This window comes from Pseudomonas sp. S8 (genome assembly GCF_050473925.1).
Lineage (GTDB): Bacteria > Pseudomonadota > Gammaproteobacteria > Pseudomonadales > Pseudomonadaceae > Aquipseudomonas > Aquipseudomonas parakoreensis.
This window is the reverse complement of sequence record NZ_JBFDVZ010000016.1, coordinates 172,668-229,678: the sequence shown is the minus strand read 5'-3', so window position 1 is coordinate 229,678 and position 57,011 is coordinate 172,668. Positions and strand designations below refer to the sequence as shown.

Sequence of the window (57,011 nt, the reverse complement as noted above, 5' to 3'; positions counted from 1 at the left end):
AACACCGCATCGGCACTGGCGTAGTGCTCGACGATCTGGCGGCTCTCGCCATGGAACGGGCCGATGCTTTGCGGCAGGTACACCGACGGCACCTTGCTGAGGATCGCCGTTTCCAGTTGCTTGGCGTGGCCGAGTTTGAGCTTGATGTGTTCGAAGGCACTTTTCGAGCGCATGTAGCCGCCACCGACGCCGACGATCAGATCGGTCTTGCGCAACAGATCCGCCAGTCCGGCATACGACTGATTGAGGAACACCGCCTGCTTGACCCGCCCCAGGCCCTTGGCCGCCATCACCGGCGCATCGAAACGCGGGTGCGGCAGGTAGGCGAAAGACTGCGGGTCGGAGGCCACGACATTGATCGCGGTGTCTTCGCCAAAGTTGCGCTGCACCAACGCGATGGCTAGGTCGACGAGCAGGCCGTCACCGGAGTTGGACGCACTGTAGCCATGCAAAATCGTTACGTTCATAAGCTGAGTTCTACTTAATAAGTGGGAGCGCAATACACGTCGTAGGTCTGGCGGATCATCAGCGCGGCACTGAAGCGCTCACGCACGATGTTCCGGCCTTCGCTGCCGAGGTCGAGCAACCGCGGCTTCTGGATTCGCGCCAGCACATCGGCCAGCGCCTGGTGATCACCGGTGGGAAAGACGTAGCCGGACACTTCATGGGTGACCAGTTCGGGCAGCGACGTGCAGTTGCTGGCGATCACCGGCAAGCCCATGGCCATGCCTTCCAGCGGCACCATGGCGAAACCCTCCCAGCGGCTCGGCACGATCAGCGCGTCGGCCTGTTGATACAGCGCCTGCACTTCGGCCGGCGTGACCCACGGCAGGTACTCGACCGCGTCCATCTCGGGGCACTCGACCGTGTCCTCGTTGACCGCACTGCCAACCACGGTCAGCTTCAGATCGTTGCGCTGTACCTTGGCGAAGGCTTTGAGCAATACGTCGAAGCCTTTCTGGTAGTCGAGGCGACCGACGAACAGCAGATGAATCGGCGCGGGGTTGTCGGCCCTCGGTGCGTCATCCTTGTGCGGGATGCCGTTGTAGATCAGGCGCATGCGCTTGCGCTCGATACCGAACCGCGCGGCTTTGTCCATCTCGTAGCGGCTGACGCAAATGATCACGTCGGTGACTTTCTGCAAGACGCGCTCGATCGAGGCGTAGACCTTCTGCTTGATGGGCGAGCTTTCCATCAGGAACGAAAACGCGTGCGGGCAGTAGACGATTTTCGGCCGACGCCACGGCTTGAGCAGCACACAAACACAGCGGCCGATCACCCCGGAAAACGTGCTGTGCAGATGCACCACATCGGGTTTTTCCTTGAGCAGCGTCCGTGCCAGTTCCCACGCAAAGCGCAGCAGCGAAGGCACGTTACGCCCGGATCTGACGAACGTGCGAATCTGGCTCTGATCGATGCCGTGCAGCTCCTGTTTCTGATCGAGCGGCACCAGATAGACCCATTCGTAGTTCGCGTCCTGGCCTTCGGGCGACGCCGATATCGTGCGGATAACGGTGGCAACCCCACCTTTTATCGTTTCAGCCACGTGCAGTATTTTCTTCACAACCCACCCACTTTCATGCCTGTTGGAACGTCCCTGATTTCAGGATTTGTCCGACGCGTATTCGTAGTTGTAATAGCCATAGCTGCCATTGCCGTAGTAGCTGGCAGCGCGCTTCTCGACGCCGTTGAACACCGCGCCCTTGAGCTCGATGCCGTTCTGCGCGAAGCGGCGAATGGTCGCTTCGATTTCCTTGGCCGGGTTCACCGCGAAACGCGTGACGATCAGGCTGATCCCGGCTTCACGCCCGACAATCGCCGCGTCCGTCACCGCCAGCAATGGCGGCGTATCGATGATCACCACGTCGTAGCGCTGACTCAGCTCGGCGAGCAGGTCGCGGAAGTTGGCGTGCATCAGCAGCTCGGAAGGGTTCGGCGGAACCTGACCACGGCTGATGAAGTGCAGGTTGTCGATTTCCACCGTGTTGATCGCCTGCTCAATGCTGCAGCGCTTGACCAGCAGGTCCGACAGACCATTGGCGATCGGTACATTCAGCGTCTTGTGCAAGTGGCCCTTGCGCATGTCGGCGTCGATCAGCAACACGCGCTGACCGCTCTGCGCCATGACCGCGGCGAGGTTGGACGAGACGAAGGTCTTGCCGACCTGCGGGCTGGGGCCGGAGATCATGATGCGGTTGTTGGTCGAATCCAGCGCGGCGAAATGCAGGCAGGTGCGCAGGCTGCGGATCGACTCAATGGACAGGTCGGTCGGGTTGCGCAGCGCCAGCAGATAAGCGGGTGTTTCGGCGGTGACTTTGGCCCGGCCCTTTTTCGTGTCCTCGTCGCGCTGCAAGGCGCTGTAGGGAATCGAGGCGTACACCGGCAGCCCGAGCTGTTCGATGGCTTCCGGGCCTTCCAGGCCTTTGCTCAGGGATTTGCGCAACAGCACCAGCGCCACGCCGACAAAGGCGCCGAGGAACGTCGCGATCAGCACGATCAGGGCTTTTTTCGGTTTGACCGGGCTGCTCAGGTCGACATCCGCCGGGTCGATCAGGCGCACGTTACCCACCGCACCGGCGCGAACAATGTCCAGCTCCTGGGATTTGTTCAGCAACTGCGTATAGATCTGCGAAGCCACTTCCACATCGCGGGTCAGGTTGAGCAGCTCCTGTTGCGTCGCCGGTAGATCGCCGACCTTGCCTTCCAGCGATTTCTGCTGCTGGGTCAATTCACCGATCTGCGACATCAAGGCGCGATAGGCCGGATGCTGCTTGGTGAATTTGCGATCCATTTCCGCCTGCTGCATTTTCAGCTCGGAAATCCGCGTTTCCAGCGCCACGGATTGGCCGAGCACCGATTGGGTTTCCAGGGAAATGTTCACGGTCTTGCCGTGGGTCTGGTAAGCGTTCAGCGCGTCGCTGGCCTTGGCCAGATCACGCTTGACCTGCGGCAACTGACTTTGCAGGAACGCCAGGCTTTGCGCCGCTTCCGCCGAGGTGCGGCGTACGTTCTGATCCACGTAGAGCGCGGCGATCTTGTTGAGGATCTTCACCGCCTCGGCGGCGTCGGCGCTGGCCAGCGCCAGGCGGATAATCCCCGACTCTTTACCTTGCTCGGAAATATCCAGCGCATCCTGGTAACCCTGAATGGTCACGATCCGTGGATTGCGCACCACTTCAAAGCGCGTGCCCGGGTTGGCTTGCAGGCGCTCGATCAAACCTTCGACACCGTCCTGGGCGAAGGCTTCGCCGGCGACGCCCTCGACCAGCAGGTTGTCGTTGTCATCGAGCAACTGAAAGTGCTGTTGCTCACCTGCAATCAGGGTGAGCTTCTTGCCCAACAGTTCTTTGGGCAGATCGAGCCGGGCGAATTCCAGACGCTCGCCGCCCCAGGCGTAGCTGTTGAAGCCAAAACGCGGCGGTGCCACGCTGGACTCGGTTTCACCACGATAACGCCGGGCGAGAAAACCGCCGATGACCGGGAAGGTGTTGGGGGTGACGTCGATGTCCAGACGCAGGTCGTCGACGGTCTTGCCGATCACCGCGCGGGATTTGATGATGCCGATTTCGGTCACCGACGGCGATTGCCCCCCGAGCATGCTGCTGAGGTCGGAAAAGCCGAGCATGTCGTTCTTTTTCGGTTCGACCTGCACCAGCGCGTTCGCCAGGTACACCGGCGTCGCCAATACCGCGTAGGCAACGCCGGCGGCCATGAAGGCACCGGTGAATGCACCGATCAGCCATTTCTGGTCGATCAAACTGCCGAATATGCCGAGAAGATCAATACTGTCTTGATCGTTATCACGGTTGGCGATTACTGACGGTAACTGCATAAGTCTTTCTTACCATTCACTGATCTGAAGAATATTCATCAATGTCCGAGGCGCTGCGCCCACGAGCTAACAGCATCTTCAATCAATGCATGGGCATGAATAAAAGCGGCCTTACCTTGACGATACGGATCCTGTATTTCTCGTTCGCTCTGCCACTTGCCAAGAAGAAACACTTTGCCTCGGGCGTGCGAAGCAATCTTCAGCACCTGATTCACATGTTGTTTTTCCATGACCAGAATCAGGTCTGATGCATTGACGATATCGGTCGTCAATTGCCGCGCCTTGAACCCCTCGGCGCTGTGCCCGTGGTCTTCCAGCACCTGGCGTGCCGAGGCTTCCATGCCTTCGCCGACTCGCGCTGCGAGGCCTGCGGAAGTCACGGAGATGGTTGAGGGGGTCAGCGCGTTGCGCAGCAGAAGTTCTGCTGTCGGACTTCGGCAAATATTGCCAACGCACACAACCAGGATATTTCTGAACAAGGTTTACTTTCCTGTGTAATATCATTCTGCCAACATCTAGTGCGAATCTTAATGAACCCACTAGATCATCCTGCACTCAGAAATAGATTCGCCCTGTTAGTACCAGCGTATTAAGTACCACAGGGTCAAAAGCCGCCAAAACACAATTAACGGACTAAAAATAACTGTGATTTTCAGGTCGGGTTTTCCTGACAAAAAATAACATTGGCGCACTTAGTGCCATTGTTAGTTTCGAAACAGTTATCTCGAGATACCTTTTCGCCGTTGTCACTTCTCACCCGGAGAACCGACATGAAATCAGCCCATCTCAAACCCCTGAGCGCCCTGACCCTGTTACTGCTGGCGGCAACCTGCCAGAGCCAGGCCAATGAACTGTTCCCGGCATTGCCCGCCAATAAAACCATCGGGGTTCAGGTCAAAGTCCAGACCTTCTCCGCTGCCGACGCCGAGCGCGTCAAAGCCACCGGCTTCAGTTTCGTGCGTTTTGGCGTATGGACTGACAGCCTGCCCAGCGCGGCCTACCAGAAGCAGATCAGCAATGCCTTCGCCGTGGCCCGCGCTGCTGGTCTGCCGGTGTTGATGACCCTGCGCGCGACCAAGCCGTTACCGGCCAATGATCTGGCGAACGCGGGGATCGCGTATGCCAACGCGCTGACCAGCCTGGCAGCGACCTATGGCTCACAACTGGTGGCGATCGAGCTATGGAATGAGCCGGACCTCGGCACCTACTGGCCGACCGGCAATTTCGACACGACCTTCGTGCCGTTCATGAGCGCAGCGTGCAAGACCCTGCAAGACAAACCCCAGACTGTCCCGGTGATCGGTTTTGGTTTTGCCCGGCCGCCGACTGCCGGCTCGGCGTCCACCGTGGCACTCAACCGAATCGTCAGCGAATACCCCAAATGCCTCAACGCGGTCTCCTATCATCCCTACGGCATGAGCGGCACGCAGATCAGCACCGCCCAGGCGTTTATCCAGCAGAACTTCCATCTGCCGGGGGTGATCAGCGAATGGGGCATCTCGGCGCTCGCCTCCAACGGCGGGATTGAGGGGCAGGCCAGCAAAATCAGCGCATTCGTGGCCGATATCAAAACCCGCAACATTGCCCTGACTTCGATTTACGAATGGAAAAACAGCGACACCGGCAGCAATGACCGCGAAAAGAATTTCGGTCTGTTGACGTCCGATGGCCAGCCGAAACCGGCAGAAACTGCGGTCAAAACCCAGCTGAGCCAGCAATAACCTCCATCAATGTGCTCAAGGGGCGCTGGCCGTCAGTTGCTTTGAACCTGCGGCCGATTTTGGCATCGTATTCATCGATACCGCGCCCCACCCTTCAAACAGCCGTTTTCAGGTTGTTGCCCCCGGGGAACCCGTTACGCCTTGATGCCCTTGAGTGGCTGTCAGCGCTCGGGTAATGTCGTCAAACCCACAGGACAGAGCACACCCATGACTTCCAAGCTGGAACAACTCAAACAAATGACCACCGTAGTTGCCGACACCGGCGACTTCGAAGCGATCGCCCGGGTCAAGCCGGTCGACGCCACCACCAACCCTTCCCTGCTGCTCAAGGCAGCCGCCATCCCCGCCTACGCCGAGCTGCTGAACGCCTGCGTCAGCGACTGCAAGGGCGACGTGGGTCTGGCCAGCGACCGTTTCGGCGTCGCCGTGGGCCAGGAAATCCTCAAAGTGATTCCGGGCCGCATTTCCACCGAAGTGGATGCGCGCCTGTCGTTCGACCAGGACGCCGTGCTCAAGCGTGCGCATCGCCTGATCGAGCTGTACGACAAGGCCGGCATCGGCCGTGACCGCGTGCTGATCAAGATCGCGTCGACCTGGGAAGGCATCCGCGCAGCCGAGATCCTCGAAAAGGAAGGCATCCAGACCAACCTGACCCTGCTGTTCTCCTTCGCTCAGGCTGCCGCTTGCGCTGACGCCGGGGTGTTCCTGATCTCGCCGTTCGTGGGCCGCATCTACGACTGGTACAAAAAGGCAAACGGCAACGACTACACCGGTGCCGATGATCCGGGCGTGCAGTCGGTCACACGCATCTACAACTACTACAAGGCCAATGACTACAAGACCGTGGTCATGGGCGCCAGCTTCCGCAATCTGAGCCAGATCGAACAACTGGCCGGCTGCGACCGCCTGACCATCAGCCCGGATCTGATCGACAAGCTGGCAGCCGACACCGGCAAACTGGAGCGCAAACTCGCCCCGGGCCACGCCGGCGAAGCGCGTCTGAGCCTCAACGAAGCGCAATTCCGCTGGCTGTCCAACGAAGACGCGATGGCTACCGAGAAACTGGCTGAGGGCATCCGTCAGTTTGCCCGTGACCAGGAGAAGCTCGAGGCGCTGTTGCAGGCCAAGCTGTGATCTGAGCGGTTGAAATGCAAAAAGGGCGAACCCGGTTGGGTTCGCCCTTTTTATTTATGCAGTGCCGGAAGATGCATCGTCTGGACTGACGCATTCGCGGGCAAGCCCGCTCCCACAGGGTCAGGTGTGGAATGAAGATCTCGGGTTCACTCAATCACTGTGGGAGCGGGCTTGCCCGCGAAGAGGCCGGAACAGACAACCTCAACCCCAAAGAATCAGTGTCTTTCGAGGGCATTCACCAGATCATGGAAGGCTTCACGATTGGAGTCGTTCAGGCCCATGAGGATCTTGTGCGCTTCGAGCACCTTGATCCGCACCACTTCCTCTGACTGGTCCTGATCCGGCAGGTCATCCAGACACTCGGGGCACGGCACCGGGTGGTTAACGATGTTGAACACCTGCTCGAAGCCCATCGACTGCAACAGACGGGTAATGTCTTCGTGGGTGGTGACGACGGTCGGCAGCAGGCCGACCTTTTGCCGCGACAGGATCGACAGCTTGGCCAACAGGCCAAGGGTGGTGCTGTCGATGCTGCGGGTTTCGGTCAAATCGATCACGATCGCGTTGAAATTCAACGCGGTGAAGATTTTCTCAATAGTCGCATCCAACGCCGAACACAGGGTCAGGCGAACTTCACCGACGAACTTCAGGACGAAGGTGCCGTCCTGCTCGGCGAACTGGATTCTACCGGTACTCATTGAAGGTTCCTGCTCAACACCAACAGGGCGATATCATCCGGCATCTCCCCTAGCGTGGCCAATCCAAACACTTGCCGCAGACCATCCAGGCTGCCGCCCGCCGACTTCACCCGTTGTGGCAAAGCGGCTTCTTTTTCCTTGAGCGTAGGTTCTGGCAACAGATCCAGAATACCGTCGGACATCAGCGTCAGGCTGAACGTCGGTGGCAGCTCAAGCACGTGATCTTCGTAGGTGGCCTCGTTGAAAAGGCCCACCGGCAAACCGCGGCCTTCGAGGTAACGAACACTGTCAGGCGTGTACAACACAGGCAACGGCAGATGGCCGCCGATGCTATAGGTCAACAAACCGGTCTCCTCGTCGATGACTCCACCGACCATTGTGACGTGTTTGCCCAGCTTACAACTGATCAGCCCCCGGTTGATATGACCAAGGACTTCCGAAGGCTTGAATTCCGGCAATGTGCCGTTGCGCTTGGATTCGAACAGCAAGCGCGTGGTCATGAACTTCAGCAGCACGGTGACGAACGCTGAAGAGGCACCATGCCCCGACACGTCGGCCAGGTAGAACGCCACCCGACGCTCGTCGACGCGGAAGTAGTCGACAAAATCACCCGACAGGTACAGCGACGGGATGATCTGGTGGGCAAACTGGAACTCGTCGATGCGCCACGGGCTTTCCGGCAGCATGTTCATCTGCACCTGGCGACCGGCGTTCTGGTCTTCCTGCAGCAGGTTCAGGCTGGCTTCAAGCTCGCGGTTGGCCTTCTCCAGCTTCTCGCGGTAGCGCTGGTTCTCCAGCAGCAGGCGCGCACGATCCAGCGCGCGACGCACCGAGTGCTCGAGCACGGCCAGGTCTTCAAGAGGCTTGATCAGGTAGTCCGCCGCACCCAGGCGCAGCGCCTCGACCGCGTCGTTCATCACGCCGGCACCCGAAACGACGATCATCGGCGTTTGCGGTGACCGCTCGGTGACCTGACGGATGAGTTCGAGACCACCCATCTGCGGCATGCGCAGATCGCAGATGACCAAGTCGGGCTTGTCTTGCTCGAATACCTGAAGACCCTGTTGGCCGTTGCTGGCCTGCAGGACGCTGAAACCACTGTCTTCCAAATAGGCCGCGAGGCTCGCGCGCACTACTTCGTCATCATCGATTATCAGCAGCGTGGCACTGGTTTTTGGCATGTGGGCAAACGGCGCCAGAATTAGGTTGGCGTAGCAGGCGGGGCATCGGCCCGGCTCAGACTACTGGATTCGCTTTCTAGCCTCTCTGCTGCACCGCTTTCGAGCAGTGGCCCGGAACGCGATTGCACCAGAGGTGCCCTTCTAAGGCGCAGACGGTACTCCCATCCGCGGGGCGTTTCAAGCATGCGCCGATGGTCGCTTGACGACTTTACTTGTCAAATCACCGAGAGTTATAAGAACCGCTCAAACCGTAACCCAATGGAAGGTCAAAACCATGAGTCAAACCGGTCGGGACTACAGCGAAAAGCGTGATTTCATCCGCATGCGGGTCGATGCCGATGTGGTGTTGATCCATGAAGGTGATGAGGTATCAGCCGTGTGCATCGACCTCTCGAGCAGCGGCATGCAGGTTGAGGCACCGCGCCAGTTCGCGGTTGGCGACCGTTTGAGCGTGCGCATCGACTCCGATCATGCCGCCTTGAGCGGGCTGGAAGCGGAGACCGAAGTGGTCTGGGTCAAGGCCCAGGATGGCGACAGCCAGAAGCTCGGCCTGAGCATTCTGAAGATGAAATAAGCGCACACAAAAAAGGCGGCCTCACGGGCCGCCTTCTGTCATCGGTCGAGATTAAAAATCATCTTCGACGTGACCATCCTTGACCTTGAACTCGCGGTTCTGCAGGTAGGCGTTGCGGATGAAGGTGTACTTGTCGCCGCTGATCAGCTTCTCGCTCGACAGCAGGCTGGCACGGGTGTCGACGATGTTCAGGCCGAACACCGAGTTACGCACAGGCACGTCGTTGATGTAGCGGTACGGACCGGTGTAGCTGTCGACGTACTTGGACGGCGCATCACGCAGGGTGCTCGGGCCGAGCAACGGCAGCATCACGTAAGGGCCGCTGCTGACGCCCCAGTAACCGAGGGTCTGACCGAAGTCTTCATCGCTGCGATTCAGGCCCATTTTGGTGCCGACATCGAAGAAGCCCAGCAGGCCGAACGTGGTGTTGAAGATGATGCGCGCGGTATCAACACCAGCGGCTGCGGGCTTGGCCTGCAGAATATTGTTCGCCAGGTTGGTGACGTCACCGACGTTGCGGAACATGTTGTGGATGCCGTCTTCAAGGAACTGCGGCGTCACGTACTCGTAGCCCTGCGCCAGCGGCTTGAGCGCGTAGGTGTCAACGAAGTCGTTGAACTGGAAGATCGGGCGGTTGACGCTTTCCCAAGGGTCTTCTTCCGTTGCAGCATTGGCGGCGAACGGAACCAGCAAGACGCTGGCACATACACATAGCTGAGCGAGAGGATTGCTCCAGCGCATAGAAAAGCTCCTTGGATTCGTACTGGCGCGGGCACCGTCGGCCCAAGCGTTAAGACCGCTAGTATAAGCGCAAAAGCCGTTTTGGGCAGTCTACCTGTCAAGAGTAATGCAGGACGTTTCCAGAGAGCGCCTTCACACACCTGTCATCCAGCTGTCACCGATGTCGCCTAACCTCGTGACTATTTCAGGGACGTTGCCATGACCCACGCTGAAGCCTTGCCTGTCGCCGCGCCCGGCCTGACCGCCGTGCTGTTCGGACTCAGTGGCTGTCTGGTGGATTTCGGTGCCCGTGCCCGGCAACACGCCAGCATGCTGCCCGAGCACGCCGACGCCACACCCGGCGCCCTCGACAGCCTGCTCAGCCTGCAGCGCCAGGAGATTCCCTGTGCGTGGATCGATGAGTTGCCCCCTGCCCTCGCGCACCCTTTGGCGGCCTCGCTGCCGGCGTGGATCAAACCTACGCAATATTCAGCAACAATCAATCCATGGCCCGCGCCGAATGCCTGTTGGCAGGCACTGATGGGCTTGAACGTCAGCCGTCTGGATGGCTGCGTGCTGGTCAGTGGCGAGCCGCGCCTGCTGCAAGCGGGCCTCAACGCCGGGCTGTGGACCATTGGCCTGGCCTCCTGCGGCTCGTTGTGCGGCCTGTCGCCGAGCGAGTGGCAAGCCTTGAGCCAACAGGAACGCGAACAGCGCCGCGGCAAGGCGACCCTGCAGTTGTTCAATCTTGGCGTGCATTCGGTGATCGATCATCTGGGCGAACTCGACACCTGCCTGGCCGACATCAACCTGCGCCGCCTCAAGGGCGAAAAGCCCTGACCGGGATCATGCAGGTTGCAGCAGAGTGGATTAATCTAAAGGTCAGCCATAGACCTTTGGCGCGCGGCTGCGGTCAATGCCAGTGCCTCTTGATAAAAGGAAACCACCATGCCCGCCCAAGAACTGCAAAAACAACTCGACACCCTGCGCGAGCAACTGGAGCAGAATCCGCCGCTGTCCGAAGCCGAGCGTGAAGATTTGCATGCGCTGATGGCGCAGATTGAAACCGAAATCAAACTGGAAAGCGCCACCCAGGACGCCAGTATCGCCGATGGCGTGAACCTGGCGGTTGACCGCTTTGAACTCGAACACCCGGCCATTGCCGGCACCCTGCGCAATATCGTCAATGCGCTGGGCAGCATGGGGATCTGATTCCCGGGTATCCCAAAAAAGCAAAAAGATCGCAGCCTGCGGCAGCTCCTACAGGGAATCTCATGTAGGAGCTGCCGCAGGCTGCGACCTTTTGATCTTACTGACGGACCAGTCGGTGGTTCGGCAGGTGTACCGCTTCAGTGCTGCGATACGGGTTGATATCCAGCCCGCCGCGGCGCACATACCGTGCAAACACCGTGAGCTTCTCCGGCTTCAGCAAACGCTGCAGGTCGAGGAAGATCCGCTCCACACACTGCTCGTGGAAGTCCGAGTGCTGGCGGAAACTGACGATGTATTCCAGCAGGCTCGCGTGATCCAGCGCCGCACCACGATATTCCACGACCACGCTGCCCCAGTCTGGCTGGCTGGTCACCGGGCAGTTGGATTTGAGCAGATGGCTGTGCACGCTCTCTTCGACAATCCGCGAATCATCGCAACGCAGCAGTTCCGGACGCGGATGCTCATAGTTGCTGACGCTGATGTCCAGATCGTCGATGCACACGCCCGGCAACGCCACGACGCCTTCGGCTTCGACCTCTTTCAGGCTGCGTACGCGCACGCCGACCGGTTTGCCGGCAGCGGCCGACAGGTCCTTGACCAGCGTCGCTTCCAGGCTGGCGATGTCGGCAAACGGCGTCTGGTTCAGCGAGTTCAGGTACAACTTGAACGACTTCGATTCGATGATGTTCGGCGAATCCGCCGGAATGCTGAATTCACCGATCGCCACCACCGGTTTGCCCGACGGCAGCAGCCACGACAGTTCGAAGCAGTTCCAGAAATCCACACCTTTATACGGCAGGGTTTCGGCGGTCAGGCCCAGTTCGGCCCATTTCGCGGTGCGCGGAATCGGGAACAGCAGTGACGGCGTGTACGTGGCGATGTATTCGCTGGATTTGCCCAGCGGCGAATGTTCGGCTGCGGGATGCATGGCGGAAACCTGACTGAAGAATCAGCGGATTCTATCAGCCTTTGCGCCCGCCTTTGAGTGCTTACTGACTGACAGTCAGTTTGCCGACCATGCCCGCCTGGTAGTGACCGGGAATATTGCAGGCAAATTCCAGGTTGGTGGCCTTGCTGAAGGTCCAGGTCAGCTCGGCGGTCTTGCCAGGCTCGACCAGCACACTGTTGGGGTCGTCGTGCTGCATGCCGTGGCCCATGCTGCCGTGATCCATGCCCGCCATGTCGTGAGACATTTCTTTCATGCCGGTAGGCGTCAGCATGCCGCTTTGCTGCATCTGCAGCATTTCCTGCTGGTGTCTGGCATGCATCGCCGCATCACCGAGGTTGAATTCGTGCAGTAACTGGCCTTTATTCACCAGGACAAAGCGAACCGTCTCACCGGCCTTGACCTGAATCGCCTTGGGGTCGAACGACATGTCGTTCAGTACAACTTCAATGCTGCGAGTAGCCTTGGCTGCTGGTGCCGGTTGGCCAAAATCATAAGTGTGTGCGGGCGCGGCCCAGACAGGTGAACTCAGTGCCAGCAAGCAGGCGGCGACGGCCAGAGGGTTGCGCAACAACATAGTCATACTCCAACAAGAAAAGGTTCAGCCTGTGGGAAACTCTAGCCCGCCCGCGCTGGCAGCTACCTGACAGGCAGATTACAACTTTGTCAGGTTGGCGCGCGCCGTCTGTTCCCACGGTATAACGTTTTCGTTTCTCTATATCCGAGTCGCCCATGAAACTGCTGATCGTCGAAGACCAACCGAAAACCGGCCACTACCTGCGCCAGGGCTTGACCGAGGCCGGGTTCAACACGGAACTGGTGGCCGACGGCAACAGCGGCCAGCAACTGGCGTTGAGCGGTGATTATGCGCTGCTGATCCTCGACGTGATGCTGCCCGGGCGCAGCGGCTGGCAGATTCTGCACGCGGTGCGCAGTGCCGGCCTCGACACGCCAGTGCTGTTTCTCACCGCCAAAGATGCAGTCGAGGATCGGGTTCATGGCCTCGAACTCGGCGCCGACGACTATCTGGTCAAACCGTTCGCCTTCTCCGAGTTGCTGGCGCGGGTGCGCAGCCTGCTACGCCGGGGCAGTGCGACACCCCAGGAAACCAGTCTGCAACTGGCCGACCTGCGCCTGGACCTGATTCGCCGCCGGGTCGAACGCAGTGGCCAGCGCATCGACCTCACCGCCAAGGAATTCGCCCTGCTGGAAATGCTCCTGCGCCGTCAGGGTGAAGTGTTGCCGAAATCGTTGATTGCCTCGCAAGTCTGGGACATGAACTTTGACAGCGACACCAACGTGATCGAAGTGGCGATCCGTCGCCTGCGTCTGAAGATCGACGATGAATTCCCCAACAAACTGATCCACACCGTGCGTGGCATGGGTTACGTGCTTGAAGAGCGTCCAGCCTGATGCGTCGCCTGTCGCTGAGTTCTCGTCTGGCTCTGCTGTTTGCCGCGTGCACCGCCGTGGTCTCGCTGTTCGCCGGGGTGCTGTTCAGCCGCGCCAGCGAGGCGCACTTCATTGAGCTCGATCAGCAATTGCTGGATGGCAAACTGATCGGCCTGCGCCGGGCCTTGCAGGATGTGCAACCCGCTCAGCGTGAGGCACGGCTGGCGGATGAGCTGAGCCGCCAGGCCGATCTGGCGCTGCGTATTACCGGCAGTGACGGTCAGCGCTGGTACGACAGTTCGACGCAGATCCCTACGGAGTTGCCGAAACAATCCGGCCTGTCGACCATCAGCCATGACGGCGCCGACTACCGCGTGCTCAACGCCCCGCTCTACCCGGACAAGTCCGATACACCACAACTGACGCTGTTGCTGGATATCACCCACCACCAGCACTTCCTGCAACGGATGCAGCATCTGATCTGGCTGACCGTCGGGCTGTCGGCGCTGGCCACCGCACTGCTCGGCGCCTGGGCGGCGCGCAGCGGCTTGCGTCCACTGCGGCGCATGAGTGCAGTTGCCCGTGGGATTTCTGCACAATCGCTCAATGCCCGACTGCCGGAAGCGCAAATGCCGCCGGAGCTGGCAGAAATGGCCCACAGCTTCAACGCCATGCTCGGACGCCTCGATGACTCGTTTCAGCGCCTGTCGGCGTTTTCTGCCGACATCGCCCATGAACTGCGCACACCGCTGTCGAACCTGCTGACCCACACCCAGGTCACCCTCACCCGCCCGCGGCCGCTTGAGGATTACCGCGAAGCCCTGCACAGCAACCTCGAAGAACTGCAATGGATGGCACAGCTGGTCAACGACATGCTTTATCTGGCCAAGGCTGACCATGGTTTGCTGATGCCCAAGCGTGAGGTGCTGGAGCTGGCGGATGAGAGCGATGTGTTGCTTGAATTCTTCGCGCCACTGGCCGAAGACGCCGGGGTGACGCTGAGCCGCCAAGGTCATGCGCGAATAAAGGGCGATCGCAGCATGCTGCGCCGGGCCTTGTCGAATCTGCTGGATAACGCGCTGCGTTTTACTCCGGTGGCGGGCAGCGTGCGCCTGTCCATCGTCGATCAGCCACACGCGGTGCAGGTGTCGGTGGAGAACAGTGGCGAAGAGATTTCGGCAGAGCTGTTACCACGGCTGTTTGACCGGTTCTATCGCGCCGATCCGGCGCGGCAGGAAGGCAGCAGTGAGCATGCGGGGTTGGGGCTGGCGATTACCCAATCGATCGTCCGGGCGCATGGTGGGCAGATCCGTTGCGAATCGGCTGCGGGGTGGACGCGGTTTGTGATCGAGTTGCCCAAGGAGGCTTGAGGCCAGCAGGTACGGCCCCATCGCGGGCAAGCCCGCTCCCACAGTGTTTTGTGTCGTTCACATAATGGTGACTCAACTCAATACCTGTGGGAGCGGGCTTGCCCGTGATGGCGATTTCAGCGCTTACGAATATCTCAGCGCGTGAGCCGGCTCAATCTTCGCTGCCCGCAACGCCGGGTACACCGTCGCCAGGAAGCTCAGAATAAAGCCCGCCGAGCAGATCAACAGCACATCCCCGCCCTGCAATTCCGAAGGCAGGTTGCTGACGAAGTACACGTCGGAACTGAAGATGTGCTGCCCGGTAACGCGCTCGACCCAGCCGACCATCTCGCTGACGTTCAGCGCGGCAATTACGCCAAGCACGCCGCCGATGAGGGTACCGACAATGCCGATCACCGTGCCCTGCACCATGAAAATCGCCATGATCTGCCGTGGCGTGGCGCCGATGGTGCGCAGAATCGCGATGTCCGCGCCCTTGTCGTTCACCACCATGATCAGCGTGGCGATGATGTTGAACGCCGCCACCGCAACGATCATCAGCAACAGCAGGCCGATCATGGTTTTTTCCATTTTCATCGCGCTGAACAGACTGCCCTGGGTGTGGGTCCAGTCGTCAGCCTTGAACTCGGCACCGAGCCCGGCGGCAATGTCCGAGGAGACTTTCGGCGCAGCGTACAGATCCTTCACCGCCAGGCGCACGCTCTGCACCTGATTCGGCTGCCAGTGCTGCATGGTCGCGGCATCGGCCACGTGGATCAGGCCCATCGAGCCGTCCAACTCGGCGCCGACTTTGAACACACCGACCACGTTCAGCCGTTGCATGCGCGGGGTAATGCCACCCGGTGCGGTGCTGACTTCCGGCACGATCAGAGTGATCTTGTCGCCGACGTTGAGGCGGAAGCGGCGCGCGGTGATTTCACCGATCACTACACCGAACTCGCCCGGTTTCAGGTCATCGAGACGTCCCTGCACAATGTGCTGGGCCACGATCGACACCTTGCCTTCCTGGGCCGGATCGACGCCGCTGATCTGAATCGGCTGCATCAAACCCTTGTAGGACAGCATGCCTTCCATCTCGGTGAACGGCACGGCGGCGGTCACTTCAGGATTTTTCAGCGCGGCGGCGGCTACCGGCTGCCAGTCATCGATCGGCTTGACGCCAACGATGGTCGCGTGCGGCACCATACCGAGGATGCGCGAGCTCATTTCACGCTGGAAGCCGTTCATCACCGACAGCACCACGATCATCGCCAGCACGCCGAGGGCGAGCCCGATCATCGAAGTCATCGAGATAAACGAAACAAAGCGATTGCGGCGCTTGGCGCGGGTATAGCGCGTGCCGATAAAGATCGATAACGGTCTGAACATTCGCTGGGGCACCGTATAAAAAATCAAGCTTAAAAAAGCGGCCAATCGTTTGAGAGCGTAGCGAGCGAAGGAAAGACAAGGCAAAAACAGGCGAGGAAGCGGAGTCTACTGGCTGTAAATGAGCATTCCGAGCCTGTTTTTAACGCAGTATTTCCGAGCGCAGTAGCTCTCAAGCGATTGGATTCAGGCAGCCTTCCTGCAGTTGCAGGACGCGGTCCATCTGGCGGGCCAGGTTCATGTCGTGAGTCACCACCAGGAACGCCGTGCGCATCGAAGTGCTGAGTTCCAGCATCAAGTCCTGAATGCCTTCGGCGGTGTGCGAATCAAGGTTGCCGGTTGGCTCGTCGAGCATCACCAGGCCTGGATTGTTCACCAGCGCACGGGCGATGGCCACACGCTGGCGCTCGCCACCGGACAGCTCTGCCGGTTTGTGCTCCAGACGATGGCCCAGTCCCACGCGCTCCAACAACGCCGTAGCGCGTTGACGTGCTTGCGGGATCGCGGTCTTGCCGATCAACAGCGGCATGCAGACGTTTTCCAGCGCGGTGAATTCCGGCAGCAAGTGGTGGAACTGGTACACGAACCCGAGGGCACGGTTACGTAGCAGGCCACGCTTCTTTTCGCTCAGCGCTGACAGCTCTTCGCCGTCAAGCCAGACGCTGCCCTTGGTTGGGGTGTCGAGACCGCCCAGCAGGTTGAGCAAGGTACTTTTGCCGGAACCGGATTTGCCGACGATTGCCACACGCTCGCCCGGGTGCAACTCCAGTTGCAGACCGGCCAGCACTTGCACCGACTCCGGGCCTTCCTCGTAGGATTTGCCCAGGTTGCGGCAACTCAAGATTGCTTTATCACTCATGCCCGACTCACTCATAACGTAGCGCCTCCGCCGGCTGGGTGCGCGCGGCACGCCAGGCGGGATACAGGGTGGCGAGGAAACTCAGGACCAACGCAGCGGCGCAGACCATGACCACGTCCTGGCTCTGCACCTGCGAGGGCAGGTAATCGATGAAATACACGTCGGCGTTGAGAAACTTATGGCCGATCAGCCCTTCGAGGGCGGAAATTGCAGCGCTGACGTTGAGCGCGGCGAGAATACCGAGCACCGCGCCAATCGCCGTACCGACCACGCCGATCACGGTGCCCTGCACCATGAACGTACGCATGATCGTCCCCGGCGTAGCGCCGAGGGTACGCAGAATGGCGATGTCGCTCTTCTTGTCATTTACCACCATTACCAGCGTGGAAATGATGTTGAACGCAGCCACCGCGACGATCAGCAGCAACAGCAGACCGATCATGGCTTTTTCCATGCGGATCGCCTGATACAGGTTGCCGTGGGTACGGGTCCAGTCGCGGGCGTAGTAATGGTCTTCGCCCAACTGCTGGGCGATGGTCCAGGCCACGCGCGGCGCCTGGAACAGATCATCGAACTTCAACCGGATGCCCTGCACCTGATCAGGCTTCCAGCGGTGCATCTTCGCCAGATCCTGCAGGTTGGTGACGCCCAGATAGCCGTCCAGCTCACCGGCGCCGACATGAAAGATGCCGACCACAGTAAAGCGCTTCATGCGCGGGAACATCCCGGCCGGGGTCACGCTGACCTCCGGCGCGACGAAGGTGACCTTGTCACCCAGGCCTACGCCGAGCTTGGTCGCGGCCTTGTCGCCGATGACGATGCCGAAGCTGCCCGGCGTCAAATCGTCGAGTTTGCCCTGCTTCATGAAGTTGTCGATGATCGACACATTGCGCTCGAGCGCGGGGTCGATGGCGTTGAGCAACACCTTGGACACCTGGCCGTTGTTGGTCAGCAAACCCTGCATCTGGGTGAACGGCGCAACCGCCGTCACCTCAGGGTTGCGTTTGACCTTGGCGGCCAGGCTCTGCCAATCGTTGATCGGCTCGCCGGTTTCAAGAGTCGCGTGGGGCACCATGCCCAGCACGCGGGTGCGCATCTCATGATCGAAGCCGTTCATCACCGATAGCACCACGATCATCACGATCACGCCGAGGGCGAGCCCGATCATCGAAGTCAGGGAAATGAATGACACAAAATGATTGCGACGCTTTGCACGGGTATAACGCGTGCCGATAAATACGAAGAGAGGTCTGAACATGTCGGGGCTTGTTCGGAGGGAAAAGGAACGTCCTTGTGGCGGGGGTCGATAACCAGCTTTACACTCAGACCACCGCCGCTACCATGGGTTCGCCATGTCGACATTAGATGAAGAAGATCGCCGCGAATACTACCGTATCGAGGACATGATCGCACTGGAAATTCGGCCCCTGTCCGCTCCCGAAGCCGCAGGCCAGGAAGTGTTGCAGGATGCTTCCCCGCTGTTCAACCTGCTCAGCGAACTGCACCTGAGCGAATTCGAGTCGCAGCACCTGTTGCGCCAGATCAGCGAGCGCGACCGGGCGATTGCCGCGTTCCTCAAATCCCAGAACAAACGCATCGACCTGCTCAGTCAGGTGGTCGCCCTGACCGTGCTAGGCCACATTGGCGAGCCGCAACCGGTGATCCTCTCCGAAGGCGGAATCGACTTTCAGCACCCGACGCCAATCGCCACGGGCGCGCACCTGTCGGTGAAACTGGTGCTGATGCCGCAGGCGCTGGGCCTGCTGCTGCGTGCCCGCGTGACCCATTGCGACCGCAAGGGCGATGGCTACGACGTCGGCACCGAGTTCGAACACTTGACCGACGCCCAGCGCCAGTTGCTCGCCCGTTATATCTTGCAGAAACAGGCCCAGGAACGACGCCTGGCCCGTGAACAGAACGAATTAGGCATTTAATTAAGGAAGCACCGTGACCCTCATCTACGGCCACCGCGGCGCCAAGGGCGAAGCACCGGAAAACACCCTGACCAGCTTTCAGGAATGTCTCAAGCACGGCGTACGCCGTTGCGAACTGGATCTGCACCTGTCCAAGGACGGCGAGCTGATGGTGATCCACGACCCGACCCTCAAGCGCACCACCGACCGGCGCGGCAAGGTGGTCGAGCACACCGCCGCCGAACTGGTGACCTACGACGCGCGCAAGGGCGGCCCGGGCTGGATCAAGCCGTGCCCGATTCCGACTCTGGAAGAACTGTTCGAACAGTGCGATTTCGAGCACTGGCAACTGGAAGTCAAAAGCGCTTCACGCACCCGCGCCGCCACCACCGTGTTGGCGATTCGCGAAATGGCCCAGCGTCATGGCTTGCTGGACAAGGTCACCATTACTTCGAGTTCGCGGGAAGTGCTGAAGGCGGCGCTGGAGCTGGTGCCGGACGTATCGCGTGGACTGGTCGCCGAATACGCCTGGCTCGACCCGTTGAAGGTCGCCGCCAGCTATGGCTGTGAGATCTTGGCGCTGAACTGGACACTGTGTACGCCGGAACGCCTGCAGAAGGCGCAGCGTCAGGGGCTGCATGTGTCGGTGTGGACCGTCAACGAGCCTGCGCTGATGCGCAGACTCGCCGACTTCGGCGTTGACAGCCTGATTACAGACTTTCCCGGTTTGGCCACTGCCACCCTCGAGAATTGCTGAAATCGGTCTCCCCGGCCGGCTCAGGCCACCGGCCGGAGCCCGTCAAAAAAGCCGGTTGAGGCCGTCGTACGCCGCTACCCGATAGGCTTCGGCCATGGTCGGGTAGTTGAACGTGGTGTTGACGAAGTACTTCAGCGTATTCAACTCACCCGGCTGGTTCATGATCGCCTGACCGATGTGCACGATCTCCGACGCCTGATAACCGAAGCAGTGAACACCCAGCACTTCCAGGGTTTCACGGTGGAACAGGATTTTCAGCATGCCTTGCGGCTCGCCGGCGATCTGCGCACGCGCCATGCTCTTGAAGAACGCCTTGCCGACTTCGTACGGCACTTTGGCCTGGGTCAGTTCCTGCTCGTTCTTGCCGATCGAGCTGATCTCCGGAATGGTATAGATACCGGTCGGCACGTCATTCACAAAGCGCCAGCTACCGTTATCGACGATGCTGCCGGCCGCCGAGCGACCCTGGTCGTGGGCGGCACTGGCCAGGCTTGGCCAGCCGATCACGTCGCCGGCGCCGTAGATGTTCGGCACGCAGGTGCGGTAAGCCTCGTCGACTTCGATCTGGCCGCGGCTGTTGACCTTGACCCCGATGTTTTCCAGACCGAGCTGGTCGGTGTTACCGGTACGGCCGTTGCACCAGAGCAAGGCATCGGCCTTGATCTTCTTGCCGGACTTCAGGTGCAGGATAACCCCGTTATCGACGCCCTCAACGCGATCGTAATCTTCGTTGTGGCGCACGGTGATGTTGTTGTTGCTGAAGTGGTAGCTCAACGCCTGGGAGATTTCCGAGTCGAGGAAGCTCAGCAACTGACCACGGTTGTCCACCAGTTCAACCAATACGCCCAGACCGCTGAAGATCGAAGCGTATTCGCAACCGATCACGCCGGCGCCGTACACGATCAGTTTGCGCGGGGTGTGGCCGAGGCTGAGGATGGTGTCGCTATCGTAGATACGCGGGTGATTGAAATCGATGTCCGCCGGGCGATACGGACGCGAACCGGTAGCGATGATGATGTGCTTGGCCACCAGTTTCTCGACCACGCCGTTGGCGCAGACCACTTCGATGGTTTGCTCGTCGGCAAAGCTGCCGGTACCGATGAACACGTCGACGCGGTTACGGGCGTAGTAGCCGGTGCGCGAAGCGACTTGTTTGGAGATAACCTTTTCAGCGCTTTTCAACACGTCCGGGAAGGAGAACCAGCGTGGCTCGCCGATCGCCCGGAACATCGGGTTGGTGTTGAACTGCATGATCTGCCGCACCGAGTGACGCAGGGCCTTGGACGGGATGGTTCCCAGGTGGGTGCAGTTGCCGCCGACCTGGCGACGACTGTCGACCATCGCCACCTTGCGCCCTGCTTTGGCGGCGTTCATTGCCGCGCCTTCTCCCGCCGGGCCGGAACCCAACACCACCACGTCGTAGTTGTAGACAGCCATGCGTACTCCTCAGAACAGGCCGCGGTGCCAGCAGCACCGGCGGCTAAATCACGCCGAATCGCGGCGCGAAGGAACAATTGGGGGCCAGTAAAGAACCCGGACACAGTCTATAGAAGCGTCAACGCCGCGCACATTAACCCTTGGTCGCGTCGTAGGCTACTTTTGCCTGCACTACAACGCCAGCTTTCGTCCTGTTTTCAGTCAACTTTTGCGCAACTCAGGCGCTCGAAAGCCGCACTGGTGCGAATAACAAAGCCTGTATCGGCACGAATCACGAAGAATGCACCAATGTCGTGTTTTTCGGCATAGTCCCAAGCCCTTTCAGGCCCGAGAATCAGCAACAGCGTCGATAGTCCATCGGCCATCAACGCTGAAGGATGAATTACCGTGACTGACGCCAGGTTGTGCAGGACCGGCGCCCCGCTCAGCGCATCGAAGGTGTGGGAATAGCGCCGGCCGTCCTGCAGGAAATAGTTGCGGTAATCCCCGGAGGTGGACACGCCGTAGCCATCGACCTGAATGATTCGCTCGGCCACCTGCTGGTCATCACGCGGCGCCTCCAGCGCAATGCGCCAGGACGAGCCGTCGAGCTTTCTGCCTTTGGCCTTGAGTTCACCGGTGGCTTCGGCGAGATAGTCATGGATGCCCATCGATTCGAGCCTGGCGGCGATGGTGTCGACGGCGTATCCGGCGGCGATGCTGTTGAAGTCGACTTCGACAGCGGCGTCCTTGCACAAGCGGTCGCCGTCGATATGCAAATGGCGGTAGCCGACTCGCTGCAGGGTTTCGGCCAGCGCGGCGGAGTCGGGGACTTTCTCTTCACGCCCTTGCGGGCCGAACCCCCACAGGTTCATCAGCGGTTCGACAGTCAGGTCGTAGGAACCTTCGCTTTGCTCCGACAGCTGCTCGCCGACACGGACCAATTCAAGTACAGCGGCAGGCAGGGTCTGACAGCTGTTCGCCGGCAAAGCATTGAAGCGCTCGATGTCGGAATCACTGCGATAGGTCGACATCTGTCGATCCACGTCAGCGAGGATACCTTCCACTTCCCGGCGAACTTGCGCCGGCTCGGCAATACCCGCGTGTCGCACGTACTTGATCGAATACGTGCTGCCCATGGTCGGGCCACCAAAACTTTCCAGGGAATCACCGTTGCCACAGGCCACGAGGACAACCACCACACTCACAAGCCCAACCCATCGTCCAGTGAACAATTCTTCATCTCCCCATAAAAGCGCGCCGGCCATTATGGATCAAAGGCCCGCACGCTCCCCATCGGATGCAACGCGTTACAAGAAACCAATAATGAGTAACTGAAAATGTCCTCGACCACGGGCAAAGGCAAAGCGATTTTTCGCGTTGTCAGCGGCAACTTTCTCGAGATGTTCGACTTTATGGTCTATGGCTTCTACGCCACGGCCATTGCCAAAACCTTCTTCCCGGCCGACAGCGCCTTCGCTTCCCTGATGCTTTCCCTGGCGACTTTCGGTGCAGGCTTCCTGATGCGTCCGCTGGGGGCGATCTTCCTTGGCGCTTACATTGACCGTCACGGTCGTCGCCAGGGCCTGATCATTACCCTTGCGCTGATGGCCGCCGGTACGATCCTGATCGCCTGCGTGCCGGGTTACGCCACCCTGGGTGTCGCCGCGCCGTTGATCGTGCTGTTCGGTCGCTTGCTGCAAGGCTTCTCGGCCGGCGTCGAACTGGGCGGTGTTTCGGTATATCTGGCGGAAATCGCCACGCCGGGCCGCAAGGGCTTTTTTGTCAGTTGGCAGTCTGCCAGCCAACAAGCGGCGGTGGTGTTCGCCGGTCTGCTCGGTGTTGGCCTCAACCACTGGCTAAGCCCGGATCAAATGGGTGACTGGGGCTGGCGCGTGCCGTTCCTGATCGGCTGCATGATCGTTCCGGTGATCTTCATCATTCGCCGCTCGCTGGAGGAAACCCCGGAGTTCCAGGCGCGCAAGCATCGCCCCACCCTGCGGGAAATCGTCCGCTCGATCGGTCAGAACTTCGGCATCGTCATCGCTGGCATGGCGCTGGTGGTGATGACCACGGTTTCGTTCTACCTGATTACCGCCTACACGCCGACCTTCGGCAAGGCTGAACTGCATCTGTCGGACTTCGACGCGCTGCTGGTAACGGTGTGCATCGGTCTGTCGAACTTCTTCTGGCTGCCAGTGATGGGCGCGGTGTCCGACAAGATCGGGCGCAAACCCCTACTGCTGGCGGCGACCCTTCTGGCGATCCTGACCGCTTACCCGGCGCTGTCGTGGCTGGTGGCGAACCCGAGCTTCAGTCATCTGCTGATCGTCGAGCTGTGGCTGTCGTTCCTGTACGGCTCGTACAACGGCGCGATGGTCGTGGCGCTGACCGAAATCATGCCGGTGGAAGTGCGTACGACCGGGTTCTCGCTGGCCTATAGCCTGGCGACAGCGACCTTTGGGGGCTTTACGCCTGCGGCCTGTACTTACCTGATTCACGTGCTGGACAACAAGGCTGCGCCGGGAATCTGGCTCAGCGGTGCGGCGGTGCTGGGGTTGATTGCGACGCTGGTGCTGTTCCGCGGGAACAAACATGAATTGCGCACTGCGCAAGCCGCTGTGACAGGTGGGGCCCGATAGGACGCCATCGCTGGCAAGCCAGCTCCCACAAGGTCTTGAGGCGTACATGCCATTGCGCAGCCTGCCAGGAAACCTGTGGGAGCTGGCTTGCCAGCGATGAGGCCGGATCAGGCAATAGAGATCTGCCAGGCATAAAAAAACGCCCCGACCTAAGCCGGGGCGTTTTCATTTGCAGCTATAGCTTAGCGCGGGAACGCTGGCGGGTTTACACCGGCCATGTCTTCCATCACGCGAACCACTTGGCAGCTGTAACCGAACTCGTTGTCGTACCAGACGTACAGCACAACGCGGTTGTCCTGAACGATGGTTGCTTCAGCGTCGACCACACCGGCATGACGCGAACCCACGAAGTCAGTGGACACCACTTCCTGCGAGTTGACGAAGTCGATTTGCTTGTGCAGATCGGAGTGCAGCGCCATGTAGCGCAGGTACTCGTTCATCTCCTCACGGCTGGCAGCTTTCTCAAGGTTCAGGTTGAGAATGGCCATCGACACGTTTGGCGTCGGAACGCGGATCGCGTTACCGGTCAGCTTGCCGGCCAGCTCAGGCAGGGCCTTGGCAGCGGCGGTGGCAGCACCGGTCTCGGTGATGACCATGTTCAGCGCGGCGGAACGGCCACGACGGTCACCCTTGTGGAAGTTGTCGATCAGGTTCTGGTCGTTGGTGTACGAGTGAACGGTTTCGACGTGACCGTTGATGATGCCGAACTTGTCATTCACAGCCTTCAGCACCGGCACGATGGCGTTGGTGGTGCAGGAAGCGGCGGACACGATCTTGTCGTCAGCGGTGATTTCGTTGTGGTTGATACCGTGAACGATGTTCTTCAGCTTGCCTTTGCCAGGCGCGGTCAGAACAACGCGAGCCACACCCGGGCATTGCAGGTGCTGACCCAGGCCATCGGCGTCACGCCACACACCGGTGTTGTCCACCAGCAGCGCATCTTTGATGCCGTACTGGGTGTAATCCACCTCGGTCGGGTTCTTCGCGTAGATCACCTGGATCAGGTTACCGTTGGCGGTGATGGTGTTGTTTTCTTCGTCGATGACGATGGTGCCGTTGAACGGGCCGTGTACCGAATCGCGACGCAGCAGGCTGGCGCGTTTGGTCAGGTCGTTTTCGGCGCCCTTGCGCACGACGATGGCACGCAGACGCAGACCGTCGCCACCACCGGTTTTCTCGATCAGGATGCGCGCCAGCAGACGGCCGATACGACCGAAGCCGTACAGCACAACGTCAGTGCCTTTGCGGGCCGAAGCGTTTTGCTGGCCAACCACGTCAGCCAGTTCTTCACGCACGAACTGCTCGGCGCTGCGGCCATTGCCTTCGCTGCGGAATTTGAACGCCAACTTGCCCAGATCTACCGAAGCTGCGCCGAGCTTGAGCTCGCTCATGGCTTTCAGCAGAGGGAATGTTTCGTGGACGGAGAGTTCGCTATCGTCGGAGGAACGGTGGCGAGCAAAGCGGTGAGCTTTGAGAATCGCGATGACAGACTGGTTGATCAGGCTGCGGCCATAGATCGAGCTCACCACGTTGTTATTGCGGTAGAGCTGACCGATAAGCGGAATCATCGCTTCTGCGAGTGCTTCACGGTCGATCCATTCACCAAGACACTGGTCGGGCTTCTGAGTCACGGGAACCTTCCACATGTAGGGGCAGAAAAAAGGGGCTACATTATGCCGCCGAGAACCTCTTGTAGCAATGCGCGCTTGTCGCGCAATCGGTAACAAAATTCCGTTCAAAAAAATTACGCCTCGCGCCAGCCCAGTAAAACCGGGGCTTTCAGCACAGTCAATTTTTCGACGACTGTTAGACGATGTCTGTAACCCTCCGTAACACCAGTCGATTTCGGCACTACATAACCGTAAAAAAAGTGCTCGTTTTTATGGTTACCACTACATTTCGTGCAAACCACGAAGATAGACGCAGTCTGCAACTGACAGCCGGCACCGGACGCCGCTACAATTACCGACTTTGTCGCAAAGCCTGGAGCTCAACCTTCCGTGCCCGTTCTGCGTCTACCGCTTCTCCCTGCCGCGGCAGGTAAACAGCATTGGGGCAACCTGCCCGGTGCTGCCCTCAGCCTCGCGATTGCCGAGGCTGCCAGCGCTGCCAAGCGCTTCACCCTGCTACTGACCGCCGACAGCCAGAGTGCCGAACGGCTGGAACAGGAGCTGAGTTTCTTCGCCCCGGATTTGCCCGTGCTGCATTTCCCCGACTGGGAAACCCTGCCGTACGATCTGTTCTCGCCGCACCAGGACATCATTTCCCAGCGTATCGCCAGCCTTTATAGACTGCCGGAACTGGCGCACGGCGTGCTGGTGGTGCCGATCACCACCGCCCTGCATCGCCTGGCGCCGACCAAGTTTCTGCTCGGCAGCAGCCTGGTGCTGGATGTCGGGCAGAAGCTCGATGTCGAACAGATGCGCGCGCGGCTCGAAGCCAGCGGCTATCGCTACGTCGATACGGTTTACGAGCACGGCGAGTTCACCGTACGCGGTGCGCTGATCGACCTGTTCCCGATGGGCAGCAAACTGCCCTATCGCATCGACCTGTTCGACGACGAAATCGAAACCCTGCGCACCTTCGACCCGGAAAACCAGCGTTCCATCGACAAGGTCGAATCGGTCAAGCTGCTGCCGGCGCGAGAATTTCCGCTACAGAAAGATGCGGTCACCCGCTTCAAGGCGCGGTTCCGCGAGCGTTTCGATGTCGACTTCCGACGCTGCCCGATCTTCCAGGACCTGAGCAGCGGCATCACGCCCGCCGGTATCGAGTACTACCTGCCGCTGTTCTTCGACGAAACCTCGACACTGTTCGATTACCTGCCGCAGGACACGCAAGTGTTCTCGCTGCCGGGTATCGAACAAGCAGCGGAAAACTTCTGGAACGACGTGCGCAATCGCTACGAAGAGCGCCGCGTCGATCCATCACGTCCTTTATTGCCGCCCGCCGAACTGTTCCTGCCGGTGGAAGACTGCTTCGCCCGTCTCAAGAGCTGGCCACGGGTAGTGGCCAGTCAGCAGGACGTCGAATCAGGTGCTGGTCGCGAGCGCTTCCCGGCGCAAGCGCTGCCGAACCTGGCGATCGAAGCCAAGGCGACACAACCGCTGGCGGCACTCTCGGCATTCCTCGACGAATTCCCCGGACGCGTGCTGTTCACCGCCGAATCCGCGGGCCGGCGTGAAGTCCTGCTGGAGTTGCTGGAACGTCTGAAGCTGAGGCCGAAAACCGTCGACAGCTGGCCGGACTTCGTTGCGAGCAAGGATCGTCTGGCGATCACCATTGCCCCGCTCGACGAGGGCTTGATGCTCGATGACCCGGCGCTGGCGCTGGTGGCCGAGAGTCCATTGTTCGGTCAGCGGGTGATGCAGCGTCGTCGCCGGGAAAAACGTGCCGACGCCAACAACGATGCCGTGATCAAGAACCTCACCGAGCTGCGCGAAGGCGCGCCGGTGGTGCACATCGATCACGGTGTCGGGCGTTATCTGGGCCTGACGATTCTGGAAATCGACAATCAGGCGGCGGAATTCCTTACCCTGGAATACGCCGAGAACGCCAAGCTCTATGTGCCGGTGGCCAACCTGCATCTGATTGCGCGTTACACCGGCAGCGATGACTCACTGGCGCCGCTGCACCGCCTCGGCTCCGAAACCTGGCAGAAAGCCAAGCGCAAAGCCGCCGAACAGGTGCGCGATGTCGCTGCTGAATTGCTCGACATCTATGCCCGTCGCGCCGCGCGCGAAGGCTACGCGTTTGCCGACCCGAAAGCCGATTACGCGACGTTCAGCGCCGGCTTCCCGTTCGAAGAAACCCCGGATCAGCAAGCGACCATCGAAGCGGTGCGCGAAGACATGCTCGCGCCGAAGCCGATGGATCGCCTGGTCTGCGGCGACGTCGGCTTCGGCAAGACCGAAGTGGCGATGCGCGCCGCGTTCATTGCCGTACACGGCGGGCGTCAGGTGGCGATTCTGGTGCCGACCACCCTGCTTGCCCAGCAACACTACAACAGCTTCCGCGACCGCTTCGCCGACTGGCCGGTGACCGTGGAAGTGATGAGTCGCTTCAAATCGGCCAAGGAAGTCAACGCGGCGATTGCCGATCTGGCGGAAGGCAAGATCGACATCGTCATTGGTACGCACAAGCTGCTGTCCGACGATGTGAAGATCAAAAACCTCGGACTGGTGATTATCGACGAAGAACACCGTTTCGGTGTCCGGCAGAAAGAACAGCTCAAGGCCCTGCGCAGCGAAGTCGACATTCTCACGCTGACCGCCACGCCGATTCCGCGCACGCTGAACATGGCGGTGTCGGGCATGCGCGACCTGTCGATCATCGCCACGCCGCCGGCGCGCCGCCTGTCGGTGCGCACCTTCGTCATGGAGCAGAACAAGAGCACGGTCAAAGAGGCCCTGCTGCGTGAACTGCTGCGCGGTGGGCAGGTTTACTACTTGCACAACGACGTGAAGACCATCGAGAAGTGCGCTGCCGATCTCGCCGAACTGGTGCCGGAAGCGCGGATCGGCATCGGCCATGGGCAGATGCGCGAACGCGAACTCGAACAGGTGATGAGCGACTTCTATCACAAGCGCTTCAACGTGCTGATCGCCTCGACCATTATCGAGACCGGCATCGACGTGCCGAGCGCCAACACCATCATCATCGAGCGCGCCGACAAGTTCGGCCTGGCGCAATTGCACCAGTTGCGCGGACGTGTGGGTCGCAGTCACCACCAGGCTTACGCCTACCTGCTGACGCCGCCGCGCCAGCAAATCACTTCGGATGCGGAAAAGCGTCTGGAAGCGATTGCCAATACTCAGGATCTGGGCGCCGGCTTCGTGCTGGCGACCAACGACCTGGAAATCCGTGGCGCCGGCGAATTGCTCGGCGACGGCCAGAGCGGGCAGATTCAGGCCGTGGGCTTTACGCTCTACATGGAAATGCTCGAGCGCGCAGTGAAGTCGATCCGCAAGGGCGAGCAACCGAACCTTGATCAACCGCTCGGCGGTGGCCCGGAGGTCAACCTGCGGGTGCCGGCGCTGATTCCGGAAGACTATCTGCCGGATGTGCATGCCCGTCTGATTCTGTACAAACGCATCGCGTCGGCCACCGACGAGGAAGGCCTGAAGGATCTGCAAGTGGAGATGATCGACCGCTTCGGTCTGTTGCCGGAGCCGACCAAGAATCTGGTGCGCATCACCGCGCTGAAGTTGCAGGCCGAACAACTGGGCATCAAGAAAGTCGACGGTGGCCCGCAGGGTGGCCGCATCGAGTTCGCCGCGCAGACGCCGGTCGACCCGATGACCTTGATCAAATTGATTCAGACTCAGCCAAAACGCTACAAATTCGAAGGCGCCACAATGTTCAAGTTCCAGGTGCCGATGGAACGCCCGGAAGAGCGCTTTAATACTGTAGAGGCGCTGTTCGAGCGCCTCCTCCCGAAAACTGTTTGAAGGACGCCGCATGCGCCTGTTTCGCTCACTGACTTTGCTACTCAGCTTCGTAGCACCGATGGCGTTTGCCGATGACACCTACATGGTCGAAATGATGCTGGTGCGGCAGAACGCCGTACCGGCGATTGTCAGCCGCGCGGCCCCGGAAGACTGGGCGGCCGGCGCTCAACGCCTCGACGATGCCAGCCAGCGCACACCTGCCTTGAATGAGGTGGCCAACAAACTCAGCGCCAGCGGCGAGTACAGCGTGCTGCTGCACAAGGCCTGGCAGCAAACCCTCGGCGAAGCGCCGACCAAGGTGGCCGTCAGCGACGGTAAGGAACAGTTCGGCCAGTTCCCGATCGAAGGCACCCTGGAAATGAAACTCGGGCGCTTCACCGACGTGAACGCCGACTTCTGGGTCAACCAGATCGACGCCAACGGCATGGTCACTGCCAGCGAACGTCTGAAGCAGGACAGCCACACTAAAAACGGCCAGCTCAACTATCTCGACAACGGCCACCTGGCGCTGCTGATCAAGATCACTTCCCTGACGGCGCCCGCCCCTCGGCAAGCTCCTGAAGCGATTCCGGACTGATCGAAGTCCTTATGTCCCCGCCCCTGAGTAAACCGTTGGCACCCTCCTGGGTCAGCCGATTCAAGGAACAGAGCCTGGAGCGTGGCCGCCGCTACGCCCTGGAGAATCGGGTACGCATCGCGCAGGTTGGCGATGCGACCATCACCGCCAGTTGCGAAGGCTCTGGCGGTAACGTCTACCGTCAGACCCTTCACCTGCGCGAGTCAGCCAAAGGCACCCTGCTGCTGGTTGACGCCAGCTGTACCTGCCCGGTGCGCAACAACTGCAAGCACTGCGCTGCGGTACTTCTGCAAGTGCAGGCAACCCTCGAATACCCGGCCGCCGCAAAAGACGCCGAACTGCTGGAAAAACTCCAGGCCGTGTTGGAGAACCGCAGCCCCAAGGCGCCGCCGCAAGTGCTGGTGGACAACGTGCAACCGCTGCCGCGCCTGTGGCTGGCGAGCGTCGAGTTCAGCGCATTCGAGCCGCGCAATGGCAAGATGCAGCGCTACATCCAGCATCGCGCGGCGCTGTCGTTCAGCTATCTGGATGAGTACGTCAGCGGGCAGAAAAACAGCGACATCCTGATCCGCCAGGAAACCCAGACGCTGCGGATAAAACGCCATCCTGAAGTGGAACAGTCCTACCGCGAACAGTTAAGAATCCTCGGCTTTCGCATCGCCACCCGCCAGAGCAAGGCCCTGCCGGAAAGCGCCGGCGAGCTGTACGAGATGGTCAACGACAGCGCCTGGCTGACCTTCACCCTCAATGAATTGCCGAAGCTGCGCACCCAAGGTTGGGAATTGCAGATCGACGAGGAATTCGGCTTCGACCTGACCGCCGTCGACGACTGGTACGCCACCGTCGAACAGGCGCCGGAGCGCGACTGGTTCGATCTGGAGCTGGGGATCATCGTCAATGGTGAACGCCTGAGCCTGCTGCCGATCCTGCTCAACCTGATGCGCTCGCACACCGAAATCCTCAACCCGGAACGCCTGGCGCGGCGACGCGATGACGAACTGATTCTGGTCAATATTCCGCAACGCAACAGTGAGCACGGGCCACTGCAGGTGGCCCTGCCCCTTGGCCGACTGAAACCGGTGCTGGCGACACTGGGCGAGTTTTACTTGCAGGAGCCGGGCGAAACCACCCTGCGCCTGAGCAAGGCCGACGCCACGCGGCTCAACTCACTGGAAGGCCTTCCCCTGCTGTGGGAAGGCGGCGAACAGATCCGCAGCTTTGCCCAACGCCTGCGCGACATCCGTGATTACACGGCCAAGGCACCGAAGGGTTTGAACGCGACGTTGCGCCCTTATCAGCTCGAAGGCCTGAGCTGGATGCAGTCCCTGCGTCAGCTTGAGGTCGGCGGGATTCTGGCGGACGACATGGGCCTGGGTAAAACCCTACAGACCCTGGCGCATATTCTCAGTGAGAAAAACGCCGGACGCCTGGATCGGCCATGCATGGTGGTGATGCCCACCAGCCTGATCCCGAACTGGCTCGACGAAGCCGCGCACTTCACGCCGCAACTGAAAGTGGTGGCGCTGTATGGTGCCAGTCGCAAAAAGCATTTCGAACATCTGGCCGACTTCGACCTGATCCTGACGACCTACGCGCTACTGCCCAAGGACGTCGAACGCCTCGCCCAACAACCCCTGCATGTGTTGGTGCTGGACGAAGCCCAGTACATCAAAAACCCCAACAGCAAAGCCGCGCAGGCCGCTCGCGAACTCAACGCTCGCCAACGGCTGTGCCTGAGCGGTACACCACTGGAAAATCACCTCGGCGAGTTGTGGTCGTTGTTTCATTTCCTGCTGCCGGGCTGGCTGGGCGACGTCAAAAGTTTCAATGCCGACTACCGCGTACCGATCGAAAAACGCGCCAGCGAAGTCAGATTGCAGCACCTCAATGGGCGGATAAAACCGTTTCTGCTGCGCCGGACCAAAGAACAAGTGGCCACCGAACTGCCGCCGAAGACCGAGATCATCCACTGGGTCGAGCTCAATGAAGCGCAGCGCGACGTGTACGAAACCATGCGCCTGGCGATGGACAAGAAAGTCCGCGACGAGATCACTCGCAAGGGCGTGGCGCGCAGCCAGATCATCATTCTTGAAGCCCTGCTCAAGCTGCGTCAGGTCTGCTGCGACCTGCGCCTGGTCAACGACGCCACCCTGCCCGCTCGCGGCAGCAGTTCCGGCAAGCTCGACAGTCTGATGGAAATGCTCGATGAGTTGTTCGAGGAAGGTCGGCGAATTCTGCTGTTCTCGCAGTTCACGTCGATGTTGTCACTGATTGAAGACGAACTGAAAAAACGCAACGTGGCCTACGCCCTGTTGACTGGCCAGACCCGCGATCGGCGCACGCCGGTGAAGGAATTCCAGAGCGGCAAGCGTCAGATTTTTCTGATTAGTCTGAAGGCCGGCGGTGTCGGCTTGAACCTGACCGAAGCAGATACAGTGATTCATTACGACCCGTGGTGGAACCCGGCCACTGAGAATCAGGCGACTGACCGCGCGTATCGAATCGGCCAGGAGAAACCGGTGTTCGTCTACAAGATGATTGCCCGAGGCACGGTTGAAGAGAAAATTCAGCACCTGCAGAAGGAAAAGTCCGACTTGGCAGCAGGCGTGCTGGATGGGCGCAAGGCCGGGGACTGGAAACTGCAGAGCGATGATATGGAGGCGCTGTTTGCGCCGTTGCCGGATAAGTTCGACAAGCGTTGAGCCCCTCCTTGCCAGTTAGAGAGCTATTGCTGCCAAGCCAGCTCCCACAAGGTTATAAGTCGAACACAACACTGTGATTCAACTCGCTACCTGTGGGAGCTGGCTTGCCAGCGATGGGGCCAAATCGGTCTCGGTCAGACTCAGCCCTTTAGCACTCGCGCCAGCGTCGATTTCACCTTGCCCATCCCGTCATGCAGCGCCTGCTCGATCTCGGCCATGGTGATCACTTCGGTGGTCTTGCCCGCTGCCGGGTTCACCACCAGCGCCAGACAGGCGTAATCCAGATCCAGCTCACGGGCCAGTGCTGCTTCCGGCATGCCGGTCATGCCGACGATGTCGCAGCCATCGCGCTCCAGTCGCACGATCTCCGCCACAGTTTCCAGACGCGGGCCCTGAGTGCAGGCATACACGCCTTGATCACTGTATTCGCAACCTTCGGCAGCCACCGCCGCAATCAATTGCTGACGCAGCGGCTCGCTGTAAGGAAAGCTGAAATCGATGTGGGTGACGTGCTCCAGATCGTCAGCGAAAAATGTGTGTTCGCGACCGCTGGTGTAGTCGACGATCTGATGCGGCACACAAAAATGTCCGGTGCCCATGGCCGGGTGAATCCCGCCCACCGCGTTGACCGCGATGATCGCCTCGGCGCCGGCCTGCTTCAGCGCCCACAGGTTGGCGCGGTAGTTGACCTTGTGTGGCGGAAAGCGATGCGGATGGCCGTGACGGGCGAGGAACAGCACTTCCTTGCCAGCGTATTCGCCGATCTGCACGTCGGCTGATGGCGCGCCATAGGGCGTGTCTACCGCCAGCGATTGGCGAATGGTCAAGCCTTCGAGTTGAGTCAGGCCGGTGCCACCAATGATTGCGTAAACCGTCATAGCAAAAAATCCTTAATCGATCAGTTGAGCGTCTTTGAGCGCACCGATTGCAGTGAGCCAGCGCGGGTCCTGACGGTAGTCGGTGCTGGCGAACGCCTGCCCGCGCATGCGCGCGATGCGCGCGGACGGTTTGACTTTCATCCGTTGCGCGGCACGGAGCGCAAGTTCCGCAGCAGCGCGGTCGTTGCACACCAGCCCCATATCACAGCCGGCAGTCAACGCGGCCTCGATACGGCTGGCGGCATCGCCAACCACGTGGGCGCCAGCCATTGAAAGGTCGTCGCTGAAGATCACACCGTCGAACTGCAACTCGCCGCGCAGGATGTCCTGCAACCAGCGACGGGAGAAGCCGGCAGGTTGCGAATCGACTTGCGGATAGATGACGTGCGCTGGCATGACCGCCGCGAGCTGCTTGCTCAACCTGGCGAACGGTACGAGGTCATTGGCGCGGATGTCGTCGAGGCTGCGCTCGTCGTTCGGGATCGCGACGTGGGAATCGGCTTCAGCCCAGCCGTGACCGGGGAAATGCTTGCCAGTGGCAGCCATGCCGGCGCTGTTCATGCCGCGAATAAACGCTCCAGCGAGCAATGCGGCGCGCTCGGGATCACCCTCGAACGAACGGGTACCGACCACGGCGCTGCGCTGGTAATCCAGGTCCAGTACCGGGGCGAAACTCAGATCGAGGCCGACCGCCAGCACTTCAGTGGCCATGATCCAGCCGCATTGCTCGGCGAGGTACTCGGCATTCGGGTTGTCGGCAATGGCGCGCATCGCCGGCAGGCGCACGAAGCCCTGACGCAGGCGCTGGACGCGACCGCCCTCCTGGTCCACCGCCAGCAACAGGTCCGGGCGAATTGCCCGAATGGCTGCGCTGAGCTCACGCACCTGGCGTGGATGCTCAATGTTGCGGGCAAAAATGATCAGGCCGCCCACTTCGGGCTGACGCAACAATTGGCGATCCTCGGCCGTCAGCCAGGTACCGGCGACGTCCACCATCAACGAGCCTTGCAGGCCAGCAGTCATAGAAATTCCTTGAAAACGAAAAACCCGATCCGCAAGAAATCGCTACCGTGAGCAATGCTCGGCAGGTCGGCAATTTCTTTGGATTTCGGGTTCAGAACGAGAGTCGGCATGGGCGGCTAGCTTAGCGGATGTAAACTGCCGCGCCCACCCGTGTGCGGTTAAACCTTGGCGGCCACCGGAGTCGATTTGCTGCGCGGGCGAAGCTGCGCAGTCGCCATCGCCGGGTCGGTGACACCGGTTTCGGCACGCATGCCGGCGGCAAGGAACGGCACCATCAGGCGCATCACCTGTTCGATCGACGTGTTGACGCCGAAATCGGTCTCGGCAATCGCGCGCAAGGCCTTGATCCCGGACATGCTGAACGCCGCAGCGCCGAGCATGAAGTGCACGCGCCAGAACAGCTCGATTGGCGGGATGCGCGGAGCCGCTTCGTTGACCAGCAGCATGTAGCGGCGGAACACCTTGCCGTACATGTCTTCCAGGTAACGACGCAGGTGACCTTGGCTCTGGCTGAATGCCAGACCGAGCAAACGCATGAAGATCGACAGGTCGTTACCGCTGCGTGGCTGCACCACGAGCGCTTGTTCGACGAGGATCTCCAGCAGCTCTTCAAGCGTCGGCTTGTTTTCCGGCTTGGCCTGACGCCGTTCCAATTCTTTATCGAGGCTGATGCAGAAGGGGCCGAGGAAGCGTGAGAAAACCGCCTGGATCAGGGCTTTCTTGGAGCCGAAATGATAATTCACCGCCGCCAGGTTTACCCCGGCCTTGCTGGTGATCAAACGCAATGAGGTTTCAGCGAAACCTTTCTCCGCGAACAACTGCTCGGCAGCATCAAGAATGCGTTCAACGGTTTCCGACTGGGCCATGGCTACTCCGCCTGACAAACACTTGTTTGAAACATACGTTTCAGCCTGTGCCTTGTCAAGCCTGCCAGTTCGTTTTGGGAATGGTCGGTCAGCTATTTAACCACACTCATCCGCTCCTTTAATAAGCACGGCCGCCGACCGTCCGGCGGGCTGCAAAAAAACGGGCATTGCCAAGACCGCTTCACTGTATATAATCCCAGTCACTGTATAAAAAGACAGAGCGATCAATATGCTAAAGCTGACGCCACGCCAAGCCGAGATTCTGGCCTTTATCAAACGTTGCCTCGAAGACAACGGCTACCCGCCAACCCGCGCGGAAATCGCTCAGGAGCTGGGTTTCAAGTCGCCAAACGCGGCTGAAGAGCACCTCAAGGCCCTGGCCCGCAAAGGCGCCATCGAGATGACGCCTGGTGCTTCTCGGGGCATCCGCATCCCGGGCTTCGAAGCCAAGGCCGATGACTCCACCCTGCCAATCATTGGCCGGGTCGCCGCCGGTGCTCCGATCCTCGCCCAGCAGCACATCGAAGAGTCCTGCAACATCAACCCGGCCTTCTTCCATCCCCGAGCCGACTACCTGTTGCGCGTACACGGCATGAGCATGAAGGACATCGGCATTTTCGACGGTGACCTGCTGGCGGTTCACACTACTCGCGAAGCACGCAATGGCCAGGTCGTGGTTGCACGGATCGGCGATGAAGTGACCGTCAAGCGCTTCAAACGCGAAGGCAGCAAAGTCTGGCTGATTGCCGAAAACCCTGAGTTCGCCCCTATCGAAGTCGACCTGAAAGATCAGGAACTGGTGATCGAAGGCTTGAGTGTCGGCGTCATCCGCCGCTAAAGGAGGCTTTATGCAGTTCCCACACACACCTCAGCAAACACAACTGCCTTTATTCGAAGCGTTTCTGGCACAACCGATGGCGCCGATCCTGAAAGATGTCGTCGAGCGCCCATGGATTGCCGAACCGGAAGTGTTCAGTGAGCTGTCACTGCGCGGTGCGGCCGGGAACTGCCTGAACCTGCTAGCCCCGATCCTTCGCGAACTGAGCGAGGATCAGGACGCGCGCTGGCTGACGCTGATCGCCCCACCCGCCAGCCTGACGCAAACCTGGCTGCGAGAGGCTGGCCTGAACCGTGAACGCATTCTGCTGCTGCAACCACGTGGCGCGCAAAGCGCTCAGCAACTGGCGTGTGAAGCGCTGCGTCTGGGCCGCAGCCACACAGTGGTGACATGGCTCAACCCACTGAACACAAGTTCCCGGCAACAGCTGATCGGCGCAGCCCGCACGGGCGACGCTCAGAGCCTGAACATTCGACTGGGTTGATTCACTGGTAACGCGCGCTGTGTGAAGCGCATGGCTTCTCCAGGGACAGAGAAGCCGATCTGATGCGATAGCGGCAATCGCCGACAGGCGGGGCTCAGTGAAGAACCCGCGGCCCTTCTTCCTTATCAAACTCGCCTTCGACCATACGACCGGCCATCTGTACGCCGACGCTTAACATCGCCTTGGCGATTTCCACGTGCTGGCCTTGCAGGAACGCCTTGGCATCCTCGGAGAAATCCAGCGTCACCAGAGAACCCTCGTCCTCAGCCCTGCGCAGTTCGATTCGGCCGTCTGGTAACTCGACAATTTCTAGAAAGGACGTTGGCATATAGGTCTGTTCTCCACGAAAGGCAGGGATTATATAGACATCATTCGGGCTTCGCTCGGGATCTTGACCAGCAGCATGTTTCAGATTGCCACCGTACCAACACCCATCAGCATTCGTTCAGACCTTCGCGAAAGCGGATCGCCAGACCTTTGAGATTCTGCCGCCAGCTCTCCAGCTCTTCGCGACTCAACTCCTGCGGCGCCTCTTCCTCATCGAGATTAATGGCCTGAATCAATGGCTGCGTCACATCGCCCTTGGGCTTCTGTGGCACCCGTGGCGGCTGGAACAACGCCGAATGCGCCGCCAGCAGTTTCGCCAGCCAGGTTTCAGGGTTACCGGCCAGCTCCACCATCTCGGCCAGCTCAGGGATTGCAATCGATTCCAGGACGTCACGATTCAACAACACTTCTGCTCGCGCCGCATTGGCTTGAGGCAGACGATAGAAACCGGCGATCTCATGGCAGAGCCCCAAAAGCGCGCCGTAGAGGTGAAATAACGCTGATTCACGCCCAGCCTGGATCAGCGCCAGCGAATTCATCGCTCGTCCCTCTTCGGCACGAGCCAGAGCCTCCAGCGACAGGCCGGCGAAATAGATTTTCTGATTGGTGCGGGTATAGAGTTCGTGCGCCATGCCGGCAGTCTCCACAGCGAAATAATTGCGTCACACAGACCCGACAGTGTCATGGATCAACGGATCCGACCGCAAGCACAAAACAAAAAGGCCGCATGAAAACCCGAGGGTTATCATGCGGCCTTTTTTGTATCAGGCTAACGCTTACTCAGCCTTGGCTTTCGTGCGCTTGTCTTCAACAGTCCATTTACCACCATCGTAGTACGCCTTCCAGCCGGTAGGCTTGCCGTCTACTTCGGTCTGCACGTATTGCTCCTTGGTCTTGCGGCTGTAGCGGATGACCGCTGGCAGACCATCAGGATCCTTCTGCGGCGCTTCGCACAGGAAGTGGTACTTCGGATCGATCTCGTCCTTGTGCGGCAGAATCTCGATCACCAGTGGAGCACGGGTCTCGCGGTTTTTCGGGAACTGACTGGCTGCCAGGAACAGACCGGAAGCTCCGTCGCGCAGGATGTAGGTGTCGTTGACCTTTTCGCATTTCAGCTCAGGCATCTTCACCGGATCCATCTTCGGCGGCGCCGCATCACCGCTCTTCAGCAGTTTGCGGGTGTTCTTGCAAGTTGGGTTGGTGCAACCGAAGAACTTGCCGAAACGGCCGGTCTTGAGCTGCATCTCGCTGCCGCACTTGTCGCACTCCAGGCTCGGACCTTCATAGCCCTTGATGCGATAGTTGCCCTCTTCGATTTCGTAGCCCGCGCAATCCGGATTGTTACCGCAGATGTGCAGTTTGCGCTTCTCATCAAGCAGGTAGGCGTCCATCGCCGTACTGCAGATCGGGCAGCGATGCTTGCCACGCAGAACCAACGACTCCGACTCGCCCTCGTCGTCCGCGGCAATCTCGTCGCCTGGCACCAGGTTGACGGTGGCCTTGCAGCGCTCCTTCGGCGGCAGGCTGTAACCCGAGCAGCCAAGGAACACACCGGTCGATGCGGTACGGATCTGCATCGGACGACCGCATGTGGTGCACGGAATGTCGGTCATCACGGGCTGGTTGGCACGCATGCCATTGTCCGGGTTCTCCGCCACTTCAAGCTTCTTCTTGAAGTCGCCGTAGAACTCGTCCAGCACGTTTTTCCAGTCACGCTCACCCTGAGCTACATCATCGAGGTTCTCTTCCATGCCGGCGGTGAAGCCGTAGTCCATGAGGTTCGAGAAGCTCTCCGACAGACGCTCGGTGACGATATCGCCCATCTTTTCCGAGTAGAAACGACGGTTGTGCAGGGTCACGTAGCCGCGATCCTGAATGGTCGAAATGATGGCTGCATAGGTCGAAGGACGACCGATACCGCGTTTTTCCATTTCTTTCACCAGGCTCGCTTCGGAGTAACGCGCTGGCGGCTTGGTGAAGTGCTGCGACGGATCAAGCTTGATCAGCTTCATTACATCGCCCTGCGCCATGTCGGGCAGAACGTCGTCATCGCCAGGCTTGGCGATCTGCGGCAGAACGCGGGTGTAACCGTCGAACTTGAGGATGCGGCCCTTGGCGCGCAGCTCAAAGTCGCCAGCAGCGACGCTGACAGTGGTCGACAGGTACTGCGCCGGCAGCATCTGGCAAGCAAGGAACTGGCGCCAGATCAGCTCGTAAAGGCGCTCAGCATCACGCTCCATACCTGCAAGCTTGCTTGGCGTAGTGTTGGCATCGGAAGGACGAATCGCTTCGTGAGCCTCTTGTGCGCCTTCTTTGCTGCTGTAGACATTCGGCGTTTCCGGCAGGTACTTCTTGCCGAACTCGTCTTCGATGTAGGTGCGCGCCATCGCCACGGCATCGGCCGAAAGATTGGTCGAGTCGGTACGCATATAAGTGATGTAGCCGGCTTCATACAGACGCTGGGCCATCATCATGGTTTTCTTCACGCCGAAGCCCAGACGATTGCTCGCGGCTTGCTGCAGGGTGGACGTGATGAATGGCGCCGACGGCTTGCTGCTGGTCGGCTTGTCTTCGCGCTTGACGATGCTGTAGCTGGAGGACTTGAGTTTCTCCAGCGCGGCCGTGGCCTGGGCTTCGTTCAGCGGCTTGAAGGCCTCGCCCTTCTCGCGCGCCACTTCGAAACGTACAGTCGAGCCCTTGGCGGTGCCAAGATCAGCGTGCACTTCCCAGTACTCTTCCGGGTTGAACGCACGGATTTCACGCTCACGCTCGACCACCAGCTTCACGGCAACCGATTGCACGCGACCGGCCGACAGGCCACGGGCGATCTTGGCCCACAGCAGTGGCGAGACCATGTAACCCACAACGCGGTCGAGGAAACGACGCGCCTGCTGGGCATTCACACGATCGATGTCCAGTTCGCCCGGCTCGGAGAACGCTTCCTGAATCGCTTTCTTGGTGATTTCGTTGAACACCACGCGCTTGTAGCGGCTGTCGTCACCACCGATGGCTTCGCGCAGGTGCCAGGCAATGGCTTCCCCCTCGCGATCCAAGTCGGTTGCGAGATAGATGGTGTCAGCATCCTTGGCGAGCCGGCGCAGCTCTTCGATGACCTTCTCTTTACCCGGAAGGATCTCGTACTGGGCTTTCCAGCCATGTTCCGGATCGACACCCATGCGCGAAACCAGTTGCTTGCGCGCCTTCTCTTTCGGCGTGAGCACCGGCCCTTCGCCCGCGGCGGCCTTGCCGCGCTTGGCGGCCGGCTCTTTGCTGGCGCTAGCCGAACCGCTGGTGGGCAGGTCTCGGATATGGCCGATACTCGACTTCACCACGTATTGGTTGCCCAGATACTTGTTGATGGTCTTGGCCTTAGCCGGGGATTCCACAATGACCAGCGATTTGCCCATGGATCAGAAAATTCCTGAATTCTAGAAGTGAAAGGCGGTTGGCGCCTGACGCGGCACCGCTATATATAGTGGCTACAAGGTGAGGTCAAGCACAGGGTTCTGTGCGCACTCGCCTCATGGCTTGGAAAAAAGGCTCGGTTCGGCTTGCACCAAAGCAAAGCGTGGCACCTGCTCGCCGTCAACCTCGACCGACTCGACGAACATGCTCAAAGGGCGTACCCAGAAGCCGTAATCGCCATACAGGGCTTGGTAAAAGACCACTTCTTCCTCGGTCTCGGAATGCCGCGCCACACTGAATACGCGGTACTGCGGCCCCTTGTAATGTTGGTAGAGCCCAGGTTGTATCGGCATGCTTCGGCCCTCACTCAAATTTTTTCAAAATAAATACAAAAATAAATCCACAAAAACAAAAACCGGGGCACTTGGCCCCGGCTTCCATCGACGAGACGCTTAAACGCGTTCGAAGACGGTGGAGATGCCTTGGCCGAGACCAATGCACATAGTGGCCACCCCGAAGGTGCCGCTATTCTGCTTCATCACGTTCAGCAAAGTGCCGGAAATACGGGCACCGGAGCAACCGAACGGGTGACCCAGGGCGATCGCGCCGCCGTGCAGGTTAACCTTCTCGTTAATCTTGTCGAGCACTTTCAGATCTTTCAGCACTGGCAGGGCCTGTGCAGCGAAAGCTTCGTTGAGCTCGAAGAAGTCGATATCGTTGATGCCGAGGCCCGCACGCTTCAGGGCTTTTTGTGTAGCCGGCACTGGACCATAGCCCATGATCGCCGGATCCACACCCGCCACCGCCATCGAACGGATCACGGCCATCGGCTGGATCCCCAGGTCCTGTGCACGTTGCGCCGACATCACGATCATGCACGAAGCACCATCGGTGATCTGCGACGAAGTACCGGCAGTCACGGTGCCACCTTTCGGATTGAAGGCAGGCTTGAGGGCCGCCAGACTTTCCAGAGTGGTTTCCGGACGAATGGTTTCGTCGTAGTCGAACAGCTTCAGGAAGCCGTTTTCGTCGTAACCCTGCATCGGGATGATTTCGTCTTTGAACTTGCCTTCCACCGTCGCCTTATGGGCGAGCTGGTGGGAGCGCACGCCAAAGGCGTCCTGCTGCTCACGGGTGATGCCGTGCATCTTGCCAAGCATTTCCGCGGTCAGACCCATCATGCCCGAGGCTTTCGCCGCGTACAGCGACATGTGCGGGTTCGGATCGACACCGTGCATCATGCTCACGTGACCCATATGCTCGACGCCGCCAACCACGAATACGTCACCGTTACCGGTCATGATCGCTTGCGCAGCGGTGTGCAGGGCGCTCATCGACGAGCCGCACAGACGGCTGACGGTCTGGCCGGCCGAGGTGTGCGGGATCTGGGTCATCAGCGACGCCATGCGCGCGATGTTCCAGCCCTGCTCCAGGGTCTGGTTCACACAGCCCCAGATCACGTCCTCGACTTCAGCAGGATCGACCTTGGCGTTGCGTTCCAGCAGTTTGCTGATCAGGTGCGCCGACATGTCTTCGGCGCGGGTGTTGCGGTGCATGCCGCCCTTGGAGCGGCCCATCGGAGTACGACCGAAGTCGACAATCACGACGTCTCTAGGATTCAAGCTCATAAGTTCACTCTCACTCTAGTTGGGGGCGCTTAACCGAAGAAGCTCTGGCCGTTCTTGGCCATTTCGCGCAGCTTCGCGGTCGGGTGGTACAGCGCGCCCAAATCAGCGTACTGGTCAGCCAGGGCAACGAACTCGGCAACACCGATCGAATCGATGTAGCGCAGCGCACCGCCACGGAATGGAGGGAAACCGATACCGTAAACCAGACCCATGTCGGCTTCGGCGGCAGTTTCAACGATGCCGTCTTCCAGGCAACGCACGGTTTCCAGGCACAGCGGGATCATCATCCAGTTGATGATGTCTTCGTCAGTGACTTCGCGCTGCTCGTAAACGATCGGCTTGAGCACTTCCAGCACCGACGGATCGGCCACCTTCTTCTGCTTGCCTTTCTTGTCGGTCTCGTAGGCGTAGAAGCCCTTGCCATTCTTCTGGCCCAGACGTTTGGCTTCGTAAAGCACGTCGACTGCCGAACGACGGTCATCCTTCATGCGATCCGGGAAGCCGTCAGCCATCACGTCACGACCGTGGTGACCGGTGTCGATGCCGACCACGTCCATCAGGTATGCCGGGCCCATCGGCCAGCCGAATTTTTCCATGACCTTGTCGATGCGGACGAAATCCACACCGGCGCTGACCAGCTTGGCGAAACCGCCGAAATACGGGAACAGAACGCGGTTGACCAGGAAGCCCGGGCAGTCGTTGACAACGATCGGGTTCTTGCCCATTTTCTTGGCGTAGGCAACGGTGGTGGCAATTGCCAGCTCACTGGACTTCTCGCCACGGATGACTTCCACCAGCGGCATCATGTGCACCGGGTTGAAGAAGTGCATGCCGACGAAGTTTTCCGGACGCTTGAGGGCCTTGGCCAGCAGGCTGATGGAAATGGTCGACGTGTTGGACGCGAGGATGGTGTCCTCTTTGACCTTGTCTTCGACTTCAGCCAGCACGGCTTGCTTGACCTTCGGGTTCTCGACCACGGCTTCAACAACCAGGTCGACGTGACCGAAGTCGCCGTAGGACAGGGTCGGACGAATGCCGTTGAGCACTTCAGCCATTTTCGCAGCGGTCATGCGGCCTTTGTCAACGCGGCCCACCAGCAGCTTGGCGGCTTCGGCCAGACCCTGCTCGATACCGTGCTCGTTGATGTCTTTCATCAGGATCGGCGTGCCTTTGGAGGCCGACTGATAGGCGATACCGCCACCCATGATGCCAGCACCCAGTACCGCAGCCTGCTTCACGTCCTTGGCGATTTCGTCGTAGGCCTTGGCCTTCTTCTTCAGTTCCTGATCGTTCAGGAACAGGCCAATCAGACTCTGCGCGGCAGAGGTCTTGGCCAGCTTGACGAAACCTGCTGCTTCGACTTCCAGCGCCTTGTCACGACCGAAGTTCGCGGCTTTCTGGATGGTCTTGATCGCTTCAACCGGCGCCGGGTAATTCGGGCCAGCTTGCCCTGCCACGAAACCTTTGGCGGTTTCGAAAGCCATCATTTGTTCAATGGCGTTCAACTTGAGTTTTTCAAGTTTTGGCTGACGCTTGGCCTTGTAATCGAACTCGCCGGAAATTGCGCGCTTGATCAGTTCAAGGGCAGCTTCCTGCAGCTTCTCTGGAGCCACCACAGCATCGACGGCGCTGACTTTCAGCGCGTCTTCAGGACGGTTTTCCTTGCCGGCGGCAATCCACTCGATGGCGTTATCGACGCCGATCAGGCGCGGCAGACGCACGGTACCGCCGAAGCCTGGGTAGATGCCCAGTTTGACTTCCGGCAGACCGATCTTGGCCTTGGTCGACATGACGCGGTAATCCGCCGCCAGGCACATTTCCAGACCGCCACCCAGGGCGATGCCGTTGATCGCGGCCACGGTCGGAACGTTGAGGTCTTCGAAATCGCTGAAGATCTTGTTGGCTTCGAGATTGCCAGCAACCAGCTCGGCATCCGGCAGCTTGAAGTTGTCGACAAATTCGGTGATGTCGGCGCCGACGATGAACACGTCCTTGCCACTGCTGACGATCACGCCCTTGATCGAAGCATCTGCCTTGATGGTGTCCACGGCCTGACGCAGTTCGTTCAGGGTAAGACGGTTGAACTTGTTGACGGACTCACCCTTGAGGTCGAATTTCAATTCGACGATGCCACTTTCAAGAGCTTTAACCGTGATGGCTTTACCTTCGTAAATCATCAACTGATCTCCACGATATGGAAGCTGAACAGTACACGTCGGACGCAGGTAAATGGCTCGGCAGGACGCTTTTTCGTCGATGCTGACGCCAATCCACCCGGCACACCCGCCAACGCGATAGTCGGGATTCTGTAGGAGCAGTCTGTAAGACAAACGCTCAATTCATACGCCCGTTTGATTTGGGTACGCCACCTTCACGGAATTTCCGACAATTGTCAATCGCCCTAAATACGGGTTGAAATGCGACTTTGCGGTCATTTCTGTAAGACGCAGCCGCCGACACATGCTTGCATGTGAGGGTATTCATAAGATTAATAGTTAGAAATGTCGCCCTAATTCGCTGCAAGCCTTGTTTAACAGGCTACGCTCGCTGGACGACGAAGGAAAACAGGCGCACGTTTGCTGACCGGAGCACCACGAATCAACGTCAAAAAGAATTTCCGGCCTGCCTGGCCACCCCCGCCCGATGAATCATGTCGGGCTTTTTATTGTCCGTCTACCGGACGCTCCCTACCGTTGCAGTGGGAAAAATCCGGGGTTCAGGCCAGCGCTTTCAGAGTCGCGTCGATATCCTGCAAAACCTTGGCCTCGCCCTTCTCGCCCCAGTACAAGGCGATCATCTGCTTGTCGGCCTCAACCTTGAACACATTGCCCGGCAACTTTTCGAAATAATCGAGCAGCAACCGATCCTCGCAGACTTCCTGCCATTGATTGACCCATACTCCCGGCGATTTCTGCCAGTAACTCCAGCACGCTGGCTGGCTGCCACGCCGTGGCCGATGATATTGCGCACACGGGCTGGGCGGCTCCTGCGACAGCCAGTGCGGCCACTCCTGAGGCGCCAGCTGCATGGCCAGCCCGATGCGCCGCGCCTCCATGCGCAGGGCCATCCGGCCGCTCTGTACGCGCGACGGGCGCAACCATGCCAGTGGACTCAGAACCACCAGCAGGATTGACACCACCAACCAGACCGTCATATCTCTACTCCCGACTTAAGGTGAGCGCATTGTGTCACTCTGGAACCAATGCGCTTGAAACCAGCCATACTTAACACTATTGAACCGTCACAAGGAGCACCTCATGCCCTACTCCCATATCCTGGTCGCCGTAGATCTGACCGAAGAGTGCGACCCTGTGATTCACCGCGCCCGAGAGCTGTCGACGAGCAATGGCGCCAAGCTGTCGCTGGTGCATATCGTCGAACCGATGGCGATGGCGTTCGGCGGCGATGTACCGATGGATCTGTCACAACTGCAACAGCAGCAGTTCGATCAGGCCAAGGAACGTCTAGAGCGCCTGAAAGCCAAATATGCCGAACTCGAGGGTGCCAATTGCCACCTGACCTATGGCCAGCCACGTCAGGAAATCCATCATTTCGCCAAGGAAAATCTCTGCGATCTGATCGTGGTCGGCAGCCATGGCCGCCACGGTCTGGCGCTATTGCTGGGCTCCACAGCCAACGACGTGTTGCATGGCGCCCCTTGCGATGTGCTCGCGGTGCACCTGATCAAACGCTGAAACACAAAACCCTGTGGGAGCGAGCTTGCTCGCGAAGGCGTCGGCACATTCAACATTGATGCTACCTGACATACCGCTTTCGCGAGCAAGCTCGCTCCCACATTGGAATCTTCACCTATATCCGCATATGAAAAGCCCGGCGCTCATCACTGAGCGTCGGGCTTTTTTGTTGCCGGATCAATCAGGCATCCAGCTCGGCCCAACGCTCCACCAGCGCATCCAGCTCAGCCTGCAACTGCTCCAGCGAAGCAATCACCTTGGCCGTTTCTGCTGGCGGACGCTGGTAGAAACCGGCTTCGGCCATTTCCGCCTCGACCGCAGCGATCTGCTGTTCCTTGGCATCAATGTCGCCCGGCAGCGCTTCCAGCTCACGCTGCAGCTTGTAGCTCAGCTTCTTCTTGGCGGCCGGCGCTGCAGCAGCAGGCGCGGCACCGGGTGCAGGCTCAGCAGTGACCACCGCCGAGTTCAGATCAGCCTTGCCCGACTTGCTCTCGGTCACGCCCAACAGGCGCGGCGAGCCGCCCTGACGGATCCAGTCCTGATAACCGCCGACATATTCACGGACCTTGCCTTCACCTTCGAAGACCAGAGTGCTGGTGACCACGTTGTCGAGGAATGCCCGGTCGTGACTGACCATCAGCACCGTGCCGTTGAACGTCAGCAGTACTTCTTCGAGCAGTTCGAGAGTCTCGACGTCGAGGTCGTTGGTCGGTTCATCGAGTACCAGCAGGTTCGCCGGTTTGCTGAACAGTTTGGCCAGCAACAGACGTGCACGCTCGCCACCGGACAGCGCCTTCACCGGCGTGCGCGCACGCTGCGGGCTGAACAGGAAGTCGCCGAGGTAGCTCAGGACGTGGCGGCTCTGGCCATCGATTTCGATGAAGTCGCGACCTTCGGCGACGTTGTCGATCACGGTCTTTTCCAGATCGAGCTGATGACGCAACTGATCGAAGTAGGCGACATCGATCCGGGTGCCCTCTTCCACTTTGCCGCTGGTCGGTTGCAGACCGTTGAGCATCAGCTTGAGCAGAGTGGTCTTGCCGGTACCGTTGGCGCCCAGCAGACCGATACGGTCGCCACGCTGCAGGACCATCGAGAAGTCCTTGATCAGGTACGGACCGTCCGGGTGATGGAAGCTGACGTTGTCCAGGACCATCACTTGTTTGCCGGACTTCTCGGCCGTTTCCAGCTGGATATTCGCCTTGCCGGTACGTTCACGACGTTCGCTGCGCTCAACGCGCAAGGCTTTCAGGGCACGCACACGGCCTTCGTTACGGGTGCGACGGGCCTTGATGCCCTGACGGATCCACACTTCTTCCTGAGCCAGACGTTTGTCGAACAGCGCGTTGGCGGTTTCTTCAGCAGCCAGCGCGGCTTCTTTATGCACGAGGAAGCTGGCGTAGTCGCCGTTCCAGTCGATCAGACCGCCGCGATCCAGTTCGAGGATGCGCGTGGCGAGGTTCTGCAGGAAAGAACGGTCGTGCGTGATGAACAGCACGGCGCCCTGGAAATCCTTCAGGGCTTCTTCGAGCCAGGCAATCGCACCGATGTCCAGGTGGTTGGTCGGTTCGTCGAGCAGCAGCAGATCCGGTTCGGACACCAGCGCCTGCGCCAGCAGCACGCGGCGACGCCAGCCGCCGGACAACTCGGCAAGAGTCTTGTCGGCCGGCAGTTGCAGGCGACTCAGGGTGCTGTCGACCAGCGTCTGCAAACGCCAGCCGTCACGGGCTTCGAGGTCGTGCTGAACGTGCATCAGCTTGTCCAGATCGGCGTCGGTGACGATGTTCTGGCTCAGGTGATGGTATTCGGCGAGCAAGGCGCCAACACCGTCCAGCCCCTCGGCAACCACGTCGAATACCGTCCGCCCGTCGGCCACCGGCAACTCTTGCGGCAATTCACCGATTTTCAGACCGGGGGCACGCCACACCGAGCCGTCATCGGGCTTCTGGTCGCCCTTGACCAGTTTCATCATGCTGGATTTGCCAGTGCCGTTGCGGCCGATGATGCACACCCGCTCACCACGGGCGATCTGCCAGGACACCTTGTCCAACAACGGCATCGCGCCGAATGCAAGGGACACATCGCTGAATTTGAGCAGGGTCATGAGCTTCTCCAAAAACCGGGCGCGCATTCTACCTGAGTTAGCCCCTCAGCAGGCCGGCAATTTGTCTGCTGAAGCACTCTGCACAACATTTGTTGCGAACTTGTGCTGCGAGACCGGCAAAGCTTTCGCCCGTTGCTGGCAAAAGGCTAAGCTACAGACAATTCAGTGCTGGCCGCGGCCGGTGCTTGTCATGATTTCTCTGCCCGGATGTCTCATGCGCAGTCGCCTTTTCAGTGTCTTGTCCTGTTTGCTACTTACCGCCGCTGCCGCTCAATCCGCCCAGGCGGTGGACCTGTCGACCCAACGCCAGTATTACGATGAAGCCAAGCGCGCACTGGCCAAGGGCGATACCGGCCCGTACTTTCGTTACAGCCAGGCCTTGGCCGATTACCCGCTGGAACCGTACCTGGCTTACGACGAACTGACCGCGCGTCTGAAAACCGCCAGTAATGAGGAAATCGAGAAATTCCTCGCCGAGCACGGCGACCTTCCACAGGCCAACTGGATGAAACTGCGCTGGTTGCGCTGGCTCGCCGACCGTGGCGACTGGGCAACTTTCGTCAAGTATTACGACCCGAAACTCAACTTCACCGAACTGGACTGCCTCAATGCGCAGTACCAGATCAGCAGCGGCCACAAGGCCGAGGGCTATGCCAACGCCGACAAACTGTGGCTGACCGGCAAATCGCAACCGGCCGCCTGTGACGGGTTGTTCGGGATCTGGGCCGCCGATGGCCAGTTGACCGAGCAGAAACGCTGGGAGCGCACCAAACTTGCCGCCCAGGCGCGCAACTATCCACTGGCCAACAGCCTGGTCAACGGCCTCACCACCCTCGCCCCGCGCGGTCGGCTGCTGGTGGATGTGGCGCAGAAACCCGAACTGCTCAATCAGCCGTCGCGCTTCACTCCCGCTGACGAGCCGATGTCCGACGTGGTCAGCCTCGGCCTGCGCCGCCTCGCCCGTCAGGACCCGGACAAGGCCATGGCCCTGCTCGACGGATACGCCAGCAGCATGCATTTTTCCCGTGACGAAAAAGTCGCGATTGCCCGGGAAATCGGCCTGACCCTGGCCCGGCGTTTCGACAGCCGCGCGCTGGACGTGATGACCAAATACGATCCGGAGCTGCGTGACAACACCGTGTCCGAATGGCGCCTGCGTTTGCTGCTGCGACTGGCACGCTGGGACGATGCGTATCAGTTGACTCGGCGCCTGCCACAGGATCTGGCGACCACCAACCGCTGGCGTTACTGGCAGGCCCGCAGCCTGGAACTGGCGCAACCGCAGAACCCGGAAGCGCAAACCCTGTACAAGAATCTGGCGAAGGAACGCGACTTCTACGGTTTCCTCGCTGCCGACCGCTCGCAACTGCCTTACTCGCTGATGAACAAGCCGCTGGTACTCAGCCAGGCCACCATCAACAAAGTGCGTAATACCCCCGGTGTGCGTCGCGCTCTGGAATTCCATGCGCGCGGGCAGATCGTCGACGGGCGCCGCGAGTGGTATCACGTCAGCCGCCATTTCAATCGTGACGAAATGGTTGCCCAGGCCAAACTGGCTTACGACCTGAAATGGTATTTCCCGGCCATCCGCACCATCAGTCAGGCGCAATACTGGGACGACCTGGATATCCGCTTCCCGATGGCCCACCGCGACACCTTGGTGCGTGAAGCCAAGACGCGCGGCCTGCATTCGAGCTGGGTGTTCGCCATCACCCGCCAGGAAAGCGCGTTCATGGATGACGCCCGCTCCGGCGTCGGCGCCAGCGGCCTGATGCAGTTGATGCCCGGCACCGCCAAGGAAACCGCGCGCAAGTTCAGCATTCCGCTGGCCTCGCCGCAGCAAGTGCTCGATCCGGACAAGAACATCCAGCTCGGCGCCGCTTACCTGAGCCAGGTGCACAGCCAGTTCAACGGCAACCGCGTCCTGGCCTCCGCCGCCTACAACGCCGGTCCCGGCCGCGTGCGCCAGTGGCTGCGCGGCGCCGATCACCTGAGCTTCGATGTGTGGGTGGAAAGCATCCCGTTCGACGAAACCCGCCAGTACGTGCAGAACGTGCTGTCGTACTCGGTGATCTACGGGCAGAAACTCAATTCGCCGCAGCCGCTGGTGGATTGGCACGAGCGGTATTTCGACGATCAGTGACAGGTGCTGAATACCTGAAATGAAAAATGCCCGCATCCATCGATGCGGGCATTTTTTTGCTGCCAGGAAAGGCTTCGGCAGTTCTACACCGCCATCGCATGCCCGTCGTTGAACTGCAACGCCGCCAGCCGCGCATACAGTGGATTGCTCACGATCAGCTCCTGATGCGTACCGATTGCGACCAATCGGCCCTGATCCATCACGGCGATCCGGTCGGCGTTCTTCACCGTGGCCAGGCGATGCGCAATCACCAGCGTGGTGCGGTTGTGCATCAGACTTGGCAACGCTTCCTGAATCAGATGTTCGCTCTGGGCATCGAGAGCGCTGGTGGCTTCGTCCAGCAGCAGAATCGGCGCATCCACCAGCAACGCGCGGGCGATCGCCAGGCGTTGACGCTGGCCGCCGGAAAGGCCGAGGCCAGCGTCCCCCAGATGAGTCTGATAACCGTTGGGCATCTTCTCGATGAAGTCATGGGCGTGAGCAATTCTTGCCGCTTCCTTGACCTGCTCCAGTGTCGCGTCGGCATTGCCGTAACGAATATTCTCTTCGACGCTGCCGAAAAACAGCGCTGGCGATTGCGAGACCAGGGCGAAATTGCGCCGCAGATCCAGCGGATCGAGGCTGGTCAGCGGCACCCCGTCAATCAGGATCCGGCCTTCAAGTGGGTCGTAGAAGCGCAACAACAAGTCATACACCGTGGATTTACCGGCGCCGGAAGGCCCGACAAGGGCCAGGGTTTCACCAGCCCTGATGGTCAGGCTCAAGCCGCTGATGGCATAGCTGTCCGGACGCGACGGGTAGGAAAAGTGCACATTCTGCAATTGCAGCTCGCCCTTGATCCGTTCTGGCAACGTCACCAGCCCGAGGGTCGGTGGCTGGATGATGTTCTGCGAATTGAGCAGTTCCGCGATGCGCTCGGCAGCACCCGCCGCACGCTGTAACTCGCCGATGACCTCGCTCAACGTACCAATGGCACTGCCGACGATCAGGCTGTAGAAAACGAATGCCGCCAGTTCACCCCCGGTAATGCGCCCGGCTATCACGTCCATGCCGCCGACCCACAACATCACCGCCACCGCGCCGAGCACCAGCACGATCACCACGGTAATCATCCAGGAGCGCTGAAAGATCCGTTTGCGCGCAGTATCAAACGCCTCCTCGACCGTCGTGGCGAAACGGCGTTCATCCTGCACCTGATGGTTATAGGCCTGAACGGTTTTGATCTGCCCGAGCGTCTCGGAAACGTAGCTGCCGATGTCGGCGACCCGATCCTGACTCAACCGCGACAGATTGCGCACGCGCCGACCGAAAATCAGAATCGGCGCGACCACGAAGGGCAAGGCGATCACCACGATGCTGGTGAGTTTCGGATTGGTCACGAACAGCAGCACTACTCCGCCGATCACCATCAACAGGTTGCGCAGAAACATGGAGAGCGACGAGCCGATCACCGATTGCAGCAACGTCGTGTCGGCGGTCAGCCGTGATTGAATCTCCGAACTGCGGTTATTCTCGTAAAAGCCGGGATGCAGATAGACCAGATGGTTGAACACCTCGCGCCGGATATCTGCGACAACTCGCTCGCCGATCCACGATACCCAGTAAAACCGCGCGAAGGTGCCAATCGCCAGGCCCAACACCATCAGCATGAAGATACCGATGCTCTGGTTCAGTTGATGCGGCGACTGCGTCATGAAGCCCCGATCGACCAGCAATTTGATCCCCTGCCCCATCGACAAAGTAACGGCCGCCGTGACGATCAACGCCAACAGCGCAGCGCAGACTTGCCAACGATAAGGCGCCAGAAACCGGCTGGTCAGACTCAGCGCTCGACGGTGCCGGGAAGAAAGCTTCGAGATCATTCAGGTACACATCCGTGTTGATGAAAGGGCTAGCCTAAACCTTCTATGGGGCGGAACTCTGTAAATCACAATGAGTCAGGTTAAATATGCCCCCAAAGACTAGGCCATAGTTGCTATTGGTCTAATGTCCCGGTTGAGACGAGCGGTCATTTCTGTTGGAGTGGAGATGCCGCTTTTGACAGACCCAAGGGTGTTGTCACAGCCTGGTCACGTGGCGGTTTTAATCTACGTGCACAACCTGATGAGGAGACAGGCCATGTCCTTGCAACACAGCAGCGATGACAAGATTCAAGTGATCCGCACCAAGCCCGGCCAACCTCTGGGTTGCTCGATTATCGACAAGGATGGGCGTGAAGTACCGATCACTGAAGACATGATCCAGGACGCGTGCCGCGAGCTGGAGAAGCGATTGGTCAAGCCTGCCGAACAAAAGTGATATAGCCACCGTCTTCCTGACCCGGCCCCTGTTTGGCCGGGTTTTTTCTGCCTGCCGTTCTGCTCTCTGTAGGAGCTGCCGCAGGCTGCGATCTTTTGATCTTGCCTTCAAAAAACAAAATCAAAAGATCGCAGCCTTCGGCAGCTCCTACAGGGTCAGGGCAAACACTGTGGGAGCGAGCCTGCTCGCGAAAGGGCCGACCTGTTATTGAACCGCAACCGCCCCCAGCGCCGCCACAATCTGTTGCAACTGCGGCGAATCACCGTCGATCCGCACCTTCAGTCCCTCGATCTCGCGCCGCACCGGGTACTGCTTGCGCAACACATCGAATGCCGCACGCTGTTCCGCGACATTGCCTACAAGACTGCGACGAAAATCCGCGTCATCGCGGCGCGGGTCGTATACGCCACGGCACAACATCGCCAGTGCCCAGGCCGGATCGCTGTCGGCGTGCAAGGTCACTTCTGACAGCCACGGTGCCGGTAGCAAGTCACTGAGCTGGATGCTCGGCGTCTGACCGATAAATTCGCAATAAGCCTGATAAATCTGCGCCGTGCCGCGCTGTTTACCATCGAGGCTGTAACCGGCAATGTGCGGCGTGGCCAGCACGCAGAGTTCGGCGAGGTCGACATCGACTTCAGGCTCGGCTTCCCACACGTCGAGCACCGCTTGCAGGTCTTCACGCGCCAGCAGCACGGTGCGCAACGCAGCGTTATCCACCACGGGGCCACGAGCGGCGTTGATCAGCCAGGTACCCGGTTTGAGCTGTTGCAGACGCGGCTCATCGAACAGATGCCAGGTCGCGCCTGCGCCGATACGGGTCAGCGGCGTGTGCAGGCTGATCACGTCGCACTGCTCGATGATCTGCTCAAGACTGACGTAATCGCCCCCCTCGACGGCCTGACGCGGCGGGTCGCAGACTTTGACATTCCAGCCCAGGCCCTTGAGGACCTTGATCAACCGGCCGCCGACTTCACCGGCACCGATTACCCCATAAGTACGTTGCGGCAATTCAACGCCTTCGATTTCCGCCAGGGTCATCAGACTGCCGAGCACATAATCGACCACACCTCGCGCATTGCAACCGGGCGCGCTGGACCAGGTGATGCCGGCCTCGGCGAAATAATCGAGATCCAGATGATCGGTGCCGATAGTGCAAGTGCCGACGAAACGCACTTTGCTGCCTTCGAGCAAAGCACGATTGACGTTAGTCACCGAGCGCACCAGCAACACATCGGCCTGCTCGACCGTCGCACGGTCGATGGCACGGCCCGGCACCCGGCGGATCTCGCCGTAACCGGCAAAAAAGGCATCGAGCAGGGGGATATTTTCGTCGGCAACAATCAGCATGGCGGGCTCCTTGGGCGGATCGGCAGTTTAACTGTAGGAGCTGCCGCAGGCTGCGATCTTTTGATTTTGTTTTTCAAGATCGAGATCGAGATCAAAAGATCGCAGCCTGCGGCAGCTCCTACAGATTACAAATCCGCAACAGAGGATTTTTCCTGACCAAAGCGTCAGCGGCGTAGAATGCGGCGCCCTGCGCATCAATCCCTGTGGACGCTTTGCCTGTGAATTCTGTTACTGATCAACCGCTCGCTGCCTCACTCACCCGCCCCGCGCGAATTCGCCTGGAGTTCAGGAATCTGCTCGCCCTCGCGCTGCCGATCATCATCGCGCAACTGGCGACCACCGCCATGGGCTTCGTCGATGCGGTGATGGCCGGCCGTGTCGGGCCGCGTGACCTGGCAGCGGTAGCACTGGGCAACTCGATCTGGGTCCCGGTGTTTCTGCTGATGACTGGCACCCTGCTGGCCACCACGCCGAAAGTCGCCCAGCGTTTCGGCGCCGGCACCCACAGCGAAATCGGCCCGATTGTCCGTCAAGCGCTGTGGCTGGCACTGGTGGTCGGCCTGATCGCCACGTGCATGCTGGTCGCCGCCGAACCGGTGCTGCACCTGATGAAAGTCGATCCCGAGCTGATCGGCCCGTGCATGCAATACCTGCACGGCATTGCCAGCGGTCTGCCGGCGGTGGCGTTCTATCACGTGCTGCGCTGCACCAGTGACGGCATCGGCCGTACCCGCCCGGCGATGGTGCTGGGCCTGTGCGGTCTGGCGCTGAACATTCCGCTGAACTACATCTTCATTTATGGCCACTTCGGCGTACCGGCCATGGGTGGCGTGGGCTGTGGCTGGGCCACGGCCATCGTGATGTGGGTCATGGCGCTGGGTCTGGCCGGATGGGAGCGCTGGGCGCCGGCGTATCGTTCGAGTGAGATCTTCAGCCGCTTCGACTGGCCACAATGGGCGGTGATCAAACGTCTGCTGGCGATCGGCTTGCCGATTGGCATCGCCGTGTTTGCCGAGTCGAGTATCTTCGCCGTGATCGCCCTGCTGATCGGCAGCCTCGGCGCCACCGTGGTGGCCGGGCATCAGATCGCGCTGAACGTCAGCTCGCTGGTGTTCATGATTCCGTATTCGCTGGGCATGGCCGTCACGGTGCGTGTCGGCCAGGCGCTGGGGCGTGAAGAGCCGCGGGAAGCACGCTTTGCCGCCGGCGTCGGCATGGGCACCGCGCTGGCGTATGCCTGCCTGTCGGCGAGCATGATGCTGTTGCTGCGCGAGCCGATTGCGTCGATCTACACGGCGGATCCGACGGTGATTCACATCGCGGCAATGCTGATTGTGTACTCGGCGCTGTTCCAGTTCTCCGACGCGATCCAGGTGACGGCTGCCGGCGCTCTGCGCGGTTATCAGGACACCCGGGTAACGATGATTCTGACCCTGTTCGCCTACTGGGGCATCGGCCTGCCAGTGGGTTACGCCCTCGGTCTGACCGACTGGCTCGGCGAACCGCGTGGCCCAAGCGGTCTGTGGCAAGGTCTGATTGTCGGCCTGAGCTGCGCGGCGCTGATGTTGTCGATTCGACTGACGCGCAGTGCACGCAAGCGTATTCGGATCAGTCGTTCGGTGGGCTGATCAGCCATAAAAAAAGACCTGCACATGCAGGTCTTTTTTATGCCCGAATTCAATTGGACTTCTTGCGGATCCAGTACAGATAAGTACCGGCCTCTTCGTGCTGCCCCACCAGTTCGTGGTCGAGAAACACACAGAACTTGGGAATGTCGCGACGGGTCGAGGGATCGGTGGCGATCACCTTGAGCAGGCCGCCCGGCACCAGGTCACGTATGTGCTGATGCAGCATCATTACCGGCTCCGGGCAATTGAGACCGGTAGCATCGAGGGTGCCGTCGACCGGGGTATCGATCATTTCACTCATGATTCACTCCTGAAACTGGCCGGCATTGTCGCGCATTGCCGGGTGCTCAGTCATCTGTAGCGAGGGGATTTATCCCCGATGGGTTGCGAAGCGGCCCCAAAGAGTGGGGATGCGCTGCACCCCCCTCGGGGATAAATCCCCTCACCAGAGACATTCCCACAGGGTTTAATGGTGACTCAGCGGGATTTGGCTTTCTTGATGTCATGCCGACGCAAATGACAGGTCACTTCCTCGCGGTCGTGATACAGCTGCTTGCAACCAATGTCGACCTTGATCCCGCGCGCCTTGAAGCCATCGGCGATGCGCTCGAGCAAGCGCTTCACTTCGGCATAGCGCTGTTTCATCGGCAGCTTGAGGTTGACCACCGCTTCGCGGCAATGACCGTCGCCGATCCATTCTTCAAGCATCGCCGCGTTACGCGCCGGCTTCTCGACGATGTCGCAGACCATCCAGTCCACCGGTTGCTTGGGCTTGAAGGTGAAACCGTCGGCCATCAAGTGTTGCACCAGACCGGTGTCCATCAGGCTTTCAGCCATCGGGCCGTTGTCGATGGCGGTCACCAGCATGCCGCGGTTGACCAGTTGCCAGGTCCAGCCGCCGGGTGCCGCGCCGAGGTCGACGCCGGTCATGTCGCTGTGCAGGCGCTCGTCCCACTGATCACGCGGGATAAAGTGGTGCCAGGCCTCTTCCAGTTTCAAGGTCGAACGGCTGGGCGCCTCGCGCGGAAACTTCAGGCGCGGAATGCCCATCGGCCACATTGCCGAGTTGCCGGCATCGGCCATGCCGAGGAACACTTCGCGACCACTTTTGAAGGTCAGCAGCAGGCGCGGTTTGCTCGCGTCGTCCACCAGTTTGCCGGCACCAGTCAGCGCCTTGCGCAGCGGGCCTTCGAACTTCTTGCAGAAATTCGACAGCTCTTTACCGTCGTTGGTATCGACCACTTCCAGCCACAGGCTGCCGCAGACCGGGAAGTCCGCCATCTGCTCGAGGATCACGCTGATGCGATCGGTTTCCGGCAAATCGATGAAGACACCGCGCGCCCACTGGCGCGGAAAAATCAGCTCGGCGAAACGCTGGCCGCGCATCAGGCGTTCGGCGCCGTCTGCTTCGCTGCAGACAAACTCCGCGTACGCGGTGGCCGGTTTGGCCTTGGCGTAACCGGCCACATTCAATTGGGCGGCGAGGTCGGAAATCTCCGAACAGACTTCGCCTTCGAAGCCTGGCCGGCAATGCATGAAAAGGGTGTTCATTCTTACTCCTGGGCAGAGGGCGGACATTCGGCCCCTGCACGCTGCTCAAGCCTTGCGGTGAAGCAAAGCCTGTCACGAAAACCGGCGCATGATAGCCGAGTTCGGAACCTTGGACTTATTGATAGAGTCCAGTTATTAGCCAGCTACTGAAAACAGGGCTACGTTGATAGCTCTGCCCGTCCCCTCAGTCCGTAGCCGTGCGGACTCAAAGGAGTGATCGTAATGCCGTCCCTCGATAGTCTGAAGACCCTTAAAACACTGCAGATCGGCCAAAAAACCTACCACTATTTCAGCCTGCCGGATGCCGCGAAAAGCTTGGGCAATATCGACCA

General features: G+C 59.9%; 50 protein-coding genes (2 of these 50 cut by a window edge). 20 read left to right on the top strand and 30 right to left on the bottom strand.

What is annotated here, in order from left to right; genetic code table 11:
- The 4 genes in view from AB1J88_RS02265 to AB1J88_RS02250 are tightly spaced (at most 39 nt apart) and all read right to left on the bottom strand, a layout consistent with a single transcriptional unit that may run on beyond the window.
- Nucleotides 1-467: the beginning of a polysaccharide pyruvyl transferase family protein gene (locus AB1J88_RS02265; protein ID WP_285373620.1), read on the bottom strand. It extends 646 nt beyond the left edge of the window; 467 of the gene's 1,113 nt are visible here — the first part of the coding sequence; its start codon is at nt 465-467; its stop codon lies off the left edge, out of view.
- 14 nt (nt 468-481) lie between these two features.
- On the bottom strand, nt 482-1,564 hold the full coding sequence (locus AB1J88_RS02260) for a glycosyltransferase (RefSeq protein WP_430290078.1): 1,083 nt from the start codon (nt 1,562-1,564) through the stop codon (nt 482-484).
- A 39-nt stretch (nt 1,565-1,603) separates the two neighbouring features.
- A complete protein-coding gene (locus AB1J88_RS02255) occupies nt 1,604-3,832 on the bottom strand; it encodes a polysaccharide biosynthesis tyrosine autokinase (RefSeq protein ID WP_430290077.1) in 2,229 nt (742 codons plus the stop codon).
- 38 nt (nt 3,833-3,870) lie between these two features.
- Nucleotides 3,871-4,311, bottom strand: a complete 441-nt coding sequence (locus AB1J88_RS02250; protein WP_108183325.1) for a low molecular weight protein-tyrosine-phosphatase — start codon at nt 4,309-4,311, stop codon at nt 3,871-3,873.
- A 291-nt stretch (nt 4,312-4,602) separates the two neighbouring features.
- On the opposite strand from AB1J88_RS02250, the gene AB1J88_RS02245 reads away from it, so the two are divergent.
- Both AB1J88_RS02245 and tal read left to right on the top strand, forming a co-directional pair.
- A complete protein-coding gene (locus AB1J88_RS02245; protein WP_430290076.1) occupies nt 4,603-5,553 on the top strand; it encodes a glycosyl hydrolase family 5 in 951 nt (316 codons plus the stop codon).
- A gap of 207 nt (nt 5,554-5,760) precedes the next feature.
- Nucleotides 5,761-6,687 carry a transaldolase gene (tal, locus tag AB1J88_RS02240; protein ID WP_027611470.1) on the top strand — a complete coding sequence of 309 codons (927 nt, stop codon included), beginning with the start codon at nt 5,761-5,763 and terminating at the stop codon, nt 6,685-6,687.
- 215 nt (nt 6,688-6,902) lie between these two features.
- On the opposite strand, the gene rssC is transcribed toward tal, so the two are convergent.
- Together rssC and rssB are read right to left on the bottom strand one after the other, a co-directional pair.
- Entirely contained in the window at nt 6,903-7,385 is a 483-nt protein-coding gene (gene rssC, locus AB1J88_RS02235) for an anti-sigma factor antagonist RssC (protein WP_003226553.1), read from the bottom strand.
- A complete protein-coding gene (gene rssB / locus AB1J88_RS02230) occupies nt 7,382-8,566 on the bottom strand; it encodes a two-component system response regulator RssB (protein WP_041074010.1) in 1,185 nt (394 codons plus the stop codon). Before rssB ends, rssC begins: the two co-directional genes overlap by 4 nt.
- Nucleotides 8,567-8,840: 274 nt before the next feature.
- Here rssB and AB1J88_RS02225 point away from each other — a divergent pair, with 274 nt between their 5' ends.
- The gene (locus AB1J88_RS02225; protein WP_095668728.1) at nt 8,841-9,140 is read left to right on the top strand and encodes a PilZ domain-containing protein; all 300 of its coding nucleotides are present in this window, start codon (nt 8,841-8,843) and stop codon (nt 9,138-9,140) included.
- A 51-nt stretch (nt 9,141-9,191) separates the two neighbouring features.
- Here AB1J88_RS02225 and AB1J88_RS02220 read toward each other — a convergent pair whose 3' ends face one another.
- Entirely contained in the window at nt 9,192-9,881 is a 690-nt protein-coding gene (locus AB1J88_RS02220) for an MlaA family lipoprotein (RefSeq protein ID WP_041074007.1), read from the bottom strand.
- A 198-nt stretch (nt 9,882-10,079) separates the two neighbouring features.
- On the opposite strand from AB1J88_RS02220, the gene AB1J88_RS02215 reads away from it, so the two are divergent.
- Both AB1J88_RS02215 and AB1J88_RS02210 read left to right on the top strand, forming a co-directional pair.
- Nucleotides 10,080-10,700, top strand: coding sequence for a hypothetical protein (locus AB1J88_RS02215; RefSeq protein WP_041074005.1), 621 nt, complete (start codon nt 10,080-10,082; stop codon nt 10,698-10,700).
- A gap of 108 nt (nt 10,701-10,808) precedes the next feature.
- Nucleotides 10,809-11,072, top strand: a complete 264-nt coding sequence (locus tag AB1J88_RS02210) for a DUF4404 family protein (protein WP_041074003.1) — start codon at nt 10,809-10,811, stop codon at nt 11,070-11,072.
- Nucleotides 11,073-11,169: 97 nt separating this feature from the next.
- Here AB1J88_RS02210 and queF read toward each other — a convergent pair whose 3' ends face one another.
- Both queF and AB1J88_RS02200 read right to left on the bottom strand, forming a co-directional pair.
- On the bottom strand, nt 11,170-12,000 hold the full coding sequence (gene queF, locus AB1J88_RS02205) for an NADPH-dependent 7-cyano-7-deazaguanine reductase QueF (protein WP_222018826.1): 831 nt from the start codon (nt 11,998-12,000) through the stop codon (nt 11,170-11,172).
- Between the two features lie 61 nt (nt 12,001-12,061).
- Nucleotides 12,062-12,595 (bottom strand): cupredoxin domain-containing protein, encoded by a 534-nt coding sequence (locus tag AB1J88_RS02200; RefSeq protein WP_430290075.1) that lies wholly within the window; start codon nt 12,593-12,595, stop codon nt 12,062-12,064.
- 155 nt (nt 12,596-12,750) lie between these two features.
- Between AB1J88_RS02200 and AB1J88_RS02195 the strand changes: the two genes are divergently transcribed.
- Both AB1J88_RS02195 and AB1J88_RS02190 read left to right on the top strand, forming a co-directional pair.
- Complete coding sequence (locus AB1J88_RS02195; protein WP_086793379.1) at nt 12,751-13,431, top strand: heavy metal response regulator transcription factor; 681 nt, start codon at nt 12,751-12,753, stop codon at nt 13,429-13,431.
- A complete protein-coding gene (locus AB1J88_RS02190; RefSeq protein ID WP_430290074.1) occupies nt 13,431-14,780 on the top strand; it encodes a heavy metal sensor histidine kinase in 1,350 nt (449 codons plus the stop codon). The genes AB1J88_RS02195 and AB1J88_RS02190 overlap by 1 nt, the downstream gene beginning before the upstream one ends.
- A 123-nt stretch (nt 14,781-14,903) precedes the next feature.
- On the opposite strand, the gene AB1J88_RS02185 is transcribed toward AB1J88_RS02190, so the two are convergent.
- From AB1J88_RS02185 to AB1J88_RS02175, 3 genes are all read right to left on the bottom strand, one after another.
- Nucleotides 14,904-16,148 (bottom strand): lipoprotein-releasing ABC transporter permease subunit, encoded by a 1,245-nt coding sequence (locus tag AB1J88_RS02185; RefSeq protein ID WP_041068958.1) that lies wholly within the window; start codon nt 16,146-16,148, stop codon nt 14,904-14,906.
- 169 nt (nt 16,149-16,317) lie between these two features.
- Nucleotides 16,318-17,004 (bottom strand): lipoprotein-releasing ABC transporter ATP-binding protein LolD, encoded by a 687-nt coding sequence (lolD, locus tag AB1J88_RS02180; protein ID WP_430290073.1) that lies wholly within the window; start codon nt 17,002-17,004, stop codon nt 16,318-16,320.
- Nucleotides 17,005-17,011: 7 nt separating this feature from the next.
- The gene (locus AB1J88_RS02175; protein ID WP_041068963.1) at nt 17,012-18,262 is read right to left on the bottom strand and encodes a lipoprotein-releasing ABC transporter permease subunit; all 1,251 of its coding nucleotides are present in this window, start codon (nt 18,260-18,262) and stop codon (nt 17,012-17,014) included.
- A gap of 94 nt (nt 18,263-18,356) precedes the next feature.
- Here AB1J88_RS02175 and AB1J88_RS02170 point away from each other — a divergent pair, with 94 nt between their 5' ends.
- Both AB1J88_RS02170 and AB1J88_RS02165 read left to right on the top strand, forming a co-directional pair.
- Nucleotides 18,357-18,938, top strand: a complete 582-nt coding sequence (locus tag AB1J88_RS02170; RefSeq protein WP_041068966.1) for a PilZ domain-containing protein — start codon at nt 18,357-18,359, stop codon at nt 18,936-18,938.
- Between the two features lie 13 nt (nt 18,939-18,951).
- Nucleotides 18,952-19,674 (top strand): glycerophosphodiester phosphodiesterase, encoded by a 723-nt coding sequence (locus AB1J88_RS02165; RefSeq protein ID WP_041068969.1) that lies wholly within the window; start codon nt 18,952-18,954, stop codon nt 19,672-19,674.
- 42 nt (nt 19,675-19,716) lie between these two features.
- On the opposite strand, the gene sthA is transcribed toward AB1J88_RS02165, so the two are convergent.
- Both sthA and AB1J88_RS02155 read right to left on the bottom strand, forming a co-directional pair.
- Complete coding sequence (sthA, locus tag AB1J88_RS02160; RefSeq protein ID WP_041068973.1) at nt 19,717-21,111, bottom strand: Si-specific NAD(P)(+) transhydrogenase; 1,395 nt, start codon at nt 21,109-21,111, stop codon at nt 19,717-19,719.
- A 197-nt stretch (nt 21,112-21,308) separates the two neighbouring features.
- Nucleotides 21,309-22,358 carry an FAD:protein FMN transferase gene (locus tag AB1J88_RS02155; RefSeq protein WP_430290072.1) on the bottom strand — a complete coding sequence of 350 codons (1,050 nt, stop codon included), beginning with the start codon at nt 22,356-22,358 and terminating at the stop codon, nt 21,309-21,311.
- 72 nt (nt 22,359-22,430) lie between these two features.
- Here AB1J88_RS02155 and AB1J88_RS02150 point away from each other — a divergent pair, with 72 nt between their 5' ends.
- On the top strand, nt 22,431-23,732 hold the full coding sequence (locus AB1J88_RS02150) for an MFS transporter (protein WP_222018820.1): 1,302 nt from the start codon (nt 22,431-22,433) through the stop codon (nt 23,730-23,732).
- A gap of 182 nt (nt 23,733-23,914) precedes the next feature.
- Here the strand turns inward: AB1J88_RS02150 and AB1J88_RS02145 are convergent, their stop codons facing one another.
- Nucleotides 23,915-25,378 carry a glyceraldehyde-3-phosphate dehydrogenase gene (locus AB1J88_RS02145; protein WP_003226583.1) on the bottom strand — a complete coding sequence of 488 codons (1,464 nt, stop codon included), beginning with the start codon at nt 25,376-25,378 and terminating at the stop codon, nt 23,915-23,917.
- Between the two features lie 354 nt (nt 25,379-25,732).
- Between AB1J88_RS02145 and mfd the strand changes: the two genes are divergently transcribed.
- Genes mfd through AB1J88_RS02130 form a run of 3 tightly spaced genes read left to right on the top strand, consistent with a single transcriptional unit; the run spans nt 25,733 to nt 32,461 of the window.
- A complete protein-coding gene (gene mfd / locus AB1J88_RS02140) occupies nt 25,733-29,182 on the top strand; it encodes a transcription-repair coupling factor (protein WP_041068978.1) in 3,450 nt (1,149 codons plus the stop codon).
- Between the two features lie 10 nt (nt 29,183-29,192).
- On the top strand, nt 29,193-29,759 hold the full coding sequence (locus tag AB1J88_RS02135) for a CsiV family protein (protein WP_430290071.1): 567 nt from the start codon (nt 29,193-29,195) through the stop codon (nt 29,757-29,759).
- 11 nt (nt 29,760-29,770) lie between these two features.
- The gene (locus tag AB1J88_RS02130; RefSeq protein WP_430290070.1) at nt 29,771-32,461 is read left to right on the top strand and encodes a DEAD/DEAH box helicase; all 2,691 of its coding nucleotides are present in this window, start codon (nt 29,771-29,773) and stop codon (nt 32,459-32,461) included.
- 140 nt (nt 32,462-32,601) lie between these two features.
- Here the strand turns inward: AB1J88_RS02130 and AB1J88_RS02125 are convergent, their stop codons facing one another.
- From AB1J88_RS02125 to AB1J88_RS02115, 3 genes are all read right to left on the bottom strand, one after another.
- The gene (locus AB1J88_RS02125; RefSeq protein ID WP_198758589.1) at nt 32,602-33,339 is read right to left on the bottom strand and encodes an S-methyl-5'-thioinosine phosphorylase; all 738 of its coding nucleotides are present in this window, start codon (nt 33,337-33,339) and stop codon (nt 32,602-32,604) included.
- A gap of 12 nt (nt 33,340-33,351) precedes the next feature.
- Nucleotides 33,352-34,362 carry a beta-N-acetylhexosaminidase gene (gene nagZ / locus AB1J88_RS02120; RefSeq protein WP_430290069.1) on the bottom strand — a complete coding sequence of 337 codons (1,011 nt, stop codon included), beginning with the start codon at nt 34,360-34,362 and terminating at the stop codon, nt 33,352-33,354.
- Between the two features lie 158 nt (nt 34,363-34,520).
- Complete coding sequence (locus tag AB1J88_RS02115; RefSeq protein ID WP_007961819.1) at nt 34,521-35,228, bottom strand: TetR/AcrR family transcriptional regulator; 708 nt, start codon at nt 35,226-35,228, stop codon at nt 34,521-34,523.
- 229 nt (nt 35,229-35,457) lie between these two features.
- On the opposite strand from AB1J88_RS02115, the gene lexA reads away from it, so the two are divergent.
- Nucleotides 35,458-36,066, top strand: coding sequence for a transcriptional repressor LexA (gene lexA / locus AB1J88_RS02110; RefSeq protein ID WP_003226590.1), 609 nt, complete (start codon nt 35,458-35,460; stop codon nt 36,064-36,066).
- A 10-nt stretch (nt 36,067-36,076) separates the two neighbouring features.
- Complete coding sequence (gene sulA, locus AB1J88_RS02105) at nt 36,077-36,550, top strand: SOS-induced cell division inhibitor SulA (protein WP_041068994.1); 474 nt, start codon at nt 36,077-36,079, stop codon at nt 36,548-36,550.
- Between the two features lie 94 nt (nt 36,551-36,644).
- Here sulA and AB1J88_RS02100 read toward each other — a convergent pair whose 3' ends face one another.
- The 7 genes from AB1J88_RS02100 to AB1J88_RS02070 all read right to left on the bottom strand — a co-directional run bounded on the left by AB1J88_RS02100 (nt 36,645) and on the right by AB1J88_RS02070 (nt 45,064).
- On the bottom strand, nt 36,645-36,878 hold the full coding sequence (locus tag AB1J88_RS02100) for a hypothetical protein (protein ID WP_003226592.1): 234 nt from the start codon (nt 36,876-36,878) through the stop codon (nt 36,645-36,647).
- 106 nt (nt 36,879-36,984) lie between these two features.
- On the bottom strand, nt 36,985-37,509 hold the full coding sequence (locus AB1J88_RS02095) for a DUF6586 family protein (protein WP_222018816.1): 525 nt from the start codon (nt 37,507-37,509) through the stop codon (nt 36,985-36,987).
- Nucleotides 37,510-37,653: 144 nt separating this feature from the next.
- Nucleotides 37,654-40,284 (bottom strand): type I DNA topoisomerase, encoded by a 2,631-nt coding sequence (gene topA / locus AB1J88_RS02090; protein ID WP_041069001.1) that lies wholly within the window; start codon nt 40,282-40,284, stop codon nt 37,654-37,656.
- 114 nt (nt 40,285-40,398) lie between these two features.
- A complete protein-coding gene (locus AB1J88_RS02085; RefSeq protein ID WP_041069004.1) occupies nt 40,399-40,635 on the bottom strand; it encodes a DUF1653 domain-containing protein in 237 nt (78 codons plus the stop codon).
- A 99-nt stretch (nt 40,636-40,734) separates the two neighbouring features.
- Nucleotides 40,735-41,910, bottom strand: coding sequence for an acetyl-CoA C-acyltransferase FadA (fadA, locus tag AB1J88_RS02080; protein WP_100847813.1), 1,176 nt, complete (start codon nt 41,908-41,910; stop codon nt 40,735-40,737).
- Between the two features lie 29 nt (nt 41,911-41,939).
- Entirely contained in the window at nt 41,940-44,087 is a 2,148-nt protein-coding gene (fadB, locus tag AB1J88_RS02075) for a fatty acid oxidation complex subunit alpha FadB (RefSeq protein ID WP_041069011.1), read from the bottom strand.
- 539 nt (nt 44,088-44,626) lie between these two features.
- Nucleotides 44,627-45,064, bottom strand: a complete 438-nt coding sequence (locus AB1J88_RS02070; RefSeq protein WP_222018815.1) for a hypothetical protein — start codon at nt 45,062-45,064, stop codon at nt 44,627-44,629.
- A 103-nt stretch (nt 45,065-45,167) separates the two neighbouring features.
- On the opposite strand from AB1J88_RS02070, the gene AB1J88_RS02065 reads away from it, so the two are divergent.
- On the top strand, nt 45,168-45,605 hold the full coding sequence (locus AB1J88_RS02065) for a universal stress protein (protein ID WP_041069017.1): 438 nt from the start codon (nt 45,168-45,170) through the stop codon (nt 45,603-45,605).
- A gap of 181 nt (nt 45,606-45,786) precedes the next feature.
- Here AB1J88_RS02065 and AB1J88_RS02060 read toward each other — a convergent pair whose 3' ends face one another.
- A complete protein-coding gene (locus tag AB1J88_RS02060; protein ID WP_430290068.1) occupies nt 45,787-47,709 on the bottom strand; it encodes an ATP-binding cassette domain-containing protein in 1,923 nt (640 codons plus the stop codon).
- Nucleotides 47,710-47,923: 214 nt separating this feature from the next.
- Here AB1J88_RS02060 and AB1J88_RS02055 point away from each other — a divergent pair, with 214 nt between their 5' ends.
- Entirely contained in the window at nt 47,924-49,852 is a 1,929-nt protein-coding gene (locus tag AB1J88_RS02055) for a transglycosylase SLT domain-containing protein (protein ID WP_430290067.1), read from the top strand.
- An 83-nt stretch (nt 49,853-49,935) separates the two neighbouring features.
- Here the strand turns inward: AB1J88_RS02055 and AB1J88_RS02050 are convergent, their stop codons facing one another.
- Nucleotides 49,936-51,714, bottom strand: coding sequence for an ABC transporter transmembrane domain-containing protein (locus AB1J88_RS02050; protein WP_222018812.1), 1,779 nt, complete (start codon nt 51,712-51,714; stop codon nt 49,936-49,938).
- 256 nt (nt 51,715-51,970) lie between these two features.
- Between AB1J88_RS02050 and AB1J88_RS02045 the strand changes: the two genes are divergently transcribed.
- Nucleotides 51,971-52,150, top strand: a complete 180-nt coding sequence (locus tag AB1J88_RS02045; protein WP_027611439.1) for a PA1571 family protein — start codon at nt 51,971-51,973, stop codon at nt 52,148-52,150.
- 204 nt (nt 52,151-52,354) lie between these two features.
- Here AB1J88_RS02045 and pdxB read toward each other — a convergent pair whose 3' ends face one another.
- Nucleotides 52,355-53,500, bottom strand: a complete 1,146-nt coding sequence (pdxB, locus tag AB1J88_RS02040) for a 4-phosphoerythronate dehydrogenase PdxB (RefSeq protein WP_222018811.1) — start codon at nt 53,498-53,500, stop codon at nt 52,355-52,357.
- A gap of 218 nt (nt 53,501-53,718) precedes the next feature.
- Between pdxB and AB1J88_RS02035 the strand changes: the two genes are divergently transcribed.
- Nucleotides 53,719-55,128, top strand: coding sequence for an MATE family efflux transporter (locus AB1J88_RS02035; protein ID WP_041069032.1), 1,410 nt, complete (start codon nt 53,719-53,721; stop codon nt 55,126-55,128).
- Between the two features lie 49 nt (nt 55,129-55,177).
- Here AB1J88_RS02035 and tusA read toward each other — a convergent pair whose 3' ends face one another.
- Complete coding sequence (gene tusA, locus AB1J88_RS02030; protein WP_007961802.1) at nt 55,178-55,429, bottom strand: sulfurtransferase TusA; 252 nt, start codon at nt 55,427-55,429, stop codon at nt 55,178-55,180.
- A gap of 176 nt (nt 55,430-55,605) precedes the next feature.
- On the bottom strand, nt 55,606-56,679 hold the full coding sequence (gene rlmM / locus AB1J88_RS02025) for a 23S rRNA (cytidine(2498)-2'-O)-methyltransferase RlmM (RefSeq protein ID WP_145594848.1): 1,074 nt from the start codon (nt 56,677-56,679) through the stop codon (nt 55,606-55,608).
- Between the two features lie 222 nt (nt 56,680-56,901).
- Between rlmM and acnA the strand changes: the two genes are divergently transcribed.
- Nucleotides 56,902-57,011: the 5' end (the start) of an aconitate hydratase AcnA gene (gene acnA, locus AB1J88_RS02020; RefSeq protein WP_430290066.1), read on the top strand. 2,632 nt of this gene lie beyond the right edge of the window; the window shows 110 of its 2,742 coding nt (coding positions 1-110); the start codon lies at nt 56,902-56,904; its stop codon lies beyond the right edge, outside the window.

Bases quoted from the DNA above. Each gene is read 5' to 3' on its own strand.
- AB1J88_RS02255 (WP_430290077.1), bottom strand. From the start codon at position 3,832: ATGCAGTTACCGTCAGTAATCGCCAACCGTGATAACGATCAAGACAGT.
- AB1J88_RS02245 (WP_430290076.1), top strand. From the start codon at position 4,603: ATGAAATCAGCCCATCTCAAACCCCTGAGCGCCCTGACCCTGTTACTG.
- tal (WP_027611470.1), top strand. From the start codon at position 5,761: ATGACTTCCAAGCTGGAACAACTCAAACAAATGACCACCGTAGTTGCC.
- rssC (WP_003226553.1), bottom strand. From the start codon at position 7,385: ATGAGTACCGGTAGAATCCAGTTCGCCGAGCAGGACGGCACCTTCGTC.
- rssB (WP_041074010.1), bottom strand. From the start codon at position 8,566: ATGCCAAAAACCAGTGCCACGCTGCTGATAATCGATGATGACGAAGTA.
- AB1J88_RS02225 (WP_095668728.1), top strand. From the start codon at position 8,841: ATGAGTCAAACCGGTCGGGACTACAGCGAAAAGCGTGATTTCATCCGC.
- AB1J88_RS02220 (WP_041074007.1), bottom strand. From the start codon at position 9,881: ATGCGCTGGAGCAATCCTCTCGCTCAGCTATGTGTATGTGCCAGCGTC.
- AB1J88_RS02215 (WP_041074005.1), top strand. From the start codon at position 10,080: ATGACCCACGCTGAAGCCTTGCCTGTCGCCGCGCCCGGCCTGACCGCC.
- AB1J88_RS02210 (WP_041074003.1), top strand. From the start codon at position 10,809: ATGCCCGCCCAAGAACTGCAAAAACAACTCGACACCCTGCGCGAGCAA.
- queF (WP_222018826.1), bottom strand. From the start codon at position 12,000: ATGCATCCCGCAGCCGAACATTCGCCGCTGGGCAAATCCAGCGAATAC.
- AB1J88_RS02200 (WP_430290075.1), bottom strand. From the start codon at position 12,595: ATGTTGTTGCGCAACCCTCTGGCCGTCGCCGCCTGCTTGCTGGCACTG.
- AB1J88_RS02195 (WP_086793379.1), top strand. From the start codon at position 12,751: ATGAAACTGCTGATCGTCGAAGACCAACCGAAAACCGGCCACTACCTG.
- AB1J88_RS02190 (WP_430290074.1), top strand. From the start codon at position 13,431: ATGCGTCGCCTGTCGCTGAGTTCTCGTCTGGCTCTGCTGTTTGCCGCG.
- AB1J88_RS02185 (WP_041068958.1), bottom strand. From the start codon at position 16,148: ATGTTCAGACCGTTATCGATCTTTATCGGCACGCGCTATACCCGCGCC.
- lolD (WP_430290073.1), bottom strand. From the start codon at position 17,004: ATGAGTGATAAAGCAATCTTGAGTTGCCGCAACCTGGGCAAATCCTAC.
- AB1J88_RS02175 (WP_041068963.1), bottom strand. From the start codon at position 18,262: ATGTTCAGACCTCTCTTCGTATTTATCGGCACGCGTTATACCCGTGCA.
- AB1J88_RS02170 (WP_041068966.1), top strand. From the start codon at position 18,357: ATGTCGACATTAGATGAAGAAGATCGCCGCGAATACTACCGTATCGAG.
- sthA (WP_041068973.1), bottom strand. From the start codon at position 21,111: ATGGCTGTCTACAACTACGACGTGGTGGTGTTGGGTTCCGGCCCGGCG.
- AB1J88_RS02155 (WP_430290072.1), bottom strand. From the start codon at position 22,358: ATGGCCGGCGCGCTTTTATGGGGAGATGAAGAATTGTTCACTGGACGA.
- AB1J88_RS02150 (WP_222018820.1), top strand. From the start codon at position 22,431: ATGTCCTCGACCACGGGCAAAGGCAAAGCGATTTTTCGCGTTGTCAGC.
- AB1J88_RS02145 (WP_003226583.1), bottom strand. From the start codon at position 25,378: ATGTGGAAGGTTCCCGTGACTCAGAAGCCCGACCAGTGTCTTGGTGAA.
- AB1J88_RS02135 (WP_430290071.1), top strand. From the start codon at position 29,193: ATGCGCCTGTTTCGCTCACTGACTTTGCTACTCAGCTTCGTAGCACCG.
- AB1J88_RS02130 (WP_430290070.1), top strand. From the start codon at position 29,771: ATGTCCCCGCCCCTGAGTAAACCGTTGGCACCCTCCTGGGTCAGCCGA.
- AB1J88_RS02125 (WP_198758589.1), bottom strand. From the start codon at position 33,339: ATGACGGTTTACGCAATCATTGGTGGCACCGGCCTGACTCAACTCGAA.
- nagZ (WP_430290069.1), bottom strand. From the start codon at position 34,362: ATGACTGCTGGCCTGCAAGGCTCGTTGATGGTGGACGTCGCCGGTACC.
- AB1J88_RS02115 (WP_007961819.1), bottom strand. From the start codon at position 35,228: ATGGCCCAGTCGGAAACCGTTGAACGCATTCTTGATGCTGCCGAGCAG.
- lexA (WP_003226590.1), top strand. From the start codon at position 35,458: ATGCTAAAGCTGACGCCACGCCAAGCCGAGATTCTGGCCTTTATCAAA.
- sulA (WP_041068994.1), top strand. From the start codon at position 36,077: ATGCAGTTCCCACACACACCTCAGCAAACACAACTGCCTTTATTCGAA.
- AB1J88_RS02100 (WP_003226592.1), bottom strand. From the start codon at position 36,878: ATGCCAACGTCCTTTCTAGAAATTGTCGAGTTACCAGACGGCCGAATC.
- AB1J88_RS02095 (WP_222018816.1), bottom strand. From the start codon at position 37,509: ATGGCGCACGAACTCTATACCCGCACCAATCAGAAAATCTATTTCGCC.
- topA (WP_041069001.1), bottom strand. From the start codon at position 40,284: ATGGGCAAATCGCTGGTCATTGTGGAATCCCCGGCTAAGGCCAAGACC.
- AB1J88_RS02085 (WP_041069004.1), bottom strand. From the start codon at position 40,635: ATGCCGATACAACCTGGGCTCTACCAACATTACAAGGGGCCGCAGTAC.
- fadA (WP_100847813.1), bottom strand. From the start codon at position 41,910: ATGAGCTTGAATCCTAGAGACGTCGTGATTGTCGACTTCGGTCGTACT.
- fadB (WP_041069011.1), bottom strand. From the start codon at position 44,087: ATGATTTACGAAGGTAAAGCCATCACGGTTAAAGCTCTTGAAAGTGGC.
- AB1J88_RS02070 (WP_222018815.1), bottom strand. From the start codon at position 45,064: ATGACGGTCTGGTTGGTGGTGTCAATCCTGCTGGTGGTTCTGAGTCCA.
- AB1J88_RS02065 (WP_041069017.1), top strand. From the start codon at position 45,168: ATGCCCTACTCCCATATCCTGGTCGCCGTAGATCTGACCGAAGAGTGC.
- AB1J88_RS02060 (WP_430290068.1), bottom strand. From the start codon at position 47,709: ATGACCCTGCTCAAATTCAGCGATGTGTCCCTTGCATTCGGCGCGATG.
- AB1J88_RS02055 (WP_430290067.1), top strand. From the start codon at position 47,924: ATGCGCAGTCGCCTTTTCAGTGTCTTGTCCTGTTTGCTACTTACCGCC.
- AB1J88_RS02050 (WP_222018812.1), bottom strand. From the start codon at position 51,714: ATGATCTCGAAGCTTTCTTCCCGGCACCGTCGAGCGCTGAGTCTGACC.
- AB1J88_RS02045 (WP_027611439.1), top strand. From the start codon at position 51,971: ATGTCCTTGCAACACAGCAGCGATGACAAGATTCAAGTGATCCGCACC.
- pdxB (WP_222018811.1), bottom strand. From the start codon at position 53,500: ATGCTGATTGTTGCCGACGAAAATATCCCCCTGCTCGATGCCTTTTTT.
- tusA (WP_007961802.1), bottom strand. From the start codon at position 55,429: ATGAGTGAAATGATCGATACCCCGGTCGACGGCACCCTCGATGCTACC.
- rlmM (WP_145594848.1), bottom strand. From the start codon at position 56,679: ATGAACACCCTTTTCATGCATTGCCGGCCAGGCTTCGAAGGCGAAGTC.